Genomic DNA, 56,552 nt, shown 5'->3' with positions numbered 1-56,552 from the left:
CGGGTTGAGGAACTTGTTCGAGTGCCAGCTCGCGGCGAGCGGGCCGGTCTCCGCCTCACCGTCACCGACGACGCAGGCGACGAGCAGGTCCGGGTTGTCGAACGCGGCACCGAAGGCGTGGACGAGGGCGTACCCGAGTTCCCCACCCTCGTGGATCGAGCCGGGCACCTCAGGCGCGACGTGGCTCGGAATGCCGCCGGGGAAGGAGAACTGACGGAACAGCCGGCGCAGGCCGTCGACGTCCTGCCCGACCGCGGGGTACACCTCGGAGTACGTGCCCTCGAGGTAGGCGTTGGCCACCAGAGCCGGTCCGCCGTGCCCGGGACCGGTCACGAAGATCGCGTCGAGGTCCCGCTCGCGGATCACCCGGTTCAGGTGCGCGTAGAGCAGGTTCAGGCCTGGGGTCGTCCCCCAGTGCCCGAGCAGCCGTGGCTTGACGTGCTCGGGCGCCAGGGGTTCCCGCAGCAGCGGGTTGTCGAGCAGGTAGATCTGCCCCACCGACAAGTAGTTCGCCGCCCGCCAGTAGGCGTCGATCCGGGCCAGGTCCTCTTCGCTCACCGTTGACGTTGCCACGAGGAGCATCCTGCCCCGGATCGATCATGCCGAACAGTTCAGGCCAGCTGAGCGAGGAACCGGTCGATCTCCGCCCGCAGCGTCGAGGACAGCTTCGAGAGCTCCAGGGCCGCGGTGGTGAGGTCGCTGCAGGCGACGCTCGTCTCGCGGGTGCTGGTCGTGATCTCGGTGACGTCGACGGAGAGGGTCTCGGTCACCGCCGCCGCGGCCTGGGTGTTGCGGCTGATCTCCGCGGTGGCCTGCTCCTGCTCCCCGACCGCACCCGCGATCGCGGCGACGCTGGAACCCATGTCGCGCATCGCGTTGGTGATGCCCGCGATCGCGGTCACGGTGCGCTCGGTCGTCGCCTGGATCTGCTCGACCTGCGCAGCGATCTGGCTCGTCGCCTCCCCGGTGCGGGCGGCGAGTTCCTTGACCTCGTTCGCGACGACCGCGAAGCCCTTGCCCGCCTCGCCGGCGCGCGCCGCCTCGATGGTGGCGTTGAGGGCGAGCAGCCGGGTCTGGCTCGCGACGTGGTTGATGACGGACACGACGGTCTCGATCTCGCGCGAGGCCAGGGCGAGGCTGCGCACGGTCTCGTCCGCACGCTCGGCGTCGGCGACGGCGACGTCGCTGGCGGCCTTGGACCGGTTGGCCTGCTTCTCGATCTCGCCGACGGTCGCGACCATCTCCTCGACGCCGGCGGCGACCGACGTGACGGCCTGCGAGGCCTCGACCGAACCGGCCGCGACGCGGTCGGCGCGGGTCGCGGTGGACTCCGCCGTCCCGGCCAGGCCACGCGCGGTGGACTCGAGCTCCGCCGCGGCGGCCGCGACGGACTCGGCCACCCCGAGGATCGCGGTCTCGAAGTCGGTGGCGATCTGCCGACGTTGGGTCTCGGCCGCGGCGATGCGCTCCTCGGCGCCGGCCATCTCGGACGTCGCCCGGTTGATCGTCTCGGCCCCGGCGCGGAACGAGCCCCGCATGCCGCGGACGAGGAAGCGCCGGAAGAAGCGCTTGTCCGACGCGTACTCCAGAGAGGCCCCCGCCTCACGGACGAACGCGTCGGTCAGGTCGAGCATGTGGTTCAGAGCCTGACGGACCGTCACCAGGTCGTCCTGCTCACCGAGGCTCGGCACGCGAGGCTCGAGGTCACCGGCGGCGGCCGACCGGCAGACGTCGGCGACGGCGCGCACCGCGTTGCGGTACTGCGCGAGCTCGGCCTCCAGCTCCGCGAGCCGGTCGGGGGCCTCGGCCGGACCGGTCTGCGTGGGCAGCGCGGCGGTCGCAGCGGTGGTCGCGGTCGTGCTCATCGGGCGGCTCCCGTCAGGCGCTCGGTGTCGAGGGACCAGACCCACTCGTCGTAACTCAGTCCCTGCTCGGCCAGCTTGTCGGCGAACAGGCGCGCGCCCGCCGCGGCGGCCGCCGGGGCGCTCGTGTGCCGGCGCTCCTCGCGCAGCAGCTCGGCGTACACAGGCTCGACCTGCGCCAGCGCGCTCGGGGCCGCGGTGCGCCGGTTCGAGTGGAACCCGACGATCTGCCCGCGGCCGTCGAAGGTCGGCGTGACGTGCGCGAGCACCCAGTAGTGCGCGCCGTCGGCCGCGAGGTTGACGATGTAGGCGAACAGCTCACGCCCGGACCCGAGCGTCTCCCACAGGAGCCGGAACACCGACCGCGGCATGTCCGGGTGCCGAATGATGTTGTGCGGCTGCCCGATCAGCTCGTCCTCCGCGAAGGCCGAGACCCGCAGGAAGACGTCGTTGACGTACATGATCCGACCCTGGGGGTCGGTCTTGCTGACGATGATCTCGTCGTCGTCGAAGGTGCGTTCCTGACCGGTTGGTGTGATCGCAGTGCGCATCTCTTCCCCTGGGGACGGCGGTTCCGCGATCCCTATCGGCCGCTGATCACGGGAGCTGAGCCCTAGACTCGGCCCGCCGACGGACGTGGGAGCAGCGGATGATCGACGGGTTCACGTGGGACACGCAGGCCGGGGCCCGCGTCGTGGTCGCATACGACGGGTCGCTCGGCGCGAACGCCGCCATCGACGTCGCCGCCAAGCTGGTCCCCACCGCGCAGGCCGCCGTCACCTACCTGTGGACCGCCCCTCCCCTGGACCCGGGTGCCCGGCAGCACCTGAGCCGGCAGGTGTCGTCGGTGACGGAGTTCGCCGACGCGATCGAGCGGGAGGGCGCGCACCAGGCCGGGCTCGTCACCCGGACCGGGGCCGCCCTCGCCCAGGCCGTCGGCTGGCGGGCCGGCACCGTCCGGCAGCGCACGTTCGGGGGTGAGGGGATCGCCCTCGCGTCGGTCGTCGAGGAACTCGGCGCCCACCTCGTGGTGACCGGGTCCCGCGGCCTCGCCGGCGCCCCGGCGGCACTCGGCAGCGTCTCCGACCTCGTCGTGCACCACAGCCCGGCGCCGGTACTGGTCGTGCCGCAACCCCTGCTGAGCGCGGAGTACGAAGCGGTCGCGCGTGGCCCCGTCGTCGTCGGCTGGGACGGGTCGCACGGCGCTCGCGCGGCGCTGCGGACGGCCGCGGACCTGTTCCCGGACCGGGAGGTCGTGGTCGCGGCCGTCGGGTCCGACGAAGAGGCCACGGACCTCGACACCGCCACGCTCCCCGACCGCGAGGTCGCCCGGCTGCGGCGCCCGGCGCGTCAGCCACCGCTCGCCCGCGGGATCGCCGGCGAGTTGCGGGAGAGCGCCCAGGAACTGCGTGCCGGCGTCGTCGTGGTCGGCTCGCGGGGCCGGAGCACCGTGCGGGAGTTGCTCCTCGGCAGCGTCGCCATGGCGACGCTGCATCACGCGCACCGACCGGTGCTCGTCGTGCCCGCGGGCACCGGCGCGCCCGCCTGACTACTGCGCCCGGACGAACACGACCGGGCAGTGCGCATGCCGCAGCGTCGTCAGCTCGACCAGTTCGGCGCTGCTCAGGTCCGCGCCGGGGTCCGGCGCCGGGACGACGAGCAGGTCCTCCTCCGCGGTGCCGGAGCCGACCGGCGCATCCGGCGGGACGACCACGACCGGGCACCGGGCGAACCGGCTGACGTGCGCGCCGACGGAGTCGCTGCCGCGTCCCAGTCGTGCTCCCCCGTCCCGGGCACCCACCACGAGCAGGGCGGCGTCCTCGGAGTGCTCGACGAGGGTCGCCGCCGCGGGCCGGTCGACGACGGTCCAGCCGAGGCCGCGACCCCGGTCCGACGGGCCCGGGCCGCGGCCTCGGCGAGCATCGCCTCACCGGCGGCGCGGGCGGTCTTCCCGGCCACGTCGTCGGCGCCGGCCGCCGGCGCGGGCAGGCCGTGGACCAGGCGCAGCGCCCAGCCCCGCGCCCTCGCCTCATGGGCGGCCCAGCGCAACGCGTGCGCGGCGTTGGGGCTGTCGTCCAGTCCGACCACGACGGTCCGATTCGTCTCCATCGCCGGCTCCTACGTCGTGCGCTCGGGGTCGTCGCCACGGACCACCAGGACGGGGCAGCGGGCGTGGCGGACGAGCTTCTGGCCGACGGAGCCGAGGAGCATCCCCCTCACCGGACCCCGGCCGCGGGTGCCGACGATCATCAGGCCGGCACCGCCGCTCGCGGACAGGAGCACATCGGCGGCGCGGCCCTCGCGCGGCGCCTGGGTCACCTCGACGTCGGGGTGCTTGCCGGCGTACCGGTCGACGAGGTCGTGCAGCCAGTCGAGGTGCTGCTCGCGCAGGAGTTCGGAGTCGGCGTCGAAGGTCACCAGGCCGTCCGGCCCGAGCCAGTGCAGGCTGCTCCAGCTGTGGACGACGAGCAGCGGTGCCCCCCGGAGCTCGGCCTCCCGGAACGCGGCTTCGAGGACCTCCTCGGCGTGGTGGCGGTCGACCCCGGCGACGACCGGCCCGGTCTCGGGGGCGGCGGATCCGCCGTCGCCGACGACCAGCACCGGACAGGACGCGTTCGACGCGACGTCGATCGCGACCGAGCCCATCAGCACCGCGAGCAGACCCACGTTGCCGCGGCCGACGACGAGCAGCTCCGCGTTCTCGGCCTGCTCGCACAGCACCGTCGCCGCCGGGCCGAGCCGGTCCAGCACGGTCACGCGCCCGCGGGGCAGGGTCGTGCCGACGAGTTCCACGGCCTCGGCGAGCGGATCCAGGCCCTGCTCGCCGTTGCGGACGAGGTCCCAACCCTCGTCCTCGGCGTGGACGATCAGCAGCGTCCGACCGCGGCGGGCGGCCTCGCGGGCGGCGACCGCCAGCGCGGCCCGGGCGGTGGGAGTGCCGTCGTAGCCGACGACCACGCGGGGCGACGTCGAGAGCGTCATGACCATGTCCTTCGTTCGAGGTGCTCCCAGCGTCGCTCCCGGGACCGCCCCGAGGTCAGGTCCACTCCGCCCGGATCCGCAGGGCCGATGGTCACCTCCCGGTATGACTCCCGGGCTCTGCCGAACCGGGTGCGGCATCCGGAATGCTGGTCCGGTGTTCCGCCCCGCCGAGAGTGTCGCGCCGCCGTGGTGGCGGGGCTACCGTCGTGCCGACCTGCGTCACGACGTGCCCGCCGGTGTGACCGTCGCCGCGTACCTCATCCCGCAGGTGATGGCGTACGCCCAGGTCGCCGGCCTCCCGCCCGCGGCCGGGTTGTGGGCGGCTGTCGCCGCGCTGACCGTCTACGCGGTGCTCGGCAGCTCGCGCCAGCTCTCGGTCGGCCCGGAGTCCACGACCGCCCTGATGACCGCGGCCGCCCTCGGGCCCCTCGCGGCCGGCTCGCCCGACCGTTACGCCGCCCTCGCCGTCCTGCTGGCCGCGATGGTCGGCACGATCTGCCTGATCGCCTCCGCGGCCCGGCTCGGCGCCCTGGCCGACCTGCTGTCGAAGCCCGTGCTGGTCGGCTACCTCGCCGGCGTCGCCGTCCTCATGACGGTGGGTCAGCTGAAGAACGTCACCCGCACCCCGATCGAGGGCGAATCCATCGCCGAGCAGCTCGACAGCTGGTGGCGGCACCGCGCCGACTTCCACGGCCCGACCCTGACCCTCGCGGCGGCGGTCCTCGTCCTGATGATCGCGCTGCAGCGATGGCGGCCCCAGGTGCCCGGAGCGCTCGTCGCCGTGCTCGGCGCGACCGCCGTCGTCGCGCTCTTCGACCTGGACCGGCACGGGATCGCGGTCGTCGGCTCGCTCCCGGGCGCCCCGGCGTCCCCGGACCTCGGCCTGATCGAGGGCGACGACGTCCGTCTGCTGATCGCCCCCGCCATCGGGTTGGCCGTCGTCGGCTTCACCGACAACGTCCTGACCGCACGGGCCTTCGCGAGCCGGCGCAACCAGACGATCGCCGGCGGTCGCGAGCTCACCGCGCTCGGCGCCGCGAACCTCGGCGCCGCCGCGGCCGGCGGGTTCCCCGTCAGCTCGAGCGGGAGCCGGACCGCGCTGGGCGACGCGGTTGGCAGCCGCACCCAGTTCCACTCCCTGGCCGCCGCGGCCACGGTGGTCCTCACGCTCGTGCTCCTGCGCGACGTGCTGGCGGACTTCCCCGTCGCGGCGCTCGGCGCGCTCGTCCTCTACGCCGCCGTGCGGCTGATCGAGATCGGCGAGTTCCGCTACCTCAACCGCTTCCGGCGCAGCGAACTGCTGCTCGCGCTCGCGACGACCGCGGCCGTGCTCACCCTCGGCGTCCGCGACGGCATCCTCGCGGCCGTCGTCCTGTCGCTGGCCGACCTGCTCCGCCGCGTGGCCCGCCCGCACGACGCGGTGCAGGGATTCGTCCCGGGCCTGGCCGGCATGCACGACGTCGCCGACTACCCCGACGCGGAGACCGTCCCCGGTCTGCTCGTGTACCGCTACGACTCACCGTTGTTCTTCGCGAACGCGGAGAACTTCCACCGCCGTCTGCTCGACGCCTACCGCGGCGCCGAACCACCGCCGCGCTGGGTCGTGCTGAACGTCGAGGCGATGGTCGAGATCGACGTCACCGCCGCCGAGGTGCTCGCCCGCCTGCACACCGAACTCAAGGCCCAGGGTGTGGTGCTCGCCATGGCTCAGGTGAAGCAGGACCTCCGCCGCGACCTCGACGCCTCCGGCCTCACCGACCGCATCGGCGCCGACCACCTCTTCCCGACGCTCCCGACCGCCGTCGCCGCCTTCCAGAACCACCCGTAGCCCCTGCACTGAAGATGACATCTCTTGTGCAGGGGCCGACCCCCACATGTGCACTGGAGATGTCATCTCCAGTGCAGGGTCGGCGTCCGGGGTTACTGCTCCTTCTTGCGCATCTCGGCGCCGAAGACCGCGGCCTGGGCGCGGCGCTCCATGCCGAGCTTGGTGAGCATGACGGAGACGTAGTTCTTGACGGTCTTCTCGGCGAGGAAGAGGCGTTCGCCGATCTCACGGTTCGTCATGCCCTCGGTGACGAGGTCGAGGATCTCGCGCTCGCGGGCCGTCAGGGCTTCCCAGCGGGGGTCGACCTTGTCGCCCTCGCGGAGGCGGGTGAGGACCCGTTCGGTCACAGCCGGGTCGAGCAGTGAGTGGCCCGCGGCGACCTGCCGGATCGCGTCGACGAGGTTGCTGCCCTTGATCTCCTTGAGCAGGTAGCCCGCGGCGCCGGCCATGACGGCGCCGAGGATCGCGTCGTCGTCGTCGTAGGAGGTGAGGATGATGCAGCGCGTCCCGGGGACGGCGGACCGCACGTCACGGCAGACGTCGATGCCGCTGCCGTCCGGGAGTCGCCCGTCGAGGACGGCGACCTTCGGCTCAAGTGCCTTGATGCGCGGCAGCGCCTGCGCCGCGGTGCCGGCGTCGCCGACGACCGAGATGTCGGGCGCGGCCTCGAGCAGGTCGGCGATCCCGCGCCGCACGATCTCGTGGTCGTCGAGCAGGAACACGGTGATCTGCTCGTCCGCCTCCGGGTTCACAGCGGAATCGTCCATCGCAGGTGTGTCCCTTCGCGGTTCGGTGTCGTGTGCTCGGCCGGGGCGGGCCCGACCTCCAGGGTGCCGCCGTACTGCTCGGCGCGGACGCGCATGTTCTCCAGGCCGCTGCGGCGCGCGGACTCCCCGAGCCCGACACCGTCGTCCACGACCTCCAGCGTGAGCGCCTCGGCCGTGACCGTCAGCGAGAGCTCCACCGCGGTCGCCTGGGCGTGCCGGGCGGCGTTGCTCAACGCCTCGCGTGCGACGGCGACGAGGTCGTCCGCCATCTCCGGCCCGACCATCGTGTCGACGGGCCCGCCGAACCGGACCCGCGGTTCGAACCCGAGCACCGCGGTGGTCTCCGCGGCGACCTCGAGGATCCGCGCCCGCGGCGTCGCCGGCTTCTGCCCCGACGTGCCGCGCAGACCGAAGATCGAGGTTCGGATCTGCGCGATGACGTCGTCGATGTCCGTCACGACGCGGTCGATCCGCGCCGCGCGCTCGCTCTCCCGGAGCCCGGCTGCGCCCTGCAGCGTCATGCCGGCGGCGAAGAGCCGCTGAATCACGTGGTCGTGCAGGTCGCGGGCGATCCGGTCGCGGTCCTCCAGCAGGAGTACGCGCTCCTGGTCCACGCGCGCGTCGGCCAGCTCCAGCGCGACCGCGGCGTGGTTCGCGAACGCGAGCGCCATGTCGAGATCCGCGTCGTCGAAGCGCCGCCGCCCGCGCTGGCGCGCCACGGTCAACGCCCCGCGAGTGCCCACCGTGCCGATGAGCGGGACGACCATCGTGGCCCCGACCTCGAGGACGCGCGTCAGGTGCACGACGTGCCGTTCCTCGGTCGCGGCGTCGCCGAGCATCACCGGGCGCCCGGTCTCCAGCGCGAGCCCCACGATCGAGTCCGCGCGCGGGTACGCGTACCCGACGATCTCCGCGCCCCGCTCGCCCGCGGCCACCGCGACCTGCAGCACGTCCGGATCGGAGGACGGGAGCACGACGGAGACGAGGTCCGCCTCCGCGAGCGTCAGTGCCTGACGGGCGATCAGCTCCAGCGGGTTCTCCCCGCCCGGCGCCATCAGCCGCTGCTGGATCCGCATGGAGGCACGGAGCCAGTCCTGCCGCCGCTTGGCCTGCTCGAACAGGCGCGCGTTCTCGATGACGACACCGGCGGTGGCGGCCAGGGCGACGACGACGCGTTCGTCGTCCTCCGAGAACCGACCGGAGGCGGACTCGGAGAGGTAGAGGTTGCCGAACACCTCGTCACGGACGCGGATCGGGACCCCGAGGAAGCTCGCCATCGGGGGGTGGTTCGCGGGGAAGCCGACCGACCGCGGATCGTCCCCGATGTTCTGCAGGCGAATCGGCTGCGGCTCGTCGATCAGCGCACCGAGCAGTCCCTTGCCCGCGGGGAGGTGACCGATGCGCTCGACCGCGTCGTCGTCCATGCCGACGTGGATGAACTGCTCCAGCCCGCCGGCCGGGGCCAGGACGCCGAGCGCGCCGTACCGGGCGTTGACCAGCTCACACGCGACCTCGACGATCCGCCGCAGCACGACGGGCAGCGCGAGGTTGCCGATGATGGCCGTGTTCGCCGCCAGCAGCCCCCGAAGGCGACTCTGTGTGCCCATCAGCTCCTGAGCGCGGTCGACCAGCTGCGAGAGCAGTTGGTCGAATTCGAGCAGCGGCACCTGCGGCAGCTCGGAGGACGGTTCGGGACCGGTCACCCGATCAGCATGCCGGACCCCGGAATCGCCGCACCAGGGACCACCGGCCCGGCGGGTCCGTGCCGGGCGGCCCTGTTCACGCGCGCAGGGAAAGGGCAGCCTTCTCCCGAGCCGCAACCCCGAGGAGGCCGGCCGTGCCCGGACCGAGCGTCATCCCCTTCGCGCAGGTGCACGAGACGCACACCGGCGTGGTGCTGCTCCTCGGCGACCGCGCGTACAAGGTGAAGAAACCCGTCGACCTGGGGTTCTGCGACTTCACCTCGGTGGCCGAACGCGACCGTGTCTGCCGGCGCGAGGTCGAGCTGAACCGCCGCCTCGCCCCGGAGGCCTACCTCGGCGTGGCCGAGCTGCACCTGCCCGACGGGCACGCCACCGAGCCCGTCATCGTCATGCGCCGCATGCCGCCCGAGACCCGGCTGGCCACGCTCGCGCGGGAGGGCCGGGCCGACGGTGCGGTGCTCACCGAGATCGCTCGCCGCATCGCCGACTTCCACGCGGGCTGCGACCGACGCCCGGACATCGACGCCGACGCGACCGTCGCGGCGATCCGCGCCAACTGGGCGTCGAGCATCGCCGAACTCCGGGAGCTCATCGCGTCCTGGCCCGACGCACCGCTCGGGACCGACGACGTGGACGCGATCGAGGCCGCGGCGATTCGCTACCTCGACGGGCGGACCGCGCTGTTCGACGCGCGGATCGCCGCCGGCGCCGTCGTCGACGGCCACGGGGACCTGCTCGCCGACGACATCTTCCTGCTGCCCGAGGGACCGCAGATCCTCGACTGCCTGGAGTTCGACGACCACCTGCGTCACGTGGACCGCATCGACGACATCGCATTCCTCGCGATGGACCTCGAACGCCTCGGCGCCCCCGAACTCGGCCGGCTCCTGCTGACCGAGTACCGGCGGCTCACCGGCGACGACGCGCCCGCCTCGCTCGTGCACCACTACCAGGCGTATCGCGCGCTGGTCCGCGCCAAGGTCACCTGCGTTCGCGCCCGCCAGGGCGACCCCGAGGCACCGGCCGCCGCCCGCGCGCTGGCCCAGCTCTGCCGCGACCACCTCGCGGCGGGGACGGTGCGCCTGATCCTCGTCGGTGGGCTGCCCGGCACGGGCAAGTCGACGCTCGCCCACGCGATTGCGGCCGACCTCGACTGCACGGTGATCAGCACCGACCGCGTCCGCAAGGAGCTCGCCGGCCTCGACCCCGACACCCCCGCACCGGCCGGCTACGGCGACGGGCTCTACGCGCCCGAGCACATCGCCGCGACCTACGCGGCCGTGATGGAACGCGCCGAGGCGCTGCTCACCCACGGCCGGTCGGTGATCCTCGACGGGTCGTGGACCTCGGCGGCACCGCGGGCGCAGGCCCGCGACCTCGCGGAACGCACCGCCGCCGTCCTCGTCGGCCTGCAGTGCGTCGCCCCCGCCGAGGTTGCCGACGCCCGCATGGTCGGCCGCCGCGGACCGTCCGACGCGAACGCCGAGATCGCCGCCGCGATGCGCGCGAACGCCGACCCCTGGTCCGACGCGGTCCCCGTCGACACCGGCGGCGAGCTCGCGGACGCCCACAAGCACGCCGTCGACGTCGTCCTCGGCGCTCTCTGAGGTCGCCGGCAGTGGAGGACGCCATGGAGCGGCTCGTGGTGGTCGGCGTGGACGGCTCGGCCGGCGGCCGCCGCGCCCTGGACTGGGCGGTCCGGCACGCGGCGGGCACCGGCGCGCGGCTGGAGGTGGTCTGCGCCGACCCGTCCGAGGAGGCGGCGACGGAGCAGCTGCACCGCGACCTGCAGGACGTCCTCGCGCACCACCCGGGCGCTGCGCCGGGGATCACGACCCGCGTCGTCGCCGGCAAGCCCGCCGACGTCCTGCTCGACGCCGCCCGCGACGCCGACCTGCTCGTCGTCGGCAGTCACGGGAAGGGCGGGCTCGCCACCACGCTCCTCGGCTCGGTCAGCGAGGCCTGCGTCCGCCGCGGCACCACCCCGGTCCTCATCGTCCCGGCCCGGTGACCGGCCCGGCGACCTGACGGAGGACCCGGTTCGCGAGGGACTTTGGTCCATCCCGATTCGGTCCGATCTGCACCTGTTTCGCCGCCCGCCGACCGCCAGACTGGAGACGCACCGGGCCGCGGCACCGCAGCGCCGCCTGTCTCGCCCGGGCCGCCGGTCGGCTTTCACCGGGCCCGACCGGCCGGCGCCGCCGTCCACCGGGGACGGCGGCGCCTTTCGCGCTCAGGCCGGGTGGGCGGCGCGGACGATCGGGACGGTCATCAGGACCAGGCCCGCGACGAGCAGAGCCCCACCGGCCCCGAGGGCACCGCCGGCGATCCACGTCAGGGCCGGGACCTCGGCGCCGGCGCGCACCGTGACCCCGAACCCGGCGTTGCCGTCCGGCGGCATCACCACGATCGACCAGTCGCCGCCCTCGGAGTCCCACGTCACGGCCTGCGGAGCCGCACCGGCCGCGGACGCGACCCAGATCCCCGCCGACGCCGGGCTCTCAGGGACGCGATCCCCGGCCGTGACGACCGGCGTCGCACCGTGCGAGAGGTCCTCGACGGTGGCGTGAGCGACGCCCTGCAGGTAGGCCTCGACGTCGTCGTCCCCGGCGATCCCGACGAAGATCGGCTGCCCGCTCGCGGACTGGACCTCGATGCGCACGGTGCCGAGCAACGATCCCGAACCGAAGGGCCCGAGGTCGACGTCGGGCAGGTCGATCTCCTCACTGACCAACGCGGACGCCGTGGTGTCGAAGTGCCGGCTCGGCGTCATCAGCAGGCCGTCGGTCCGCTGGGTCCGGTCCGCCCACAGCATTGCGCCGCCGGCGGCAGCGAGGCCACTGCCGGTCAGGACGAGCACCGCTCCGGCGACGACCGCCGTGACCCGGCGCGCGGTCCAGCCCGCCCGGGCCGGGGCCGGCTCCACGGCGACCGCGGCTTCCGCGGCGCCGGGCTCGGTGCCGCCGGTGTCGAGGCGGAAGGGCGGGTACGTGTCGGTCATCAGGCCGGCGTAGGCGGCGACCCGCAGCGCCCACCGGTCCATGCCGACGGCCAGGTCGTACAGGGGCTCGGGGTACCGGCCGGTGAACAGCAGCACGATGCCCGCGGCCAGGACCAGGACGCCGACCAGTCCGGTGAAGAACCACTGCAGCGGCCCGTCGCCGTCGAGCACGGGCCCGATGCCGCCGATCAGCAGCGCCACGATCAGGTAGTGCGGGATGGCCAGCAGCCACCACTTCACCAGGACCAGCCCGCGGGACAGCCGCTCCGGGCGCTCGACCTCCAGCCGCGCGGGGTAGTCCGGGACGTCGGCGAGGGTGAACGGCGGGTACCGATCGGTGCCGAGGGCACCGTAGGAGTAGTGCTGGACCCGCCACGTCCAGCGCAGAACGCCGACGTTGAACTCGAAGATGGGGGCCGGATAACGGCCCGTCAGAAGAATGGCGACGCCGGCCACCGCGGTGAGGAGGACGAACGCAGCCAGAGAAACGCCAGGACGACGAGGTGCGGTAGGACGAGCAGCCACTTGACCAGCCAGAGCCAGCGCGACAGCTCCGGGTCACGGCGCCCGCTGACCTGCACCGGGTAGGAGCGCGTTCCGATCAGCTCGGGTGTGCCCATCGGGGGACTCCTCTCGGGACGCGCGTCAGCGCAGGGTGTCGTGGCCGGGCCCGTCCCGGGGCCGTCGCCTCCCCTCCAGGTTCGTCCCCGGGCCTCACCTCCCCCCAGAGGCACTCGACTCGGGCACTTCGGGCCGAAGGTCCATGCCGAACCCCAACCACCGCCCCTGCCCCGACCCCCGCCCGCGCGGGAAAAGTGAGGAGCCATCAGTTCAGACCGCCCGTCCGACCGGAGGAACCGTGGACGCGCTCGACCTCGCGCGGTGGCAGTTCGGAATCACCACCGTGTACCACTTCCTGTTCGTGCCGATCACGCTCGGTCTGTCGATGCTCGTCGCGGGCCTGCAGACCGCGTGGCACCGCTCCGGCAATGAGGCCTACCTCCGAGCGACGAAGTTCTGGGGCAAGCTCCTCGTCATCAACTTCGCCATGGGCGTGGTGACGGGCATCGTCCAGGAGTTCCAGTTCGGCATGAACTGGAGCGACTACTCGCGCTTCGTCGGTGACATCTTCGGCGCGCCGCTCGCGATCGAGGGGCTGCTCGCGTTCTTCCTCGAATCGACCTTCTTGGGCCTGTGGCTCTTCGGCTGGGACAAGTTGCCCAAGCGGGTCCACCTCGCCTGCGTCTGGCTCTTCGCCGTCGGCACCTGGCTGTCCGCGTACTTCATCCTCGCGGCGAACTCGTTCATGCAGCACCCGGTCGGCTACGAGATGAACGCCGAGCGCGGGCGCGCCGAGCTGCACGACTTCGGCGCCGTACTCACCCAGAACACGACGGTGGTCACGTTCGCGCACACGATCCTCGCCGCCCTGCTGACGGCGGGCGCGTTCATGCTGACCGTCGCGGCTTGGCACATCCGCCGCGCCTCCTCGCCCGACGTGTTCCGCCCGAGCATGCGCCTCGCGATGTGGGTGATGCTGCTCGCCGGCATCGGCACCGCGATCAGTGGCGACGTCCAGGCGCGGATCATGACCGAGCAGCAGCCGATGAAGATGGCCGCGGCCGAGGCGCTGTACGACACCACCGACAAGGCCGGCTTCTCCCTGTTCACGATCGGCTCGCTCGACGGCGAGGAGGAGATCGCGAGCATCCGCATCCCCGGGCTGCTCTCGTTCATGGCGACCGGAGACCCGGACGGGACCGTCGAGGGCATCAACGACGTGCAGCGGGAGTACGAGCAGACCTACGGCCCCGGGAACTACAAGCCGAACATCCCGGTCGCGTACTGGTCGTTCCGCCTGATGATCGGGTTCGGCAGCCTCGCGATCCTGATCGCGCTGGCCGGACTCTGGGTCACCCGGCGCGGGCGCGTGCCGCGCAGCCGATGGTTCTACCTCGGCACCGCGTCGGCGGTCACCTTGCCGCTGCTGGCCAACACCTTCGGTTGGATCTTCACCGAGATGGGCCGCCAGCCCTGGACCGTCTTCGGCGTCCTGCAGACCAAGGACAGCGTCTCCCCCACGGTCTCGACGTTCGATGTCGCGACGTCGCTCACCGTGTTGACGCTGCTCTACGGGGTGCTGGCCGCGGTCGAGTTGAAGCTGCTGTTCACCTACGGCCGCTCGGAGCCTCCGCAGGTGACGGCCCACTCCGAGGACGACGACTCCGACCGCCCGCTGGCCTTCGCGTACTGAGAGAGATGACGATGGAACTCACGACGCTCTGGTTCCTGTTGATCGCCACCCTGTGGTGCGGCTACTTCCTGCTGGAGGGCTTCGACTTCGGCGCCGCCATGCTCATGCCGGTGCTGGCCCGCGACGACCGGGAACGCCGGGTCGTCCTCAACACCTTCGGCCCGGTCTGGGACGGCAACGAGGTCTGGCTGCTCGTCGCCGGCGGCGCGACGTTCGCCGCCTTCCCCGAGTGGTACGCAACGCTGTTCAGCGGGTTCTACCTGCCCCTGCTGCTGATCCTCGTCGCGCTCATCGTCCGCGGGGTCGCGTTCGAGTACCGCGGCAAGATCGACGACGACGCCTGGCGGCGGCGCTGGGACCTGTGCATCGTGGTCGGCAGCGCCCTGCCCGCCGTGCTTTGGGGTGTCGCGTTCGGCAACATCGTCCGCGGCGTCCCGCTCTCGGCGGAGCACGAGTACACCGGCAGCTTCTTCACGCTGCTCAACCCCTACGCCCTACTCGGTGGCGTCGTGACGCTGACGCTGTTCCTCCTGCACGGCGCAGTGTTCCTGACGCTGCGGACCACGGGCGACGTCCGGGACCGTGCGCAGCGGGCGACGCAGAACATCGCGCCGGTGGCGATCGCGGCGGCCGTCGCGTTTCTCACCTGGACCGCGATCGATCAGCGGGACGCCTGGGCCATCGCCATCTCGGTGCTCGCCGCGCTGACCCTCGTCGCCGCGCTGGGCCTGACCGCGGCGTCCCGCGACGGGTGGGCTTTCGTCGCCACCGGGGCGACGATCGTCCTCGCCACCGTCTCGCTCTTCGTCGCGCTGTACCCGAACGTGCTCCCGGCGACCGAGGCCGCCAACTCACTGACCGTCACGAACGCGTCGTCCACGGGCTACACGCTCACGGTGATGACGTGGGTCGCGCTGATCCTGACGCCGGTGGTCGTGGCCTACCAGGCCTGGACGTACTGGGTCTTCCGCGCCCGCGTCGGGACCGAGCACATCCCGCCGCTGGCGATGCCGAAAGCTGTGGAGTCGGTGCTCCAGGACATTCGGTGAAACCGGTCGATCCCCGACTGGCCCGCCGCACCCGTAGCGTCCGCCGACACCTGGTCGCCGGCGGCGTGCTGGCGGCCGGGGGTGCGGCGCTCACGATCGCACAGGCCGTGCTGCTCGCGACCGCGATCGCCCGGTCCTTCACCACCGGCGCCGGGCCGGTCGAATTGCGCGGCGTTCTGCTCGCCCTCGCCGCCGTGCTCCTCGCGCGCGCCGCGCTGGCCGGTCTCGAGGATCTGCTGGGGCGGCGGGCGGCCGGCCAGGTCAAGGCGGAACTGCGCGCCCAGACCCTCGCCGCCGTCGCGGCCGGTGCCGGCCGCGGTCGCCCGCCCGGCGAGATCGCGACCCTGACCTCGACCGGCTTGGACGCCCTCGACGGCTACGTCGGCCGGTACCTGCCGGCGCTGACGCAGGTCGCGGTCATCCCGTTGATCGTGCTCGGCGGACTGATCTTCACCGACGTGACCGCTGCCGCGACAGTCGCCGTCACCCTTCCGCTGATCCCGCTGTTCCTGGCGCTCGTGGGTCTGTCGACCGCTTCCTACACACAGCGTCAGATGCACCTGCTCACCCGACTCGGCGGGCACTTCGCGGACGTGGTGAGCGGGCTGCCCACCCTGAAGGCGTTCCGGCGTTCGCGCGCTCAGGCCGAGACCATCGCCGAGATCAGCAACCGTTACCGGGTCGCGACCCTGCGGACCCTGCGGTTGGCGTTCCTGTCCTCGCTCGTGCTCGAACTGGTCGCGACCTTGTCGGTCGCGCTGGTCGCCGTGGGGGTCGGCCTCCGTCTCGTCGAGGGGCGCCTGACGCTGCAGACCGCACTCACCGTGCTGATCCTCGCCCCCGAGGCGTACCTGCCGCTCCGGCGTCTGGGCGCACTGCACCACACCAGCGAGGAAGGCCTGGCGGCAGCCGCGGCCGCACTCGACCTCATCGACGCGACGCCTGACGCCGGTGGTTACCGGGCGGCCCCGAACCTCGACCGGGGTCTGACCGTCACCGGCCTGACGGTGCATCACCCCGATCGCGACCAACCCGCCCCCGCCGACCTCTCGCTGACCGTGCGACCGGGTGAGCTGCTCGCCGTCACGGGGTCGAGCGGCAGCGGGAAGTCCACGCTGCTGCGAGTGCTCGCGGGGCTGACGCCCGCACCGGCCGGTGCGGTGCACGTCGGCGGGACCGACCTGGCGGAGCTCGACGCCGACGCCTGGCGCTCCCGCGTCGCGTGGGCCGGACAGCAGCCGTTCCTGTTCGCCGGGACGCTCGGCGACAACATCCGCCTGGGCCGACCGACCGCGACCGACGCCGAGATCGCGTCGGCCGCCGAACTCGCCGCGCTCGGCGACCTGCTCGCCCGTCTGCCCGGTGGGCTCGCCACGGAGGTCGGCGAGGGCGGTGCGGGCCTGTCCGCCGGTGAACGCCGTCGCGTCACCCTGGCGCGCGCGTTCCTCCGCGACGCCCCGCTCCTGCTGCTCGACGAACCGACCGCCGATCTCGACGCCGAGACCGAGCGCCGCATCGCCGCGGCGATCCGTTCGCTGGCGCCCGCCCGCACCGTGGTGGTCGTGACGCATCGGCCGGTGCTGCGGGACCTCGCCGACCGCGGCGTCGACCTCGACGGCGTGCCCGCCCGGCCCGACGTGGAGGTGGCCGCATGACCGGGCCCGTCCGTCGCCTGCTCCACCTCGCGCGGCCGGCCGTCCCGCGACTGGCGCTGGCCGCCCTGCTCGGCTGTCTCGCGTCCCTCGCGGCGGTGGGTCTGACGGCGACGTCGGCCTGGCTGATCTCCCGGGCCGCGCAGCACCCACCGGTCCTGATGCTGATGGTCGCCATCGTCGCCGTGCGGGCGTTCGGCATCGGCCGCGGTGTGCTGCGGTACGCCGAGCGTCTCGTCTCGCACGACGCCGCGCTGCGCGTCCTCGCCGACATCCGGGTCCGCTGCTTCGAGGCGGCCGACCGGCTCGCGCCGGCGGGGCGGCGCGGCCTGCACCGCGGCGACCTCACCGCTCGGTTCGCCGCCGACGTCGACGCCGTGCCCGACGTCCTCGTCCGCGGCCTGCTGCCGCTCGCCGTCGCATCCGCCACCGGCCTCGCCGCGGTGATGCTGCTCGGCGCGATCGCCTGGCCCGCCGGGCTTGTCCTGCTCGCGGGCCTGGTCGCGGTCGGCGTCGTCGTTCCCCTGGCGCAGAGCGCACTCGCGGCGGAGGCCGAGCGCGCGCCCGCGGCCCTGCGCGGCCGGCTCGCCACGCAGACCGTCGACCTCGTCGACGGCCTCGACACCTACCGCGCCTACGGCGCCGTCCCCGAGCGGCTGGCCGCGATCGCCGAGACCGAACGCGAACTGGCCCGGGCCGACCGGCGCTCCGCCGTCGTTGCGGCCGCCGCCGCGACCGCCCTGGCGCTCACCGTCGGCGCCGTGGTGTGGACGCTGCTGGCGTTCGGCGCCCACCGGGTGCACACCGGCGGTCTGGATCCGGTGCTGCTCGCCGTCGTCGTGCTGACGCCGATCGCGGTCTTCGAGGTCGTCGGGCAGGCGCCGGAGGCGGTCCGGCGGCTCGACACCGCCCGGGGCGGCCTGACGCGCGTGTTCGAGGTGCTCGACGCTCCGGCGACCGTCACGGATCCGGCGGTGCCCGCGGAGCTCGGGCCCGGCCCCCACACGCTGCGGGTCGAGCACCTGCGGGTCGGGTGGCCGGACGGCCCGGACGTCCTGCACGACGTCTCGCTGGACCTGCGCCCGGGCCGGCGCATCGCCGTCGTCGGCGAAAGCGGTTCGGGCAAGTCGACGCTGGCCGCCGCGATCCTGCGCTTCGTCGATCCGCGCGGCGGAGCGGTCCGGCTCGACGGCGTCGACACCCGCACCCTCGCCGCCGAGGACGTCCGGCGCGTGGTCGCGACCTGCGCCCAGGACGCCTACCTGTTCGACTCGACCGTCCGCGCCAACCTGCTGCTCGCCCGCCCGGACGCGACGGAGGAGCAGCTCTGGGCCGCCGCCGACGCCGCCCGGCTCGGGGCCTGGCTGCGGACGCAGCCGCAGGGCCTCGACACCGTTGTCGGGCCGGCGGGCTCGAACCTCTCCGGCGGGCAGGCGCGCCGCCTGGTGCTCGCCCGGGCCCTGCTCACGGACGCCGAGATCCTGATCCTCGACGAACCCACCGAGCACCTCGACCCGGCGACCGCCGCGGAGCTGATGCGGGACCTGCTCGACGTCACCACCGGCCGGACGACGCTCCTCATCACCCACGACCGCAGCGTCCTCACCGACGTCGACGCGGTCCTCGACCTCGCCGACCCCTGTGGAAAAGAAAGGGTGTCACCCCTTCCGGTTACTCCGCAGTAAGGGGTGTCACCCCTTGCGGTTACTCCGCAGTAAGGGGTGTCACCCCTTGCGCTTACTCCGCAGTAAGGGGTGTCACCCCTTGCGGTTACTCCGCAGTAAGGGGTGTCACCCTTTCTTGACGCGGCGGCCCTCCAGACGACCGACCGGCTCCGGGGCCCCGGCGGGGACGTCGAGACCGACGCCGCCGCATCCGCGGTGACCCCAGACGCCGAACAGTCGCTCGAACTCGGGCATCACCCGGGCGAACTCCTCAGCCGGCCACTGGGCCCGCTCGAGGGACCGCACCGCCTCGATCAGGTCGGGGTCGCCGGACTGCTCGACGACGAACTGGCCGAACCCGCGCGCGAAGATCTCGTCGTCCGCGACGGCGTACTGGGCCCACTCGTCGCCGTTGAGCGAGTCGGCGATCAAGGCCCGCACGGTCGGGGTCTTCCGCAACGCGGCGACCACGGGGCCGGTGTCGATGCCGCACGAGTCGTCGAGGACGTGTCCGAGCTCGTGCAGGACGGTCCGGGCCTGCGAGGCCTCGTCCGCCTTGGTGTTGATCCAGATCGTTCGGTCGAGCACCTGACCCTGCGCGGCGAGCGTGGGGTCCTCGATCACGGTGAGCGGCGGGACGGGCGGCAACGGCAACTTGGCCACCTCGGCGACGGCCCGCTGGACGGCCGGGATCGCCGTCGGTGTCGACGCGAGCGCGGTGGCGTCGGCCGGCTCGGGGACGACCGCCACACCGGCCACCAGGAGGGCGAGGAGCAGGCGGTGCGGGCAGCGCATGTCGAACCGTTCGGAGAGGGCCTATTCGTCGGCGGAGAGAACCCGACCGAAGATATGACGGGGTGTCAGGCGGACGACCCGGGCCCGGTCGCCCGGCGCCCAGGGTTCCGGTTGGACCGGGAGCCCGGCGACCTCGTCGTCGGTGAGGGTGCGCGCGTGCCCCTGGACCGTGACGGTCCAGCCGGTCCGCGTCCCGGTGTTGATGCGGTCGCACTGGACGGCGAACATCCCGGACTGGCCGAGCGCGGCGAGCTTGGTGCTCACACCGATACGGAAGAGGACGTCCCCGTCGACGACGACGAAGTTCACGACCTCGATGTGCGGGGCCCCCGACATGCAGAAGGCCAGCCGGCCCACCTGCTCGCGGGCCATCAGCGTCATCGCCGTCTTCTCGTCGAGCGGATCGAGGTGGCGCACCACCGAGCCGGGAAGGGACATCAGAGATCACCTCGTGGGGTGTCGCGAACGACGATGACGGGACAACGTGCGCGGGACGCGATCAACAGGTCCTGCCGACCCAGACCGCGGGGCCGGTCCCCGAGGCCGAGCACCAGCAGGTCGACCGAGCCGGACAGGTCGACGAGGACCTCGGCGAACTGGCCGACGCAGACGGAAGTGGCGACTCCGACGTCAGGGTAACCGGCCGCGACGTCGGCGACCGCCTGCTCCAGACTCCGCGCCTCGCCCGCGTCCTCGCCGTCGCGCACGACGGTGACGGTGAGGTCCGCCCGGCGGCGTCGCGCCTCGGAGAACCCGACGGCCAGCGCCTCGGCGGCATGGCCGGACTCGTGCAACCCGACGACGACCCGGCCGTGCAGGAGGCCACCGGAGGTCGGGGTCTTGGTGCCGCTCACGGTCATCAGTACTCCTCGCCGAACGCCACCGCGGCCGCCGGTGCGGCGTCCGGGAGTTCGGCGTCCGGGAAGCGACGGCGGTCGGCGGGCACGATCAGCACCGGGCAGGTCGCGGCCACGGTGCAGGCGGAGGCGACGGACCCGAGGCGAAGCCCGAGGAAGCCGCCGGCGCCACGGTCGGCCAGGACGAGGACGTCCGCCCCGTGGGCGTGCGCAGTCAGGCAGGCGGCGGGGTCACCCTCGATCACGAAGGTCCGCACCATTTCCGGGAAAGGCTCCCGGACCAGAGCCACCAGATCGGCGAGCAGCACGTGGTCCGCCAACGCCGACGTCTCTCCTCCCGGCAGCCGGACGAGCACCACGTCGAGCCACGCGCCGGTCTGCTCGGCGGCCTCCACGGCCCACCGGACGGCGACCAGCGACGCCGGTGAGCCGTCGGTGCCGACGACGATCCGCCCGCGCTCCGCGCGTCCGGCATAGCTCTGCATGGCCGTTCCTTCGCTCCGTTGCCTTCGTCTCCTTCAGGATCCGTCGCCGGGGCGGGCCGGCGGCAGAGCAAGCGGTCCTCAGCCGGGTGGGACCCTCGGCCCTTCCGGCTCGGGACGCGGAACCAGCAGCACGGGACAGTGCGCGTGGTGCAGGACGGCCTGGCTGACCGAGCCCAGCACGAGCGCGGCGCGCGTGCCCCGGCCCCGGGTGCCGAGGACGATCAGCGACGCCCCGCGCCCCGCCTCCAGCAGCGCCGAGGCGGCCGCGCCGGAACGCACCTCCGTGCGCACCTCGACGTCGGGGTGACGTTCGGTCCAGTGCCGGGCCTCGATCCGGAGGTCGCCGTCGTGGTCCGGCCCGCCGGCCGCCAGGGCGGCCAGCGCCAGGCGCCGCACCGGGGCCCGGCGGCTCACGCCGTGGGCCAGCACGACGGGCACCCCGCGCGACGCCGCCTCCGCGAACGCCACGTGGAGGACGGCCTCGTCACGCGCGGGGTCGCCGCGCAGTCCCGCCACGACCGGACCGCCCGGACGGCGCCGCGCCGCTCCCGGCCGGACGACCAGGACCGGACACGGCGCCGCCGCGGCAAGGGCGACGGCGTGCGATCCCAGGGCCGCGTCGCGCACCGCGCCGTGACCTCGACTGCCCACCACGAGCAGGTCGTGGTCCCGGGCGAGGTCGACGAGCAGGTCGTCGACCGGCCCGGTCCGGCCCAACGCGCGGACCTCGACTCCCGGTGCCGCGGCCCGTGCGGCCACGGCGGCGTCCGGGAGCGGGTCTGCTCCGCGCGGCCGGCCGAGCAGCGCGGGCTCGACGACGTGAACGATCGTCAGAGTCGTTGCCGCCCGGGCCGCGTACTCGGCCGCGACCGCCACGGCGGCGGTGGCGGAGGTGGATCCGTCGACCGCGACGAGGACCCCGTTCACTCCGCGGGGAGTTCGTCGCCGGCGTGGACGATCAGGACCGGACACTTCGCGTGCGCGGCGCACTTCGAGCTGACCGAGCCGAGCAGGAGCCCGCGGAAGCCACCGCGGCCGCGGTTGCCGACGACGAGCATCCGCGCGCCGCGGGCGTGCTCGACGAGACAGTGGGCCGGGTCGCCCTCGAGGGCGAACGTGCGCAGGTTCGCCGGCCGGTCGGCCCCGAAGACCTCGTCGAGCGTGGCCTGGAGGGACTTCTCCGCGTCGCCCTGCCAGTCGATGCCGTAGGCGCCGACGTCCCAGCTGAAGGCGGCCGGCAGCGACCAGGCGGTCACGACGTCGAGCATCGCGCCCGCGCGCTGCGCGGCGGCGTTCGCCCAGCGCAGGGCGGCCTCCGCCTCCGGGGAGCCGTCGACCCCCACGACGATGCGCTCTTCGTTCGTCCCGCTCATCTCGTCCTCCTCCGCTGACGTTCCTCCCCTCCAGGTTGCCCCGATCAGGGGGTCGCGGAGCAGGTCCGATCCGCCCCGATCGTCCGGGCCGAAGGTCCCGGGCCTTCGGCACCTCCTGGCCCTGCCCGGCCGCCACGCGGCGGAGGAGCCTGAGGGCAGACAGCGAGATCCTCGGGAGGGATCGACCATGACCGGACGCATCGTCGTCGGCGTCGACGGCACCGAAGGCGGGCGGCGGGCCCTGACCTGGGCCCTGCGGCACGCGGGGACGATCGACGCGAACGTGCTCGCCGCCGCCGTCTACTACGACCCGGCCGCCCTCGAGCCGGACGCGGACCCGAACCGCGAGCCGTCCCCCCGCGCCCAGGCCGCGCGCCGCGACGCGGAACGTCACCTCGCGAACGACGTCGCCGCCGTCCGCGCGTGGGTGCCCGACGCACCGCCGGTCGAGACGATCGTCGTCCCCGGCGACGTGATCGCCCACGCCCTGACCGCCCTGGCCGAGAGCGCCGACCTGCTCGTCGTCGGCAGCCACGGCCACGGCGTCGTCACCAGCCGCGTCCTCGGCACCGTGAGCATGGGGTGCGTCACCAGCGCCCCCTGTCCGGTCCTCGTCGTGCCCGCGAAGGACCGCACCGCCCCGACCACCCCGCCCGACGAGACCGCCCGGGACCGCCCGCTCCTGGCCGACCGCCGCTGAGCAACCCCGCCCCCCTGTCACAAAAGGGTGACACCCCTTACTGCGCAGTAAGGGGTGTCACCCTTTTGTGACAACGGCGCCGGGTCAGCCGGCGCGGCGGCGGCGGGGGACGACCTGCTCCTGGGGGTACTGGGCGTGCATGTCGGTCAGGAGGCCGGCCTGGCCGCTCAGGACCGAGGTCAGGATGCCGCGGGCGACGACGAGCAGCTCGGCCACCTTCGGGCTGACGAGGGCGTACCGGACGTTCGAGCCCTCCCGCTGCGCGGTGACGAGGCCGGCGCGCCGGAGCACCGCGAGCTGCTGGGAGAGGTTCGAGGCCTCGACGTTCACCTCGGGCAGCATCTCGGCGACCGTGTGCTCGCGCTCGCTGAGGAGCTCCAGGACCCGGATGCGCACGGGATGGCCGAGCGTCTTGAAGAACTCGGCCTTCAGCTGGTGCAGGGGTGTCGTCACCAGGTCTCCCGTCCTTCGGCCTTCACAGGCCGTCAATTCAAGATATGATGAGTTGAAGAATATTGCAACTCCGAACATGGCCCAAGGAACCGCGTCATGACCTCGTCGCTCGCGCACCGCCCGGCCCCTGCCCGGTTCCGCCCCTCGCAGGAGGTCGGCGTCGTCGACCTCCGCTGGCGCGCGGAGGCGCTGCTGGACGACGGGTTCCGTCTGGCCCTGGTGACCGCGGTCGCCGAGGACGACGGCGCGCACCGGATCGTCTACCTGTTCACGGCGTCCGGCCCGGACCGCCGCGTCGAGCTCGTGACGCACACCGCCCCCGGCGGTGACACGGTGCCGAGCCTGGCCCTGCTGAGCTTTCCCGCCGGCCGGTTCGAGCGCGAGCTCTACGAGACCCACGGCCTGCTCGCCAGCTCCGCTCCCCCGGCCCCCGGCCGGAACGGAACGACGGGCTTCGCCGCCCCGACCCGCCACTCGTGGGAGGTCGACGCGACCGGGCGGGCCGCGACTGACCTGGTGGACGTCGTCGAGCACCGTCACCCGCGGTCGAGCCTCTCCCACGCCGTGGCTCTTTCACTCGCGATCGAGGACGCGAACGACTTCGCCGTCCCGCCGCCGGTGGCCGCCGCCCGCGCGATCCTCGTCGAGCTGGAGCGCGCGACGAACCACCTGCGGTCGATCGGCGCGATGTGCAACGACGCCGGCCTGACGCGCTGGTCCGCGGAGGCCCTCTCGCTCCACCGTGAGGTGCTGACGCTCAACGAGGAGATCACCGGCAGCCGCCTGCTCCGCGGGGCGGTCACGCCCGGCGGCGTCCGGCTGCGCACCCTCCCCGAGCCGCGCCGGCTGCGGGAGCTGGAGAGGGTCGCGACGGAGTTCCGGGACAAGGCGCTCTCCAGCCCTGCGCTGGCGGCCACGTACCGCCGCCGCTGGATCCTGACGAACCGTCACGCTGCGATGACCGGCGCCCTCGGCCCGGTTGCGCGCGCCAGCGGCGTCGACGCCGACGCCCGCCGCGACCACCCGTTCCACCCGGGGACCGTCCTGGTGAACACCGTGACCTCGCGCCGCGGTGACGCGCTCGCACGCCTGGAGATACGGGTTCACGAGCTCGGCGCGAGCCTGCGCCTGCTGCGCGACCTCCTGCCCGAGGCCCGGCGGGCCGTCGGAACGGTCTCGTCCGCCGCGTTCGGCGGCACGGGTCACCCGATGCGCGGGACCGGCCTGGTCGAGGGTCCGCAGGGGACGATCGCGACCCGCGTCGAACTGGACGAGAACGGCCGGGTCGAGAATCTGCGCGTGGTGGACCCGTCGTTCCTCACGCGCTCGGCGTTCACGCTGTCCCAGCGTGGTCCTCACGACGAGAACGGATCGACGGTCGACTCGGGCTTCGACCTGCCCGACCCTGCACCCGCGCACTGACCTCGACCGCGACGCACCCCACGGCCCCGACGGCGAGCGCCGCCGTGGTCGCGCCCGCGTGGTCGGGGTACAGCGCCCAGAAACCCTGCAGCCACGGGACCAGCAGGCAGACGAGGAAGCTGAGGCACGCCCCGGCGACCACCAGCAGCTTCCACCACGCCAGGGGCCGCGCCACGACGATCAGCACCCACACCGACACGACGAACAGCGCCAGGACCGCGGCCGTGCTGTGCTGCTCGTCGGTCGCGGAGTCCATCTCACGCACCATCAGGTAGGTGCCGACGCTGCACACGCCGGCGATGATCCCGGCCGGGATCGCCAGCCGCAGCACGCGTCGCACGAAACCCGGCCGGGCCCGCTCGGCGTTCGGCGCGAGCGCGAGGAAGAACGCCGGAATGCCGATGGTCAGCGAACCGACCAGCGTGAGGTGCCGCGGCAGGAACGGGAACGGGATCCCCATGACCCCGATGACGATCGCCAGCAGCACCGAGTAGACGGTCTTGGTCAGGAACAGGTTCGCGACCCGTTCGATGTTGCCGATGACCCGCCGGCCCTCCGCGACGACGTGCGGCAGGGTCGCGAAGGAGTTGTCGAGCAGGACGATCTGGGCCACCGCACGGCTGGCGGCACTGCCCGAGCCCATCGCGACGCCGATGTCGGCGTCCTTGAGCGCGAGCACGTCGTTGACGCCGTCGCCGGTCATCGCGACCGTGTGCCCGCGGGAGTGCAGGGCGCCGACCATCTCACGCTTCTGAGTCGGCGTCACGCGGCCGAAGACGCTCGTGCTCTCGACGGCCTCCGCAAAGGCCTCCGGGTCGGCCGGCAGCCGGCGGGCGTCCATCGGGTGATCCGCACCGTCGAGCTCCAGCGCAGCGGCGACAGCCCCCACGGAAACGGCGTTGTCGCCGGAGACGACCTTCAGCGCCACGTCCTGGGACTCGAAGTAGCGCAGGGCCGGTCCGGCCTCGGGCCGGATGCGCTGCTCGAGGACGACGAGGGCGGCGGCCTCGATCGAGCCCGGGCCGTCCGGGCCGTCGACGGCGCCGGCGGCCCGGCCGAGCAGCAGGACGCGCAGGCCCTGGGCCCCGAGTTCCTCGGCGGCGACCCGGGCCGGGTCCGCGGCGTCGAGCAGGACGTCGGGGGCGCCGAGCACCCAGTCGCCGGCCGCGGCCGTCGAGTCGAAACCGACGCCGCTCCACTTGCGCGCCGAGGAGAACGGCATCACTCGCGCGGCTGCCGGGACGTCCGCGCCCGGCGGGTACGCCTCGGCGATCGCGAGCATGCTGGCGTTGGGCCGCGGGTCGGCGCCCGCCATCGCGGTGAGCACCGCGTCCGCCTCGTCGTGGCCGTTGCACACCCGCAGCTCGGCCAGGCGCATGCCGTTCTCGGTGAGCGTGCCGGTCTTGTCGGTGCAGACGACGTCGACGCGCGCCAGGCCCTCGATGGCCGGGAGCTCCTGGACCAGGCACTGCCGTCGCCCCAGCCGGACGACGCCGACCGCGAACGCCAGGCTGGTCAGCAGGACCAGGCCCTCGGGGACCATCGGGACCAGAGCGGCGACCGTCCCGCGCAGCGCGTCGCGAGTCGGCTCGTCGTCGATCGTGAGCTGGCTGATCACGATGAGCACCGCGGCCGGCACCATCAGGTAGGTGATGATCCGCAGGATCGCGTCGACGCCGCGGCGCAGTTCGGACGCCGTCAGCGTGAAGCGGCTGGCCTCCTCGGCGAGCTGCGCGGCGTACGCCTCCCGGCCGACGCGGGTGGCGCGGTAGACGCCGCGGCCGGCCACGACGAACGAGCCCGAGAGCACCTGCTCCCCGACGACCTTGTGCACGGCGTCGGACTCCCCGGTCAGCAGGGACTCGTCGACCTCCAGCGCGTCGGCGGCGACGAGCCCGTCGTCGACGACGATCTCGTCGCCGGCCCCGAGCTCGACGAGGTCGTCGAGCACGAGCTCACGCGGGACGACCTCGACGACCTGCCCGTCCCGGCGGACGCGCGGGCGCGACTCCCCCACGATCGCGAGGCGCTCCAGCGTCCGCTTCGCGCGGACCTCCTGCACGATCCCGATGCCGGTGTTGACGACGATGACCAACCCGAACAGGGCGTCCTGCGGCGGCCCGATGACGAGCATCAGCACCGCGAGCGTCCCGATCACCGCGTTGAACCGCGTGAAGACGTTCGAGCGGACGATGTCCCGGATCGACCGCGCGGCCACCACCGGCACGTCGTTGGAGCGGCCGGCGGCGACCCGCTCAGCGACCTCGGCCGCGGTCAGTCCGTCCAGCGCCATGACCCCATCGTTCAGCACGCGACGGGCGGACGGCCGACCGGCCGGGCTCAGCGCGTGGCGTACTGCTGCGCACGCTCCGCCGCCTCGCGGCGAGCCCGCTCGGGGCAGATCGCGTTCTTCGTGGACCTGATCGCCATCGCGGGGATGAGGATGAGACCGATCAGGCCGCACGCGGCGGCAAGAGGCAGAACGACCGCCACGGCCTGCGAGGTGTAGTCCATGATGTGCTCCTTCCTCGGTCCGGGGCCTGTCGCGCCCCGTACTTCGAGGATCGGTCCCCGCCGGCGTCCTCCGCATGAGGCGGTGGACCCGGACCAGAGGGGCCGGTTGTCACTCCCCCCACCGTCGTTCGGCATCTGGGGTCGGCCGCCGCGCCCGCCGATGCTGAGGAGGTCGGACATTCGAGGGAGAACATCACCATGCGTCGCACGGCTTTCGACAAGATCGTCAGCACGGTCGGGCTCATGCTCGCCGGCATCCTGCTCCTCGGTGGTGGGCTGCTGACCTGGGCCCACAACTTCGTCGACGACCAGGTCACGAGCCAGCTCAGCGCCCAGCAGATCTACTTCCCGGAGAAGGGTCCGGCGACGGCGGACCGGCGGATCGGCCCGTACATCGACCGCTACGCCGGGCAGCAGCTCACCACCGGCGAGCAGGCGAAGGCCTTCGCGGACCACTACATCGCGGTGCACCTGGAGCAGAGCAGCGGCGGCAAGACCTACTCGCAGCTGAGCACCGAGGCCCGGGCGAACCCGGACGACGAGGCGTTGGCGGCGCAGGTCGAGACGACCTTCCGCGGCGAGACCCTCCGCGGTCTGCTGCTCAACGCCTACGCCTTCGGCAAGATGGGCACGCTCGCGCTCTACGGCGCCTGGGTGGCCTTCGCCGGTGCGGCGGTGTTCGGGGCCCTCAGCATCCTGGGCTTCGCCCACACCCGCCGTGTCAGCCCCGACGCGGAGATCCTGATCGGCCGGCAGCGCGCCGCGGAGCCGGCGAGCGCCTGACCGGATGCGTGGTGGCCTGACGAACCGTCAGGCCACCACGTTGCGTACCCAGCGGGCGATCTCGACGAGCGAGCGGGTCGCCTCGGGGACCACCGGGCCGAAGGCCTGGAAGACGTGCAGCTGGTTCGGCCAGACCGAGAGGGTGCACGGCACCCCGGCCTCGGTGAGCCGGTCGGCCATCTGCTCCGAGTCGCAGTAGATGACCTCGGTCGAGCTGACCACCAGCAGCGTCCTCGGCAGGCCGGTGAGATCGGCGCGGAGCGGGGAGACCTTGCCGTCGGTGGGGTCGGCACCGGCGAGGACGACGCGCATCATCCACTCCAGCGCGGCGAGGGCGCCGGTCCGGTCGGCGGCGTGGTTCGCGTGGGCCCTCTTGTGCTCGGTCGTCATGTCGTAGACGCCGGAGATGCCGACCAGCCCGGCCGGCATCGGCAGACCCGCGTCACGGGCGTGGATCGCGGTGGCGAAGGTGAGGTGACCACCGGCAGAGTCGCCCATGATCACGACGTTCTCCGGCTTCACGCCCTGCTCGAGCAGCCAGCGGTAGCCGGCGACGCAGTCGGCGATCTCCTGCTCGAACGTCACCTTCGGCACGAGCCGGTAGTCGAGCGCGAGCACCGGCAGGCCGGCGGCCCGCGACAGCTTGGAGATCATCCGCCGGTGCGAGCCGACGTTGCCGAACAGCCAGCCGCCGCCGTGCAGGTAGAGGATCACCCGGTCCCGGGAGTCCGGCGCACCGCCCGGCACGCCGGGGCCGTGCACCCATTCGGCCTCGAAGTCGCCGATCGTGAAGCGTTCGGTCCGCGAGCCCCGCAGTGCCGGGATGCGGGCGGAGGCCTTGTCCAGCCGGGCGAACCGGGCCGCGATCTCGGGCGTGATCTCGTCCCCGTTCAGCTTCGCGAGCGCCGGGGCCGTCGCCTTGCCGAACGCGGCGACGACCATGCGCGAGCGGAGGGTGGCCTTGGTCCGCCGGCGGACGTGCGGCCGGATGGTGCGCTCCGTCATCCGCGGAGCACCGGCTTGCCGGAACCCGGGTGCAGGTCGAGGATCTCGGCGAAGCCCTCGACCATGCAGTCGAGAAACAGCTTCGGCTCGGTGATCGCGGCCGGGTCGAACCCGACGCCGACGCTCGCGAGGTCGCCGGAGGTGATGAACGTGATCAGTGCGGCCGCACCGGAGCGTCCGTACCCGAAGAAGCGCAGCACCTCCGCGCCCGCGAGGTAGTGGCCGGGGCCGATGCCGGGGACGTTGCTCGCCATCAGCTGCAGACCCGCGGTCAGCGGGCCCACCGCGGCCGCGAGCACCGGGGACGGGAGGCGGGCCAGCGCCGGCGAGGCGACGCCCATGACGTCGACGGCCGGCTCGTTGCGGGCCGCCTGCGTCAGCTCGCGGATCCGAGCGATGCGTTGAACCGGGTCGGCCTCGGCCACGGGGCCCGGGATGCGCGCGGCAGCGATGCGGTTGCCGCCACTGGCGGCCTCGTCGGCCTTGCGCAGCGAGATCGGGAAGCCGGTCGGAATGCTTTCCGGCGGCTCGACGCCCATCGCCTCGTGGTAGCGCCGGTAGCCGCCGAACAGCGCGGCCAGGTAGGCGTCGTTGACCGAACCGCCGGCCGCCTTCGCCGCCGCGCGGAAGTCGGAGAACGGCACGTCGATCAACGAGAGCCGCATGCTCATGCTGCGTCCGGCGAGCAGCGGCGAGCCCGACCCGACCGGTGGTGCGACGACGCGCTTGAGGGAGGCCGCGTACCGCGCGGTGGCCTTGAGCCCGCCGACGGGGTTCGTGACAGTCCTCAGCGCAGCCGAGCCGATCTTGGTGGCGACCGACGGCACGATCGACGCGTCCTCGATGATCTGGTGACGCAGGGCGTCGACCTCGCTGAGCTCGGGCGCCGGCAGGTCGCCCGGCAGCGGCTTGTCGGGCGAGGGCTCCCGGGTACGGGAGTGCAGCCGGGAGAGCAGGTGCATGACGGCGAAGCCGTCACCCATGGAGTGGTGCATCTTGAGCGCGTAGACGGCGCGCCCCTCCGGCAGGCCGGAGTACAGGACGATCTCCCACAGCGGCCGGCTGCGGTCCAGGGGCGTGGTGAAGAACTGGCCGAGCGCCTCGAACAGCTCCGGCCAGCCGCCGCCCTCGGGCAGCCGCTGGCGCCGGATGTGGAAGGAAAGATCGAAGTGCGGGTCGACCGTCCAGCGCGGGGTACCGAGTCCGAGCGGGGGCTCGACGACCTTGAGGCGGAACTGCGGCGCCATGCGCACGGCCCACTCGTGCGCGGCGAGGAAACGGTCCCAGTCCGGGACCGTGTCCAGCTCCTCGCACGACAGGGTCGGCACGCGCAGCATGGGCGCCGCGTCGAGCCGCCACATCACCGACTCGAAGGGGTTCATGCCCGTGGTCGTGGGCCACACCGGGTCGATGGCGTCGTTCATCTCGCTACCTCCGTCGGGACGACGAGGTCAGCCTATCTATAGGTTGTAGGTTTCGCTACGTGCGCTGGGCAACAGCGTCCGCCGCCACGTCCTCCGCCGCCGCGACGACGTCGGCCGACCGCGCGACCGGGTCGAGGCGGACGGGGATCCCGTTCAGCACCGAGATGCCCGAGAGCGCCTCGACCCGCGAGGCGAGGAAGTTCGACGTCGACCCGCCGGCCGCGTTCGCCCGCTGCCAGCCGCCCGCGTGACCCCAGCCGTGCGGCAGCGCGACCGTCCCGCGGATCATCTCCGGGTTCAGCGTCACCTGGACCTCGATCTGCCCGCCCTCGGAGGCGAGGTTGGCGAGGTCGTCCTCGGCCAGGCCGAGCACGGCCGCGTCCTCGGGGTTGATGTGCAGGTGGTGGCGGCGCTTGTCCGGCATCAGACGCGGCGAGTTGTGCATCCACGAGTTGTGGGAGTTCATCTCGCGCAGGCCGATCATGCGCAGCGGGTACTCGGCGATCTCGACCGGAGTCGCCTCGAGCCGCTCGAGCTCGGCGATGAAGCGCGGGTCCGCCATGGGGATCTTGCGGTCCTTGGTCTTGATGACGCTCCGAACCGAGCCGATCGGCATCTCCTCGTGGAACACGACGCCGCGCGGAGCCTTCTCGGCGTACTTCTTCCACGACCAGCCCGAGCGACGCAGGCCGAACAGGTCGCCGCCCTTGCCGGTCCGGATGAGCAGATCCGCCATGTGACGGGGCTTCATCTCGATGCCGCGCTTGGCGAACCACCGCTCGATGCCGAACATGTGCGCGCCGCCGAGACCCATGCGCTTGCAGACGTCGTCGAGGACCTCCCACTCCTCGCGAGCCTGCCCCATCGGCTCGATGACCTTGTCGGTGACCCGGAAGGACGGCCGCATGTAGCGGTTCGCGAACTGGATCGGGGCGTCCTCGCGCTCGTACATCGTCGTCGCGGGGAGCAGGTAGTGCGCGTGCTTGTTGGTCTCGTTCATGTAGAGGTCGATCGCCGCGAACATCTCCAGCGACTCGAGCGCCTCGGTGAGCTTCTGCCCCTGCGGGCCGGTGACGACCGGGTTCGACCCGATCATCATCATGCCGCGGATCTGCCCCTCGCCCGGCGTGAGGATCTCGGTCGCCAGGGCGGAGGACGGCAGGAAGCCGTAGGAGTCCGGCAGGTTGTCGACGCGGGTGCGCACCTTGCCGAACGAGGCGAAGTTCAGCTTCTCGGCGAGGTAGGCGGTCTCGACCGGGGACCACGCCCACAGCCAGCCGCCCTCGCGCTGGAAGTTGCCGGTGACGATGTTGACGAAGTCCTGCAGGACGTTCGTCAGCGTCCCGAACTCCTGCGTGCAGGTGCCGGTGCGGCCGTAGACGACGGCGCGGCGGGCGTTGCCGATCGTGCGCGCGATCTCGCGGACGACCTCGGGCGCGATGCCGGTGCGCTCGGAGGTGGCCTCCGGCGGGAAGCGCTTGACGATCTGGCGCCAGACCTCGAAGCCGGTCGTCCAGCGGGCGACGAACTCCTTGTCGTACAGGTCCTCGCCGAGAATCACGTGCAGCAGCGAGAGCAGGAAGAACGCGTCCTGGCCGGCCCGGATCGGGACGTGCTCGAAGACCTTCGCGGTCTGCGTCTCGCGCGGATCGACGACGAACACGCGGCCGCCGCGCTCGACGACGCCCGTCATGTGCTCACGCACGCGCGGGTCGTGGACGAAGCTCATCTTCGACACCCACGGGTTCGCGCCGATCATCAGCAGCACGTCGGTGCGCGGGATGTCCGGGATCGGCATGTGCGCGCAGTGCCCGTAGAGCATCTTGAAGGCGGCGACACGGGAGGCGCCGTCCTCGGAGTTGACGCCGTAGAACCACGGCGTGCCGAGCGCGGCGGCGAAGTTCTTGCCCCAGAACGCGGCGGCGTAGGAGAAGTACGGCGGGTTGCCCTCGTGCACGGCAAGCGACGTGGGGCCGTGCGCCGACCGCAGCCGCTGAAAGCTCGCGGCGATGGCGTCCAGCGCCTCGTCCCAGGAGCAGGGCTCGAACTCGCCGGGCCCGCCGACGCGCTTCATCGGCGTCAGGAGCCGGTCCGGGTCGTTGACCACCTCCGCCATCGCGACGCCCTTGGTGCAGAAGAACCCCTTGCTGTGAGGGTCGTCCTTGTCGGCGCGGAGCTTGACCAGCTTGCCGTTCTCGACGGTGGCAATCAGCCCGCACTGCGGCTCGCAGATGCGGCAGTACGTGCTCTTCTCGACGGTGGTCATGAGGGGGCGGCCTCCCGGGGCGGTGGGTGGGCGACGAACATGTCTATCCTCACCGCAACGCCGCCTAATGGCTATAGGTAAACGCCAGCAATTTCAGAAAAATCGGAGGCCCCCGTGCCGGACGTCAGCTCGTTCACCGAGATCCGCTACGAGGTCGCCGACCGGATCGCGACCATCACGCTGCACCGGCCGGAGCGGCTGAACGCGTTCACGCTGACGATGTGCCAGGAGCTCGTCGCGGCCGCCGACGCCGCCGACGCCGACGACGACGTGCGGGTCGTGATCCTCACCGGGGAGGGCCGCGGGTTCTGCGCCGGCGCCGACCTGGAGAAGGGCGCCGCGACCTTCGACGAGGACGCGAACCGCGAGCCCGGCGACGACCTCGGCTCGATCGGCGGCGTCGCCCGCGACTGGGGCGGCGTCGTCACGCTGCGGTTCGCCGCCCTGCGCAAGCCGCTGATCGCCGCGATCAACGGGGTCGCTGTCGGTGTGGGCGCGACGATGACGCTGCCCGCCGACGTCCGCATCGCCTCCGAGGCGGCGCGCTTCGGCTTCGTCTTCGCCCGCCGCGGCATCGTCTACGACGGCGCCGCCAGCTGGTTCCTCCCCCGCGTCGTCGGTGTCTCGCAGGCCTCGGAATGGGTGCTGACCGGCCGCGTCTTCGACTCCGCCGAGGCCCTCGCCGGCCGCCTGGTCTCCCGCGTCGTCCCGGCCGGCGAGCTGATCCCGACCGCGCGCGCTCTCGCCGCCGAGATCGCCGAGAACACCTCGGGCGTCTCGGTCGCCCTGTGCCGCCGCCTCACCTGGTCGATGCTTGACGCCCCGTCACCGTGGGAGGCCCACCGCATCGAGACCGCCGCCCTCGCGGCGACCGGCAAGGGCCCCGACGCCGCCGAGGGCGTCATGTCGTTCCTGGAGAAGCGCCCGGCTCAGTTCACCGCCCGGGTCGCCGAGTGGGACCACCTCGTCCCCGACTGGCCCGTCCCCCCGGCCGACCACCGCCCCCCGGCTGAGTAGCGCCGGGCCGACGTGCGCTCAGTTCGCAGATGAGCACGGGTTCCCGCCCGTCGGGCGGTGCTGATCTGCGCACCGAGTTGAGGTTGCACCCCTCCGCTAGGTCAGCTGATCTTGTCGTAGTCGTCGGGTCCGGACATCGGCTTGCCGCCCTTGGCGCACCGGAGGGCCGGGCCCGGGGCGGGGACGAACTTGCCGTTCTTGATGATGGTCGTCCCGAAGCACAACTGACGGTCCATGACCTGACCACGGCGGATGGTGATCGGGTAGGTCATGCCCTTCATGTCGTTGTTCTTGATGGCGTAGACGCCGTCCTCGAGATCCTGGTACGTCGGGTTGTCCGGCAGGTTCTTCGCGGTCTGGGCGAAGAACTCCCCCACCAGCCAGCCGTAGGCGTAGCCACCGGTGACGATCTGCCCCGGGGCGAACTTGGCGAAGGCGGCGTGCGCCTCCTTCATGCCCGGGGTGTCCGTGCTCGGGAACGGCACCATCTTCCCGCCGACGACGAGGCCGTCGACGTTCGGATCCTTGAGCAGGTCGTTGGTGATGACGAGGTCCGCGGAGGACATGACGGGCCGGTAGTTCTGCCGCGCGCAGTCACCGGCGAAGCGGCGGATCGCGGCACCGTCGAGGGCGACGAGGATCGCGGTCGCGCCGTTCTGCTTCGCCGCCAGGCACTGCGAGGTGTAGTCCGGCTGCGTCAGCGACGGACGGCCGCGCGCGACGAGCTCGAAGCCCGCCTTCTTCAGGACGCTCGGGTCGCTCCAGCGTTTGTCGAAGTTGTCGCAGAGGCTGAAGTCGCTGCAGGCGTACGCCGCCATCTTGACCCCGCCCTTGGCGCCGATGCCGGCGCCGAACGCGAGGATCATCGCGTCGGCGTAGCTCAACCCCGACGGGGACGGGGTGAGGACGTACGGGTCGTTGTACGTCAGCTCGAGCGAACCCGTCTCGGAGTAGGTGAAGATCTTCTTCGAGTGCAGGTACTTGTTGTTCCCGTTCGGCGCGAACGCCAGCGTGTTGAACAGGAACGCCAGCACGCCGTCCTTCTCGACGAACTGCTGGACGATCGAGTTGAACCGCGCGGGGTCACCGCCGTCGTCGCCGACCTGGATCGAGATCGGGTGGCCGTTGACGCCGCCCTTCTCGTTCACGGCCTGCGCCCAGATGCGGATGCCGGTGACGGTGTCCTTCACCAGCGCGCCGACCGGGCCGGAGAACGTCCCGACCGAACCGAGCTTGATCAGCGACTTCTTCGTGACGACACCGGGAGCCGCGGCGGCCGGGGCGCCGCCCGACTTGGCGGTGCCGGTAGTCGCGGTCTGCGCGGTCCCCGCATTACCCCCCGACGCCGCGGGCTGGGCCGGCCCGCCGGCCGCGATGGCCGGGCCGGAGTCCGTCGCCACGTTCGCAGGCGCGGCGACTCCGGGATCGGCGGCGACCGGTGCGGCGGCCGGGTCCGCGGCGACCCCGGGGACGGCCGCGTCCGCCGCGGCGGGACGGATCCCGGCGGCGGCCTCGATCGCCTCGTCACTCTGGCGGGTCCCGCCGCACGAGGAGAGCGCGAGGGTCAGGGCGAGGGTGCCGATCACCGCGCGCATCGCGCTGTTCCCGGGCAGCGTGGATCGACGTGTGTACATCGGGCTTCCTTCGACGGTGGTGGGTCCCCCCCAGCCCCGCGGTCAGGACAGCAGCTTGCGGATCTCCCGGTGGAAGATCTGGTTCACGACCTCGTTGCGCCCCAGGACCATGCCGGCCATGTCGGCGCTGGAGACCGCGAGCTGGGAGTCACGCAGCAGCGGGAAGTCCTCCTGGTGCAGGACCTGCAGGAGGATCTCCCAGTTCTTCTCCCAGACGCGCTCCCACTTGGCCTGCGGCAGGCCACTGGCCTCGATGGAGGGCACCAGCAGCCGCATCTCCATCCGGCACCAACCCGGGTCGGTCGGGTGCGGACGGAACGTCAGCAGCTCGTAGTGGTCGTCCGGCTGCCGCAGCAACGTGCTGTTCGGCAGGAGGAAGTGACCATCCGTCACGTAAGGACTCAGGTCGGTGTCGCCCGGGTCCTCCTCGAGCCACCTGTCGATCGCCTTGCGCGCGGAGGTCATCCGGGCGTGGCGACCGAAATCCTCGACGGTCTGGACGTTGGTGTGGACGTGCTTCGCCGCGGTGTTCGGGTGCGCGTACTGGATGTGGTAGTTGTCGATGAACGCGTCCTGCATGATCTTCCAGTTCACCGGCTCGTCGAAGCCCTCGGCGCGGAAGGTCACCAGATTGTCCAGGCCGTAGCTCGCGAGCTCGGCGTCCATCTCCGGGCCCAGCCACTCGGCGACGTCGATCGGCGCACCGACGCGGTCGACCATCCAGATCAGGCCGTGGCGCTCCTCGACGGGCAGCTCGATCAGCCCGTACTTGCTCTTGTCGAAGTCCCCGAAGCTCTCGCTGCGCGTGACGGTGCGCAGCGAGCCGTCCGGGTCGTACGACCAACGGTGGTAGCCGCAGGAGAACAGCCGGCACCGGCCGCTCTCCCGCTCCTCGATCGCCGCGCCGCGGTGGCGGCACGCGTTGAGGAAGGCCTTGACCGACCCGTCCTCCTGCCGGATGACCACGACGCGGTTGCGCGGCATCTGGCGGGTGATGAAGTCGTGCGGCTCGGGCAGCTCGCCGCTGGACGCCACGACCGACGGGACCCGACCGAAGATCTCCTCGCGCTCGCGGCGCGCGATCTCCGGGTCGGTGAAGTCGGCCGGCCCGAAGGGCAGGACGTCACCGACCTCGTCCGTCGTGCCGTGCCGCAGGTGCTCCAGCGTCCGGCGGATGCGCAGCTGCCGGTCGATGCCGACGCTCGTCAAGACCTCACCGTTCCTTCTGCTGTTCGAGGTAGTTGTCACGGATCTTGCGCCGCGGGATCTTCCCGCTGGCCATGCGCTCGAGCGGAGCGGGCGTCAGGACGACCTCGCGCGGTTGCTTGTAGCCGGCGAGCTTCTCCTTGCACCGCAGCAGCACGGCCTCGGCCGTCAGGGACTCGTCGCCGTGGACGATCGCCACCGGCGCCTCGCCGAACTTCGGGTCGTCCGCCGAGATCACGCAGACCTCGCGCACGCCGGGCACGTCGGCGATGACGGCCTCGATCTCCGACGGCGCGATGTTGTAGCCGCCGGAGATGATCATGTCCTTGAGCCGGTCGACGATCTGGATGTAGCCGTCCTCGTCGCGGACGCCGACGTCACCGCTGTGGAACCAGCCGTCCTTCATCGCCTCGGCGTAGGCGTCCTCCTTGCGCCAGTAGCCCGGCGTGACGCCCGGGCCGGCGACGATGATCTCGCCGGGCTCACCCGGGTCGCAGTCGGTACCGTCCGGCCGCACGACGCGGTGGCGGTTGAAGACGGTGCCGCGGCCGATCTGCTCGCGGTGGTCGAGCGCGCGCTCGGCCGGGTTGATCGTCGAGAGACCACCGAGCTCGGTCATGCCGTAGGCCTGCCGGATCAGCACGCCCTTCGCCAGCCAACCCTGCAGCGTCGCGACCTGGACGCGAGCCGCGGCCACGGTGACGAGCTCGAGGGAGGACAGGTCCGCGTCCGCGAACTCCGGCCGCGCCATCATCTGCTCGAAGAGCACGGGCACGCCGCAGAAAACCTGGATCTTCTCGTCGGCGAGACGGCGCAGCGTCTTCTCCGGGTCGAAGGCCTTCTCGTAGAACTGCGTCATGCCGCGGGTCAGCGGGTGCAGGAAGTGCCAGAGCAGACCCGGCGCGCCCGACATCGAGAGCAGGTAGATCATCCGCGCGCCGGGGCGCAGCGCCGGCTCGGCGAACGCCATCTCGGCGATCAGGTTGAACGTCGAGCGGTGCGTGAAGATGACGCCCTTCGGCCGCGCCGACGTGCCCGAGGTGTAGACGATCTGGGCGATGTCGTCGGGACCGGCGGTCGGCCGCGCGACCGGGCCGGGGTTCTGCCCGCGCAGGACGCTGAACTCGCTCAGCGCGAACTGCTTCACACCCTGCGCGCCGGGGCCGCCGGCGAGTGCCGCCGCCATCGGCTCCGCGTGCGCGTCGTCGGCGAGGACGTAGCGCGGCTCGGAGTCCTCGACGAGGTACTGCAGCTCGTCGGGCGTGAAGCGGTTGTTGAGCGGAACCACGACGCCGCCGAGCTTGAGCGCGCCGATCGCGGAGACGACCCACTCCAGGCTGTTGCCGCCGATGATGCCGATGCGCTCATCGGGCTGCAGACCCTGGGAGAGGTGCCAGTGCGCCGCCGCGTCGGTCCACGCGTCCAGCTCGGCGTAGGTGACGCGGTCCGTGCCGTCGAAGACGATCGCGAGCCGGTCCGGCGCCTGCCGGGCCCAGTACGAGATGCCGTCGGTGCAGAGCTCCGTCATGCCGACGCCCCCGCGGGGACCTGCTCCGGCGTGAACAGCACCGGCAGCGTCACGACACCGCGAACCTGGCCGGCGTTGAAGACACTCGGCTTGCTCGGGTCGATGCGGTAGTCGGGGATGCGGCGGTGCAGCTCCTCGAGCGCGATGCGGATCTCGACGCGCGCGAGGTGCGAGCCCAGGCAGCGGTGCGGGCCGGCGCCGAAGGACAGGTGACGGTTCGGCTCGCGGGTGATGCGGACGACGTCGGGGGCGTCGAACTCCGAGTCGTCGCGGTTCGCCGCGGACAGGACGACCAGGACGCGGTCGCCCTCCTGGATCGGCTGGCCGGCGATCTCGGTGTCCTTGGTCGCGCGGCGGCCGGCGGAGACGGCGCCCTCCATGCGGAGCATCTCCTCGACCGCGGCCGGGATGAGCGAGGGGTCCTCGACGAGCTTCTTACGCTCGTCCGGGTTCTCCGACAGGTGCATCATCGACCAGCCGAGCGTGCCCTGCACGGTGTGCAGACCGGCGATGCAGAGCAGGAAGAACATGTTCGCGAGCTCTTCGTCGGTGAGCGGGCGCTCCTCGTCACCGGTGCCGATCGACTGGTGGACGATCTGCGAGGTGATGTCGTCGGCCTCGGGGCCGCGGGCGCGACGGTCCGCGACGACCTTCGAGTAGTACGTGAACATGTCGACGCCGGCCTGCATACGGGCGGCGTGCGACTCCTCCTCGGTGCCACCGGGGACACCGTGCAGCGTCACGTCCGTCGCGTGGGTGAAGAAGTCGGCGTCCTCGAGCGGCCAGTCCATCAGCGCGAGGAAGACGCGCGCCGGGAGCTCGTGCGCGAACTCGGAGACGAACTCGGCCTCACCGCGGTGGGCGAACCCGTCGATGAGCTCGTTGACGATGCGGCGGATGTTCGGCTCGAGCGCGGCCATGCGCTTCGGGTTGAACAGCGGCTGCAGCGCGTGCCGGTAGAGCGTGTGCTCCGGCGGGTCGAGCTCGAGCGGCAGGAACTTGCCGGCGCCGTGCGGCACCAGGTTGTTGGGGTAGCTGGAGAAGGTGTACGGGTCACGCATGACCTGGTGCACCTCCTCGTAGCCGAGGACGACCCAGTGGCCGCCGTACTTGCTCGAGAAGTAGATCGGCGACTTCTGCGCCATCTCGGCCAGGATGTCCTGCACCCGGTCCACGGGCTGGGCCATCGACTCGTCGAAGATGTCGAAGTCGGTGCGCAGGTGCTCGGGGACGGACTCGAACTCGGTGGGCATGGTTGCTCCTGGGGGCGGCGATGCGGGCGGGTGCAGCGGGGTGGGGCTCGGCGGGTGACTATGCGTCAGGCGGGGGCAACAGCGTGGGCGTCAGCTGAGGTCGGGCTGGTCCTCGGGGAACGGGATCGCGACGCGGGCGAGCGTGCCGCCGTCGGTCGAGACCATCGTCTGGCCGGAGAGGTAGGCGGCCTCGTCGGAGGCCAGGAACAGCGCGACGTTCGCGTTGTCGCGCAGCGTCGGCGGACGGTCGAGCTTGAGCGGGATCGGCGTGACGCGCTTGTCCCACGGGCCGGCGACCTGCTCGTAGGACTGGCCGACGACCGGGGCGCCCCGCTCCATGAGGAAGTTCGGGGACATGCCGTGCGTCGGGGCGATGCCGCAGACACGGATGCCCCACTTGCCGAGGTCGAGCGAGAGCCCGCGGACAAGGCCGTTCACGCCGGACTTCGAGGCCATGTACGGCGAGATGCTGTGGTACGCCGCGAACGAGGCCGCCGACGAGGTCATGAGGATGACGCCGCCGCCGTTCTCGCGCAGCGGCTTGACCGCGTGCTTCGCGCACAGGAACGGGCCGGTCAGATTGACCCCGATGACCTCGTTCCAGTCCTCGAGGGGGAAGTCCTCGAACGCGAGCGACTCACCGCCCATAACGGTGGGGACGCCGCCGCGGCTGACGATGCCGGCGTTCGCCCACATGATGTCGAGCTTGCCGAAGCGCTCCAGGGCGGTCTCGACCGTGCGCGCGACGTCGGCCTCGACGGTGGTGTCACCGACGACCGCGACCGCGGGGCGGTCGGCGTCCTCCAGGAGCTGGACCGTCGCCTCGGCGCGGTCACCGAGCACGTCCATCACGACGATGCTGGCGCCCTCGGCGGCGAAGAGCTGCGCCGCCTCCCGGCCCAGGCCGGACCCGGCTCCGGTGATGATCGCGACCTTGCCTTCGAGCCTGCCGGCCATGGGTTCCCCTCCGCTGCGTGTCTAATACCTTTAGATATAACAAACGGAGTCGGACCGCGACAAGGGTTTCGGGAATCGCTCAGCTTCCGGCGTCGCCGACCCGGCGTCGCACCAGCCCCACCCGCCCCACTGGGGGTGACACCCCTTCCGGCGTCAAAAAAGGGTGACACCCCTTACTCGGCAGTAAGGGGTGTCACCCTTTTTTGACAGCTAGTCGGCGTCGGGGGCGGCGGGGACCTGGAGGACGCCCGCCTCGATCAGGGCCGCGACGCGGGCCTCGTCGAAGCCGAGTTCGTGGGTCGCGATCTCGACCGTGTGCTCGCCCGGCAGCGGGGCGGGGCGCAGCGGCGGGTCGGGGATCGTGGAGAACCGGGCGAGGTGGGCGTTGGTCGGGATCGGGGCCTTGAGCTCGGGGTGCTCCAGGGTCCGGAACGCACCACGCTCCACGAGCTGAGGATCCGTCAACTGGTCGGGCAGACGGAGCATCGGGCCCGCGGGGACGCCCGCGGCCTGGAGCACCTGCGCCGCCTCGGCCGGGGTACGGCCGGCGGTCCAGGCCTCGAGGGCCTCGCCCCCGGTCACCTCGGCCAGACGCTTGGCGTCGGCCTCGTCCCGGACATCGACCACCACCCACTCGTCGTCACCCGCGCACGGGTACACGCCGGCGCCCGCGCCACCGGGCTCGGGAGCGCGGGCCGGGCCCACCGAGCCCGGGTAGAGCGACTCCTGCGCGAGCAGCGGGCCGAGGTGGACGACGGCGACGTCGGCCTGGGCCAGCTCCAGCCCCGCCCCACGCCCGGTCCGCGCCCGGTTCAGCAGCGCGGCGACCACGCCGACGGCGCCGACGTGCGCCGCGATGTGGTCGGGGTAGACGGTCGATCCGTCGCAGTAGGTGTCGTGGTCGGGGTCGCCCTCGGGGTACCGCCACAGCGTCGAGACACCGCAGGCGCCCCGCACCAGCGGGCCGTAACCCATGCGGTCGCTCCACGGACCACGCGAGCCGAAGGCGCTGGAGTCGGAGACGATGATCCGGGGGTTGATCTCGACCAGCTGCTCGAACGAGAGCCCGAGCGACTCCAGCGTCCCCGGCTTGAAGTTGCCGGTGACGACGTCGGCGGTCCGGACGAGCTCGCGGACGATCGCGCGCCCCTCCTCACTGCGGAGGTCGAGGCCGAGGCCGCGCTTGTTCCGCGCACCCCAGGCGAACGAGGCGTTCATCGTCGAGTTCTTGCGGGTCTGCCGCAGGCCGTCGGGGAACGCCGAGTTCTCGATCTTGAGAACGTCGGCGCCCTGGTCGGCCAGGAGCCGGGTGAGCTCCGCACCGAAGACGATGACACCGAGGTCCAGCACGCGCAGCCCCGACAGCGGACCCTCGCCGTCACCGGGGAGGTCCACCGAGGTCAGGCGGTCCGCGGCGGGCAGCGGCTCGCCGTCGTGCTCCCCCACCCGCGGCGCGCGGTGGCGGAGACCGGCCCGCTCGCCGTCGACCGACAGGTAGCCGTGGGGCACGCGGGCGCTGACACCGTCGACGATCTCGGCGTCGACCAGTGCACCCGAGGCGGCGAAGTGGTCCGCGGCGAGCACCTCGGACGGGCTCAGCACCGCGGAGATCGGAATGCCGCGGCGCGTGCCCTCGGCGACGAGCTCGGCGCGCGGGGTGTTCGCGAAGTGCGCGGCGATCAGCGGGTGCAGCCGGTCGGACGCCTCGAAGCGGACCGCGATGTGGTTGTACTTCGGGTCCGCGAACTCCTCGGGCCGGCCGAGCCAGTCGAACATCGACTGCCACTGACGCGGGGCGAGCAGCGCGATGCGAACGTGCCCGTCGGCGCACGGGAAGACCGGGTAGAACGCGGCGGCGTCGGGCCGGTCGCGGGGGAAGGACTCCTTGCGCCCCGCGGCCGCCGAGCCCTGCGTGCCGAAGCCGGGGTCGAAGCCGTGGACGACCGCCTCGAACGCCGAGACGTCGACGAGTTCGCCCGCACCGGTGCGCAGCCGCTTCGCGAGCGCGACGAGCGCGGCCAGCGCGGCGTGCACCGCGACGGTCTGCGCGACGATCCCGGACGGCGGCAGCAGCGGCGGCCGGCCGGGCAGACCGGAGCGCGACAGCACGCCACCCATCGCGGCGAGCACCGCGTCGGTGCCGACGTAGTCCGCGTAGGGACCGGTACGACCGAAGTCGGTGACGGAGACGACGACGAGCCCCGGGTGCGCGGCGAGCAGCGCCTCCGGAGTGACCCCGGCCGCGAGCACCTCGCGCGGCAGCGACTCCACGACGATGTCGACCTCGCCGGCGAGCGTGAGCAGCCGCTCGCGACCCTGAGCCTCCGTCAGGTCGAGCACGACGCCGCGCTTGTTCGCGTTGCGCAGACCGAAGCCGATCGAGTCGGCCCGGCTCGGCGACCCGCCCGGCGGCTCGACGAGGAGGACGTCGGCGCCGAGGTCGGCGAGGTAGCGGCCGCAGGCCTCCGCGGCGCCGCTCGTCAGGTCGAGGACGCGCAGTCCCCGCAGCGGAAGATTCGTGCTCATCGTCCCTGCCACTCCGGCTTGCGCTTCTCGGCGAAGGCGCGCGGGCCCTCCATCGCGTCCTTGCTGGTGAACACGACCTTCGCCGCGTCCTTGTTGACCTCCCACACCTCGGGCTCCCAGTCGGAGCCCATGGCGGCCGTGGTGTGCGCGACGCGCTTGCTCTGCTCGACGGACAGCGGAGCGTTGGCGGCGATGGTCTCCGCGAGCGAGAGCGCGACGTCCAGCGCGGTGCCCGCCGGGGCGACCCGGTTGACCAGGCCCAGCTCGTAGGCGCGGGCGGCGCTGATCGCGTCACCGGTCAGCATCGCCTCGAGGGCGACCTTGAAGGGGATCTGACGCTGCAACCGGATGACGCCGCCGGCCGCGGCAAGCAGGCCACGCTTGACCTCGGGGAGGCCGAGCGACGCCGTCTCGTCGATGACCGCGAGGTCGCAGGCGAGCAGAATCTCGGTGCCGCCGCCGAGCGCGAAGCCGTTGACGGCCGCGATGGTCGGCTTGGCGATCCAGTGCTGGACGATCCCGCCGAAGCCCCACTCGGGGTGCTCCCGGTCGTCGATGCGGTTGCCCTTCGCCAGCTCCTTGAGGTCCGCGCCGGCGCAGAACGCGCGACCGGCCCCGGTGAGCACGACGACGCGGATCTCCGGGTCGGACTGGGCCTCCTCCAGCGCGGCGCCGGCGGCGATCGCCAGGTCGGCGTTCACCGCGTTGAGGGCATCCGGCCGGTTCAGCGTCAGGATCCCGATGTTGCCGCGCTTCTCCAGCTTCGCCGCCGGCTCGGTCATGCCTTCTCCTCCGTTGCGTTCTCCTCGGAGCCGACCGGCCGGAACACCGGCAGCATCTCTCCGGTGTTCTCCCCAGCGCCCGAGCGGACGAAGTCGACCTGCACCGCGTCACCCGCCGCCAGCGCCGTGGGGTCCGCGTCGACCAGACGGACCATCAGCCAGGGACCCTCGTCGAGCTCGACGACGGCGCTCACGTAGGGGACCGCGCCCGCGAGCACCGGAACCGGCGCGTGCGTCACGACGACCCAGGTGATCAGGCGGCCCCTCCCCGACACCACGGTCGGGCCGAGGTTGTCCGACCCGCACGAGAAGCAGGTCTTGGCCTCGGGCGGCAGGACGGTGTCGCAGCCGGCGCACTGCTGCACGAGCAGCTCACCGCGGCTCGCGGCGTCGAAGAACGCCTCGGTCGCGCGGTCGCGCTGGACCGCCGGGAACGGCGGCGGCAGCTCCGAGACCTCGGGCGTACTCATGCGGTCACCTCCGCGGGGAGCTTGCGCGCGTGCGGGCTCAGCACGAGCGTCGAGTGGTGTTCGAGGATGCCGCCGTTGCCGGAGACGAGGACGACGTCATTGCGCGGCGCCTGCCGCGCGCCACCCTCGCCGCGGGCCTGGATGATCGCCTCGGACAGCGGCGTCATGCCCCACATGTAGTAGCCCGACAGCTGGCCGCCGCCGGTGTTGACCGCGAGCTTGCCGCCGGGGGCGAGCCGGCCGTCGGAGACGAACGCGCCACCTTCGCCCTTCTCGCAGAACCCGTAGTCCTCGAGCGTCACGAGCACCGTGTAGGTGTAGCAGTCGTAGAGCTCGGCGACGTCGACGTCGTCGACGCCGATGCCGGCCATCCGCATCGCGGCCGCCCCGGACCGGGCGGCCGGGGTGACCAGGCCCCAGTCCGAACCGCGGTGCATCCGCCGGACCTCGTGCGCCTGCCCCCAACCCCAGACGTGGACCGGCGGCTTCGCCAGGTCCTTCGCCCGGTCCGCGGCGGTGACGATGACCGCGACCGCGCCGTTGCTGACGAGGCAGCAGTCGAGCAGGTGCAGCGGGTCGGCGATCCAGCGCGAGTTCTGGTGGTCCTCAAGCGTCATCGGTTCGCGCATCGCGGCGAGCGGGTTGTGCTGCGCCCACGCCCGCTGGGCGACGGCGATCTGGCCGAGCTGCTCCGACGTCGTGCCGTAGCGCTCCATGTGCCGGCGGGCGCACATCGCGTAGAGGATGTTGGGGTTGATCGCGCCGCCGGCGAGCGACCAGCCGCCGAGCCCCGCGATCTCCCGCGTCGAGGCGCGCGGCGAACCCCAGGCCGCCCCGGTGCTCTGCTTCGGCTTGAGCGGGGTGTCGGCGAAGACGCACGCCACGGTGGTCGCGGTTCCCTCGGCGATCGCCTTGGCCGCGGTCGCGACCATGATTCCCGCCGTGGCGCCGAACGAGTTCATCGTCATGCAGAGACCCAGGGGGCCGGTCGAGAGCGCGTTGGCCAGCGTGATGCCGACGTCCTGCTTCTGCCCGGAGCTGATCAGCAGCCCGTCGACGGCCGAGAGCGGGATGCCCGCGTCGGCGGCGGCGAGCCGGACCGCCTCGGCGGCCAGGCTCGACGACGAGCGGCCGTACACCTTCCCGAGCTCGGTGATGCCGAGCCCGGCGATCGCCGCCGAGCTCATCGCGCCACCGGTGCCAGGTAGACCGACCGGGTCTGCACGTACGGCGCGAGGCCCTCGGGCCCGAGCTCACGGCCGAGGCCGCTGGCCTTCACACCGCCGAACGGAGCGCCGAAGTCGAGCGCGTAGTGGTTCACGCCGACGGTGCCGGTCTCGATGCGGTCGGCGATCGCGATGCCGCGCTCGACGTCGCCGGTCCACACCGTGCCGCCGAGGCCGTACTCCGAGTCGTTCGCGAGGGCGACGGCCTCGTCCTCGTCGCGGTAGGGAATCACCGCGAGGACCGGGCCGAAGATCTCCTCCTGTGCAATCCGGGCGTTGTTGTCGACGTCCGCGAAGACGGTCGGCTGCACGTACCAGCCGGGCAGGTCGGCCGGGACCTCGCCGCCGACGGTGACGCGGCCACCGTCGGTGCGCCCGATGTTCACGTAGTCGAGGACGCGGTCGCGCTGCGCCGGGCTGACCAGCGGGCCGATCTGCGTGTCCTTCTCGAGCGGGTTGCCGATCCGCAGGCTGCGCACGGTCTCGGTGACGGCCTCGACGACCTCGGCGTACCGGCCGGCCGGGGCCAGGATGCGTGTGCAGGCGTGGCAGGTCTGGCCGTTGTTCGGCAGCGAGATCTCCAGCAGCGCCTTCGCGAACAGCTCGAGGTCGGCGTCCTCGCAGACGATCGAGGCGGACTTGCCACCGAGCTCGAGCGTGACCGGACGCAGCAACCGTCCGCACTCGGCGCCGATCGCGCGGCCCGCGGCCGTCGACCCGGTGAACGCGACCTTGTTGACCTCGGCGTGCGAGACCAGCGCCGCGCCGGCCTCACGGTCCGCGGGAACAACGTTGAGGACGCCCGGCGGCAGACCCGCCGCGGCGGCCGCGTCGGCGAACGCGTGCGCGTCGAGCGCGGTCTCCGGCGCCGGCTTCAGGACGACGGTGCAGCCGGCCGCCAGCGCGGGGCCGAGCTTCATCGCGGCGAGCGCCTGCGGGTAGTTCCACGGCGTGATCGCGGCGACGACACCGATCGGGTCACGGCGGACGAGGGTGCGCGCCAGCTGGCCGTTGCGCTCGTCGTTCTCCACGTCGCCGCGCACGAGGCCGGCGTAGTACTGGAAGATCGCGGCCGGGGCGAACTTGTTCGCCCCGATCGACAAGCGGATCGGCATGCCGTTCTCGCGGCTGACGAGGGCCGCCGTCTCCTTGCCCGCCTCGAACAGCGCGCCGGCCATGCGGTCGATCAGGTCGGCCCGCTCCTTCGCCGGCGTGGCCGCCCAGCCCTTCTTCGCACGCGCGGCGGCGGTGACGGCGCGGTCGATGTCCGAGACACCGCCGAGCGCGGCGGTCCCGATCACGTCACCGGTCGCGGCCTCGACCACGTCGCGGGTCGTCCCGTCGAGCGGAGCGACCTGCTCGCCGTCGATGAAGAGCGAGAGCCTGTCCATGCGATTCCTTACCTAGGGCGTCGGGCGGTCGGGCGGTCGAGTCAGAAGATGCAGTAGCCGCCGTCGACGACGACTTCGTTGCCGGTGTGGAAGGTCTGGCTGGGGTCGGCGAGGAACACGGCGACCTTCTCGAACTCGTCGGCGGTGGCCCACCGGCGGACCGGCGTGCGGCCGGTCGTCGCCGCCATGAAGCGTTCGTCGGCCTGCAGGTGCTCGTTCATCGCGGTACGGGTCCAGCCGGGGATGAGCACGTTGGCGCGGACGCGGTGCCGGGCCAGCTCGACGGCGAAGGTGCGCCCCATGCCGACCACGGCGGACTTGCTGGTGGCGTAGGCGCCGAGCCCGCCGGCGCCGAACCGGCTCGCGGTCGAGGAGACGAGGACGAGCGAGCCGCCCGTGTCCTGCGCGACGAAGCGCCGGCCCGCCTCACGGGCCGTCAGAAACACGCCGTCGACGTTGACGCGCATGATGCGGTGCCATTCGTCCAGCGAGGTGTCGACGAGCTTGGTCTCGCCGGCGATCCCGGCGTTCGCGACCATGCACCCGAGCGGGCCGAGGGACTCGATCGTGCGGTTCATCGCCGCGGCGATGTCCTTCTCGTCGGTGACGTCGCACTCGACGGGGAGCGCCTGCACCCCGAGGGCGGCGACCTGCGCGGCCGCCTCGGCGTTGCGCTCGGCGTTGCGGCCCCAGATCGAGACGTTCGCCCCGGCCCGCGCGACCCCCAGGGCCATGCCGAGGCCCAGGCCCGAGTTGCCGCCGGTGACGACGACGTGAAGTCCGGTCAGGTCGATCATGCGGCGGCCCCTTCGGTCGGCACCGCGGGGATCCCGACCAGGTCGCCGATCGCGGCCCGGTGCCGGTCCGCGGTCCCGAGCAGGATCGCGGAACTCTTGGCCCGCTTGAGGTACAGGTGCACGGGCAGCTCCCAGGTGAAACCGATGCCGCCGTGCAGCTGCAGGCACTCCTGCGCGGCGAGCTCGGCGGCGGGTGAGGCGGCGGCCTGCGCGAGCGCGGCCGCGACGGGCAGGTCGGCCGCGTCCGTCGCGGCGCAGTCGGCGGCGTACCGCGCGGCGGCGCGGACGCCGCTGTTGCGGACCCACACGTCGGCGGCGCGGTGCTTGAGAGCCTGGAACTCCCCGATCAGGCGACCGAACTGACGACGCGTCTGCAGATACTGGACCGCGATCTCCAAGCAGCGCTGAGCGAGCCCGAGCTGCTCGGCGGCCAGCAGGACCGCCCCGATCTGCAGCGCCTTCGCGAGCGCCTCGTCGACCGCCGGCCCGGAGGCCACGACCGTGCCCGGCGCCCCGTCGAAGCTGATGTCCGCGATCGGGCGGGTCCGGTCCAGCGACGGCGCCGGCGTGACGCGGGCGTCCGCCGCGTCGACGGCGTACAGCGCGTCCCCGGCCCGGACCAGCAGCAGGTCGGCGGTGGTGGCGTCCAGGACGGCCGGCACCGAACCGTGCAGCCGACCGTCCCGGAGGTCCACGGAAGCCGCGTTCTCGTGCGCAGCGGTGGCGGCGCGCACGACGACGGCCGCGGTGCGCTCCCCCGCCGCGACGGCGGGGAGCAGGTCCTCGTCGCCGAGCTCCAGGAGCAGCGCGGTCGCGACGGCGTGCCCGAGGAACGGCAGGGGCGCGACGGCCCGCCCGAGTTCCTCGGCGACGACGGCCGCCTCGCGCCAGGACGCGTCGACGCCGCCCCACGTCGAGGGCACGGCCAGGCCGGCGCCGCCGAGCTGCGCCAGGCGCCGCCAGAGGTCGGTGTCGACCGGCTCCGCGGTCTCGGTCCGCGCGAGCACGGCCGGCCAGGGAGCCCGGTCGGCGAGCAGGTCGCGGACGCTGGCCCGCAACTGCTCCTCGGTGTCGGTGTAGATGAGGTCTCCGACGCTCATCGCGGCAGGTCCTTCCACGCGGTGTTCTTGTCCGCGCGAGGTTCGGCGGGGAGGCCGAGCACGCGTTCCGCGACGATGTTGCGCAGGATCTCCGACGTCCCACCCTCGATCGAGTTCGCCCGCGAGCGCAGGTAGCGCCAGCCCGGTTCCTTGGTCTCCTCGGGCTCCATCACCGGCATGCGCGTGGTGTAGTCCGCGTACCGCAGGCCGTCGTCGCCGAGCAGGTCGAGCTCGAGGGAGGAGATCGCCTGGTTCAGCCGCGCGTACTCGAGCTTGGCCGCCGACCCCTCCGGGCCCGGCTGACCGGCCGCGATCTGCTGCCCGAGCCGCGCGGCGGCGAGCCGGGCGACCTCGGCGTCGACCCAGAGTTCGAGCAGGCGCGTCTGCAGACCGGCGGTCCGCTGCTCCGGGTGCGCGCGCCAGGCCTCGACGACGCAACCGATCGGTCCGGACCCGCGGGGGGCGGGGCCGGACGTGTACTGGACCCGCTCGTTCATCAGCGTGCCCTGCGTGACCGCCCAGCCCGCGCCGACGGCCCCGATGCGGTAGGCGTCGGGAACGCGGACGTCGGTCAGGAAGACCTCGTTGAACTCGGTCTCACCGGTGATCTGACGCAGCGGCCGGATCTCGATCCCGGGCGCCTGCATGTCGACGACGAAGTAGGTGAGGCCGCGGTGCTTCGGCACCGTCGGGTCGGTCCGCGCGACGAGCAACGCCCAGCGGGCCTGATGCGCGAGCGTGGTCCAGACCTTCTGGCCGTTGACGACCCAGTCGGCGTCCGGGGCGTCGCCGTCCCGGACCGCTGAGGTGGCGAGACCGGCGAGGTCGGACCCGGCGCCGGGCTCCGAGAAGAGCTGGCACCACAGCTCCTCCCCCGTCCACAGCGGCCGGAGCCAGCGGTCGAGTTGCTCCGGCGTCCCGAACGCGAGCAGCGTCGGGGCCGCCATGCCGAGCCCGATGACGTTGTTGTCCGGGTCGTTGCCCGGGGCGCCGGCCGCGGAGAGCGCGCGGTCGACGGTCTCCTGCAGCACGGGATCCAGGCCCAGCCCACCGCGCCCGACCGGGTAGTCCACCCGCGCCAGGCCCGCGTCGAACCGCGCCCGCAGGAACTCCTGCGGTGCGGTCGTGGCCGGGTCGCACTGCGCCAGCAGCGCGTCGACCCGTGCGGACAGGTCCGTCACTCCTCCGCCTCCCGGCATCTCCACCCACTAACCTACAAGGTATAGGTTACGCGCCTTCTCGGTGCTGATCCAGCCGAGATGACGCTGTCTAATACCTTTAGATTACCGGAGACTCAGCCGACCAGGTCGCGGCCGATGATCACCTTCATGATCTCGGTGGTTCCGCCGTAGATCGTCGAGATCCGGGTGTCCCGGTAGGCCCGCGCGATCGGGTACTCCTCCATGTAGCCGTAGCCGCCGAAGAGCTGCAGGCAGCGGTCCACGGTGCGCTTGTGCATCTCCGAGCCCCACCACTTCGCCTTGGCGGCGTCGACGGCGGAGAGCTCGCCCCGGTTCAGCGGGTCGACGAGCGACTCGACGTAGGCCTGGGTGACGTCGAGCTCGGTCACGCACTCCGCGAGGACGAACTGGGTGTTCTGGAAGTCCGCCACCCGCCGGCCGAACGCGGAGCGGTCGCGGACGTACTCCAGCGTCCACGCCAGCGCGGCCCGGCTGCCCGCACACGCGGTGTACGCGATGCTCATCCGCTCGCCGGCGAGCTGGCGCATCAGCATCGAGAAGCCCCCACCGGGCTCGCCGAGCAGGTTCGCTTCGGGGACGCGGACGTCTTCGAAGACGAGCTCCGCGGTGTCCTGCCCGTGCAGACCGACCTTGTCGAGGTTGCGGCCGCGGGAGAACCCGGGCATGCCCTCCTCGACGACGAACAGACTGAACCCGCGGCTGCCCGCGTCCGGATCGGTGCGGGCGACGACGACCACGAGGTCGGCGAGGATGCCGTTGCTGATGAAGGTCTTCGACCCATTGAGGATCCAGTCCGACCCGTCGCGGCGGGCGGTCGTCCGGATCCCTTGCAGGTCACTGCCGGTGCCGGGCTCGGTCATCGCGATCGCGACGATGTGCTCACCCGTGGAGCAGCCGGGGAGCCAGCGCTCCAGCTGTTCCACGGACCCGAAGTCGCGCAGGTACGGCGCCGCGATGTCCGACTGTGTCGCGAAACTGACGGCGAGTGAGGCCGCTCCCACGCGCTGCAGTTCCTCGATCACCACGCAGCGGAAGCGGTAGTCCTCGACACCGCCGCCCCCGAACTTCTCGGGGAACGAGATGCCGAGCAGGCCTTGGCGCCCGGCCTCGAGCCAGACGTCGCGGGACACGATGCCCTCGTGCTCCCAGCGGTCCATCTCTCCCGCGACGTGCCGAGTCACGAAGGTGCGGACGGCGTCGCGGAACGCCTCGTGGTCGGCGTCGAAGAACGGGCGGGGCGCCCAGAGGTCGGTGGCCATGTCAGCGCCCGAACCCGCCGTCGTCGACGACGACGACCGTGCCGGTGACCGTGGCCGAGGCCGGGCCCACGAGGTACAGCAGGGTGCCGTCGAGGTCTGCCGGCGTCATCATCCGCTTGCGCGGTTGCCGGGCGGCGACCTGATCCACGGTCAGACCGGTCCGCTCCATCATCCCGTCGACCATCTCCGTGTGGACGAAGCCGGGCTCGATGCCGTTGACGTTGATCCCGAACCGCGCCCATTCGACCCCGAGGACCTCGGTCATCCGGTTCAGCGCGGCCTTGGTGACGGAGTAGAGCGCCGCCGGCGCCGAGTCCGGGCCGTAGTTGGTCGCGGCGATCGAGGAGATGTTCACGATGCGCCCGCCCCGGCCGGCCTCGATCAACCGCGCGGCGACGCCGGTGGCGAGCAGCCACGGCGCTCGCAGATTCGTGTCGAGGACGGTGTCAGTCAGCTCGACCGGCATCTTGTGCGCGCGGCGGCCGTCGACCGCCGCCGCGTTGTTCACGAGGATCGTGATCAGCCCGACCTCGTCGGAGATCCGGGCGAGCGCCTCGCCGAGGTCGTCGTTCTCGAGGTCGAGCGCCCACGGGACGCACCGACCGCCGCCGTTCGCGATCTCCGCGGCGACCTCGTCGAGCCGGTCCTTGCGTCGGGCGGTGGCGACGACCGTCGCCCCCTGCTCCGCGAGCGCGACGGCGAACCGGCGGCCGAGACCACCGGATGCCCCCGTGACGAGCGCGATCTCCCCGGCGAGCGGGCCTGACATACGTACTCCTTGCGTGCGGGTTGCTAAGCGGGGGTCAGTTCGACCGGCACCCCGTTGAAAACGGCGGTGCCGGAGAGCGGGTCGACCACGCGGTGATCGGTCAGGGCGTTGGCGTTGACGCCGGCCGCCGAGGTGGCGACCTTCAACCGGACGCCGGGGACGTCGTGTCCCCACCCGTGGGGCAGGCTCACGACACCGGCGCGCATCGCCGGCGTCAGCTCGGCCGGGGCCGTCACCGATCCGGCGGCGGACGTGATCGTCACGTCGGCGCCGTCGGCGATCCCGAGCTTGGCCGCGTCGTCGGGATGCATCTGCAACGTGCACCGCGTCGAGCCGCCGATCAGGTCCGGCAGGTTGTGCATCCAGCTGTTGTTGGACCGCAGCGCACGGCGGCCGATCAGCACGTACTCCGGCCAGGCGCGGTCGAGGTCGGCGGCGAGGGTCTCGACCTGCGCGGCGAACTCCGCCGGGCAGAGCCGGACGAGCCCGTCCGGGTGGATCGTCACCTCGGCCAGGCGCGGCTCCATCGGGCCGTAGTCGATGCCCTCGGGGCGCTCCAGCAGCTTGGCGAGCGTGACCCCGTCGGGGTTCGCGCCGAAGCCGTCGCCGAACGGGCCGAGGCGCAACATCACGTCGAGGTGGCGCTCGAGGTCGCTGCGGCCGGTGACCGCGGCGAGCAGCTCGGCGGGGTCGCGGCCCTCCACCGGCGAGCTCGGCATCGTCACCGCGCGCGCCAGCATGCCGTCGACGAGCTTGGCGCCGGCCGCGGCCGTCGCCGCGGGGGCGTCGTTCCCCGCGCAGATGGCCGCGAGGCGGGCGAGGATGTCCGCCTCGGAGAGCTGATCGGGGCCCAGTTCCACCGCGGCCGGCGTGTAGCGGACGACGGCGCGGACCTGGAATCCGCTGAGCAGCCAGTCGAAGTGGCCGTTCTGCAGGACCCGCGGCGGCGGCAGGATCACGTTCGCGTGCCGGGTGGTCTCGTTCAGGTACGGGTCGACGCTGACCATGTAGTCGAGCGTCGGCAGCGCCTCGTCGAGCCGGTCGCCGTTCGGCGCGGAGAGGACGGGGTTACCGGCCACGGTGATCAGCGCGCGGATCTGCCCGGCCCCGGGCTCGGTGATCTCCTCGGCCAGGGTGGCGACCGGGAACTCGCCGATCACCTCGGGCAGGTTGCGGACGCGGCTGTGCCAACGCCCCACCTTCATCGGGGCCTCGGGCAGGTAGGCGGGGCGGATCGCGCTGCGCGGGAACATCACACCACCGGGCCGGTCGAGGTTCCCCGTCACGGCATTGAGCACCACGATCAGCCACTGCGTCAGCGTGCCGTGGACCGTCGTGCACGTCCCGATCCGCCCGTAGACCGCGGCGGTCGGGGCGGCGGCCAGGTCCTGCGCCACCGCGCGGATGTCGGCGGGGTCGAGGCCGGTCGCGCCCGCGACGCGCTCCGGCGTGAACGGGGCGGCCAGGCGCAGCACCTCGTCCAGACCGGCGAAGGCCACCGCGTGCTGACCCGGCGTCACCTTGCCGGTGGCGTCGAGCTCCGCGAGCAGCGCGAGCAGGAACAGGGCGTCGGTGCCGGGGCGGATCGCGAGGTGCCGGTCGGCGCGGCGCGCGGTCTCGGTGCGCTTCGGGTCGACGACGACCAGCGAGCCGCCGCGCTTCTTGAGCTCCCGCAGCCGGCGCGGCAGGTCGGGAGCGGTGAACAGGCTGCCGTTGGAGACCAGCGGGTTGGCACCGAGCATCAGCAGGTACGAGGTGTGATCGATGTCCGGGACCGGGATCGACATCGGGGACCCGAACACCGCGCCGGCAGCCACGTGCGCCGGCATCTGGTCGGCCGAGCTGGCCGTGTAGTGCTGACGGGTCTTCATCGCGCCCATGAGGACGCGCAGGTAGGGCACGGCGGCGAAGTTGTGGGCCGTGGGGTTGCCCCGGTACAGCGCGAAGGCTTCGGAGCCGTGGGCCTCGCGCACCGCGTCGAGGCCGGCCCGGACGGCCGCGAAGGCCTCCTCCCAGGAGGCCTCGACGAAGCCGTCGTCGGTGCGGATCAGCGGGACCGTCAGGCGGTCCGGATCGCTGTCCAGCGCCCCGAGGTAGACGCCCTTGGGGCACTGGTAGCCGCGGCTGAACACGTCGTCGTCGGCGCCGCGGACGGCGGTGACGACCTCCGTCCCGTCGGGCGCGGAGTCGAGCGTGACGTCGAGGCCGCACATGGCCTCGCACAACGGGCAGATGCGACGGGCGGTACGCATCGGTGCCCCCTTCCGGTGGAGTCTCCGGCAGCGGAGACCCCACCGGAGGGGTGTCCGCTTTCTAGCAGGGCGTGTTCGTCGCCTTCGCCTCGCGGAACGAAGCCGCGAGCTGCTGCAGGCTGCGGTCACCCGGCTGGATGAACTGACCGTAGTCCTTCGCGATGCCGTCGAGCGCCTCGGCGCCGGCGTCGATGAAGCCGTTGGCCTGCTCGTTGTAGGCCGCGAGCGGCTCGATGACCGACCGGAAGTCCTGGATGGCCTGCGGGCCGTCCTTGCTCATCTGCTCGGCGAACTTGGCGGACTCGGCGAGCAGTTGGCCCTGGTACTGCCCGAGCGGCTCGGGCAGCGGCGTGCCGAGGACCGCGAGCGCGATGCCGTAGAGGATACTCGGGCCGGCGGAACTACCCGTCTGCAGCGCATCCAGCAGGTACGACAGACCCGCGACCCGGTCCGGCGGGCAGGTGTCCGCCGCCGCCTGACCGGTCGCCGTGGCGCCGGCGGTGGCGTTACGGGCGGGCGCCGAGGTGGCCACGCGGGCCCGGGCCGGCACGACACCCACGATCGGGTTCAGCTCCGGCAGCCACGCCTGCTGCTGCGTCGCCGGGGCGGCCGGAGCCGCCGCCGGGGTCGACGCCTGCAGAGCGGCGCGGGTCGGCGAGGCCTGCTCGACCGCACCGGCGGCCGCACCCATCTGGGACGAGTAGTCGTCCGGGTTGCTCAGCGGCTTGCCGTTCTTGGCACAGGTGAACGACTTGCCCGAGCCGGTGGCGAACTTGTCACCGGCGACGACCGCGACGCCGTAGCAGAGCTGACGGTCCATCGCCTTGCCGCGAGTCATGGTGATCGGGAACGTCATGCCCTTCAGGTTGTTGTTCTTGATCGAGTAGATGCCTTCCTCGATGTCCTTCAGGGTCTGCTTGTCCGGCAGGTTCTTGGCGGCCGCGGCGAAGAACTCACCGATCAGCCAGCCGTACGAGATGCCACCGGTGATGACCTGGCCCGGCGCGAAGCGGGCGAACGCCGTGTGCATCTCCTTGATGCCCGCAACGCCCGTGTTGGTGAACGGCGCCATCTTGGTGCCGATCACCAGGCCGTCGACGTTCTTGTCGCCAGGGAGGTCCTTGGTGATGACCAGGTCGGCGGACGAGAGCTTCGGACGGTAGTTCTGCCGCGCGCAGTCGCTGGCGAAGCGGCGGATGGCCGCACCGTCGAGGGCGACGATGATCGCCTCGGCGCCGGCCTGCTTGGCGGCCAGGCACTGCGAGGTGTAGTCCGGCTGGGTCAGCGACGGACGACCACGGGCGACCAGCGAGAAGCCGGCCTTGTCGAGGACGTTCTTGTCGCTCCAGCGCTTGTCGAAGTTGTCGCACAGACCGAAGTCACTGCAGGCGAACGAGGCGAGCTTGACGCCGCCCTTCGCGCCGATGCCCGCGCCGAACGAGAGCACCATGACGTCCGCGTAGGTCAGACCCGCGGGGGCCGGCGTGAGGACGTACGGGTTCTTGTAGGGAACCTCGAGGCCACCCTCGTGCGCAAAGGTGAAGATCTTCTTCGAGTCCAGGTACTTGTTGTTGCCGTTCGGCGCGAAGCCGAGCGTCGTGTAGAGGAACGCCTGGACGCCCTGCTGCTCGACGAACTGCTGCAGGATCGAGTTGAAGCGCGCGGGGTCACCACCGTCGTCACCGACGAGGATCTCGACCGGGTGGCCGTTGATGCCGCCGGCCGCGTTGACAGCCTGCGCCCAGACGCGGATACCGGTGACGGTGTCCTTCACCAGACCGCCGACGGGGCCGGAGAAAGTACCGACCGCGCCGAGCTTGATGACGGACTTGCGGGTGACCGGGCCGGCCGCCTGGCCGCCCGACGCCTGGCCGCCACCCGTGGTGGCGCCGCCGGCGTTGGTCGAACCGCCGGCGTTGTTCTTGCCGCCGCCGGCGTTGGTCGAGCCACCGCCGGTGGTCGGGCCGCCGGTCGTGGCACCGGGGGCAACCGTGCCGGGGTCGGTGCCGACCGCGCCGGGAGCGTCGGGGGCCGCGCCGGTGCCGGGGTCGACGCCCGGAACCGCGCCGAGGCCGTCGGTGACGGCGCCGCCGGCCTGCGCCTGCTGCGCAGCGCCCGCCGCCTCGACGATCGCTTCGTCGCTCATGCGGGTGCCCCCGCACCCGGTGAGCAACACGGAGAGCGCGGCCACGCCGACGACAGCTGTCGTCCGCGCGCGCCGGCCGAATCGGATATCAGACACTGACGGTTCCTCCCTGCTGCACAACCTGGGGGCCGCCGCCGGTGTTCGTGCCGGCGTAGGCGGCGAAGATCTCGTCCTCGCTGAACTGGTCGGAGCGACCGG

The 56,552-nt window shown here is 72.4% G+C and carries 50 protein-coding genes and 1 pseudogene (1 of these 51 running past the window's edge); 12 read left to right on the top strand and 39 right to left on the bottom strand.

The features are described from left to right. The 3 genes in view from ABD401_RS19130 to ABD401_RS19120 are tightly spaced (at most 29 nt apart) and all read right to left on the bottom strand, a layout consistent with a single transcriptional unit that may run on beyond the window. A protein-coding gene (locus tag ABD401_RS19130; protein ID WP_344607683.1) for a phosphoketolase family protein crosses the window boundary here: on the bottom strand, positions 1-582 show its start. Its footprint begins 1,797 nt before the window's first position; only the first 582 of its 2,379 coding nucleotides appear in the window; it begins with the start codon at positions 580-582; the stop codon falls past the left edge of the window. Positions 583-611: 29 nt separating this feature from the next. Then, positions 612-1,865, bottom strand: coding sequence for a methyl-accepting chemotaxis protein (locus ABD401_RS19125; protein ID WP_344607681.1), 1,254 nt, complete (start codon positions 1,863-1,865; stop codon positions 612-614). After that, positions 1,862-2,413, bottom strand: coding sequence for a PAS domain-containing protein (locus tag ABD401_RS19120; protein WP_344607679.1), 552 nt, complete (start codon positions 2,411-2,413; stop codon positions 1,862-1,864). Before ABD401_RS19120 ends, ABD401_RS19125 begins: the two co-directional genes overlap by 4 nt. 98 nt (positions 2,414-2,511) lie before the next feature. Here ABD401_RS19120 and ABD401_RS19115 point away from each other — a divergent pair, with 98 nt between their 5' ends. Then, positions 2,512-3,411, top strand: coding sequence for a universal stress protein (locus ABD401_RS19115; RefSeq protein WP_344607677.1), 900 nt, complete (start codon positions 2,512-2,514; stop codon positions 3,409-3,411). On the opposite strand, the gene ABD401_RS19110 is transcribed toward ABD401_RS19115, so the two are convergent. From ABD401_RS19110 to ABD401_RS19105, 3 genes and pseudogenes are all read right to left on the bottom strand, one after another. Beyond that, the gene (locus tag ABD401_RS19110; protein WP_344607675.1) at positions 3,412-3,663 is read right to left on the bottom strand and encodes a hypothetical protein; all 252 of its coding nucleotides are present in this window, start codon (positions 3,661-3,663) and stop codon (positions 3,412-3,414) included. Positions 3,664-3,764: 101 nt separating this feature from the next. Then, positions 3,765-3,971 (bottom strand): annotated as a pseudogene (locus tag ABD401_RS25120) (universal stress protein); the annotation flags it as partial. A 9-nt stretch (positions 3,972-3,980) separates the two neighbouring features. Next, positions 3,981-4,844, bottom strand: a complete 864-nt coding sequence (locus ABD401_RS19105) for a universal stress protein (RefSeq protein WP_344607673.1) — start codon at positions 4,842-4,844, stop codon at positions 3,981-3,983. A 154-nt stretch (positions 4,845-4,998) separates the two neighbouring features. On the opposite strand from ABD401_RS19105, the gene ABD401_RS19100 reads away from it, so the two are divergent. Then, positions 4,999-6,672: a SulP family inorganic anion transporter gene (locus tag ABD401_RS19100; protein WP_344607671.1), complete on the top strand. Its 1,674-nt coding sequence runs from the start codon at positions 4,999-5,001 to the stop codon at positions 6,670-6,672. Between the two features lie 92 nt (positions 6,673-6,764). On the opposite strand, the gene ABD401_RS19095 is transcribed toward ABD401_RS19100, so the two are convergent. Both ABD401_RS19095 and ABD401_RS19090 read right to left on the bottom strand, forming a co-directional pair. Continuing rightward, entirely contained in the window at positions 6,765-7,439 is a 675-nt protein-coding gene (locus ABD401_RS19095) for a response regulator (protein ID WP_344607669.1), read from the bottom strand. After that, positions 7,421-9,142, bottom strand: a complete 1,722-nt coding sequence (locus ABD401_RS19090; RefSeq protein ID WP_344607668.1) for a sensor histidine kinase — start codon at positions 9,140-9,142, stop codon at positions 7,421-7,423. Before ABD401_RS19090 ends, ABD401_RS19095 begins: the two co-directional genes overlap by 19 nt. Positions 9,143-9,276: 134 nt before the next feature. On the opposite strand from ABD401_RS19090, the gene ABD401_RS19085 reads away from it, so the two are divergent. Continuing rightward, on the top strand, positions 9,277-10,749 hold the full coding sequence (locus ABD401_RS19085) for a bifunctional aminoglycoside phosphotransferase/ATP-binding protein (RefSeq protein WP_344607666.1): 1,473 nt from the start codon (positions 9,277-9,279) through the stop codon (positions 10,747-10,749). A 23-nt stretch (positions 10,750-10,772) separates the two neighbouring features. Further along, positions 10,773-11,153 (top strand): universal stress protein, encoded by a 381-nt coding sequence (locus ABD401_RS19080; RefSeq protein WP_344607664.1) that lies wholly within the window; start codon positions 10,773-10,775, stop codon positions 11,151-11,153. Positions 11,154-11,375: 222 nt separating this feature from the next. On the opposite strand, the gene ABD401_RS19075 is transcribed toward ABD401_RS19080, so the two are convergent. Together ABD401_RS19075 and ABD401_RS19070 are read right to left on the bottom strand one after the other, a co-directional pair. Then, positions 11,376-12,599, bottom strand: coding sequence for a DUF4389 domain-containing protein (locus tag ABD401_RS19075; RefSeq protein WP_344607662.1), 1,224 nt, complete (start codon positions 12,597-12,599; stop codon positions 11,376-11,378). Continuing rightward, positions 12,575-12,763 carry a hypothetical protein gene (locus ABD401_RS19070; protein ID WP_344607660.1) on the bottom strand — a complete coding sequence of 63 codons (189 nt, stop codon included), beginning with the start codon at positions 12,761-12,763 and terminating at the stop codon, positions 12,575-12,577. The genes ABD401_RS19075 and ABD401_RS19070 overlap by 25 nt, the downstream gene beginning before the upstream one ends. Before the next feature lie 239 nt (positions 12,764-13,002). Here ABD401_RS19070 and ABD401_RS19065 point away from each other — a divergent pair, with 239 nt between their 5' ends. The 4 genes from ABD401_RS19065 to cydC are packed head-to-tail and all read left to right on the top strand — an operon-like array spanning position 13,003 to position 18,783. Beyond that, positions 13,003-14,397 (top strand): cytochrome ubiquinol oxidase subunit I, encoded by a 1,395-nt coding sequence (locus ABD401_RS19065; protein WP_344607658.1) that lies wholly within the window; start codon positions 13,003-13,005, stop codon positions 14,395-14,397. 11 nt (positions 14,398-14,408) lie between these two features. Then, entirely contained in the window at positions 14,409-15,446 is a 1,038-nt protein-coding gene (gene cydB, locus ABD401_RS19060; protein ID WP_344607656.1) for a cytochrome d ubiquinol oxidase subunit II, read from the top strand. Then, positions 15,443-17,101, top strand: a complete 1,659-nt coding sequence (cydD, locus tag ABD401_RS19055; RefSeq protein WP_344607654.1) for a thiol reductant ABC exporter subunit CydD — start codon at positions 15,443-15,445, stop codon at positions 17,099-17,101. Before cydB ends, cydD begins: the two co-directional genes overlap by 4 nt. Continuing rightward, entirely contained in the window at positions 17,098-18,783 is a 1,686-nt protein-coding gene (gene cydC, locus ABD401_RS19050; RefSeq protein ID WP_344607652.1) for a thiol reductant ABC exporter subunit CydC, read from the top strand. Before cydD ends, cydC begins: the two co-directional genes overlap by 4 nt. 105 nt (positions 18,784-18,888) lie before the next feature. Here the strand turns inward: cydC and ABD401_RS19045 are convergent, their stop codons facing one another. The 6 genes from ABD401_RS19045 to ABD401_RS19020 form a co-directional block, all read right to left on the bottom strand. Then, positions 18,889-19,557 carry a hypothetical protein gene (locus ABD401_RS19045; RefSeq protein WP_344607650.1) on the bottom strand — a complete coding sequence of 223 codons (669 nt, stop codon included), beginning with the start codon at positions 19,555-19,557 and terminating at the stop codon, positions 18,889-18,891. Positions 19,558-19,578: 21 nt separating this feature from the next. Next, positions 19,579-19,995, bottom strand: coding sequence for a pyridoxamine 5'-phosphate oxidase family protein (locus ABD401_RS19040; RefSeq protein ID WP_344607648.1), 417 nt, complete (start codon positions 19,993-19,995; stop codon positions 19,579-19,581). Continuing rightward, positions 19,995-20,417: an adenine nucleotide alpha hydrolase family protein gene (locus ABD401_RS19035; protein WP_344607646.1), complete on the bottom strand. Its 423-nt coding sequence runs from the start codon at positions 20,415-20,417 to the stop codon at positions 19,995-19,997. The genes ABD401_RS19040 and ABD401_RS19035 overlap by 1 nt, the downstream gene beginning before the upstream one ends. Continuing rightward, positions 20,417-20,899, bottom strand: a complete 483-nt coding sequence (locus tag ABD401_RS19030) for a universal stress protein (RefSeq protein ID WP_344607644.1) — start codon at positions 20,897-20,899, stop codon at positions 20,417-20,419. The genes ABD401_RS19035 and ABD401_RS19030 overlap by 1 nt, the downstream gene beginning before the upstream one ends. A gap of 78 nt (positions 20,900-20,977) precedes the next feature. Beyond that, positions 20,978-21,826, bottom strand: a complete 849-nt coding sequence (locus ABD401_RS19025; protein WP_344607642.1) for a universal stress protein — start codon at positions 21,824-21,826, stop codon at positions 20,978-20,980. Then, positions 21,823-22,272, bottom strand: coding sequence for a universal stress protein (locus tag ABD401_RS19020; RefSeq protein ID WP_344607640.1), 450 nt, complete (start codon positions 22,270-22,272; stop codon positions 21,823-21,825). The genes ABD401_RS19025 and ABD401_RS19020 overlap by 4 nt, the downstream gene beginning before the upstream one ends. 187 nt (positions 22,273-22,459) lie before the next feature. On the opposite strand from ABD401_RS19020, the gene ABD401_RS19015 reads away from it, so the two are divergent. Beyond that, positions 22,460-22,972 (top strand): universal stress protein, encoded by a 513-nt coding sequence (locus ABD401_RS19015; protein ID WP_344607638.1) that lies wholly within the window; start codon positions 22,460-22,462, stop codon positions 22,970-22,972. An 84-nt stretch (positions 22,973-23,056) separates the two neighbouring features. Here ABD401_RS19015 and ABD401_RS19010 read toward each other — a convergent pair whose 3' ends face one another. Then, complete coding sequence (locus ABD401_RS19010; protein WP_344607636.1) at positions 23,057-23,425, bottom strand: ArsR/SmtB family transcription factor; 369 nt, start codon at positions 23,423-23,425, stop codon at positions 23,057-23,059. A 96-nt stretch (positions 23,426-23,521) separates the two neighbouring features. On the opposite strand from ABD401_RS19010, the gene ABD401_RS19005 reads away from it, so the two are divergent. Next, entirely contained in the window at positions 23,522-24,847 is a 1,326-nt protein-coding gene (locus tag ABD401_RS19005) for an NADH-quinone oxidoreductase subunit D-related protein (protein ID WP_344607634.1), read from the top strand. Here the strand turns inward: ABD401_RS19005 and ABD401_RS19000 are convergent. After that, positions 24,759-27,140 carry an HAD-IC family P-type ATPase gene (locus ABD401_RS19000; RefSeq protein ID WP_344607632.1) on the bottom strand — a complete coding sequence of 794 codons (2,382 nt, stop codon included), beginning with the start codon at positions 27,138-27,140 and terminating at the stop codon, positions 24,759-24,761. The genes ABD401_RS19005 and ABD401_RS19000 overlap by 89 nt on opposite strands. Before the next feature lie 47 nt (positions 27,141-27,187). After that, complete coding sequence (locus ABD401_RS18995) at positions 27,188-27,361, bottom strand: hypothetical protein (RefSeq protein ID WP_344607630.1); 174 nt, start codon at positions 27,359-27,361, stop codon at positions 27,188-27,190. A gap of 198 nt (positions 27,362-27,559) precedes the next feature. Between ABD401_RS18995 and ABD401_RS18990 the strand changes: the two genes are divergently transcribed. Further along, entirely contained in the window at positions 27,560-28,144 is a 585-nt protein-coding gene (locus tag ABD401_RS18990) for a hypothetical protein (protein WP_344607628.1), read from the top strand. Positions 28,145-28,171: 27 nt separating this feature from the next. Here ABD401_RS18990 and ABD401_RS18985 read toward each other — a convergent pair whose 3' ends face one another. From ABD401_RS18985 to ABD401_RS18975, 3 genes are read right to left on the bottom strand one after another with little or no spacing between them, the layout of a single operon-like run. Beyond that, positions 28,172-29,149: an alpha/beta hydrolase gene (locus ABD401_RS18985; protein ID WP_344607626.1), complete on the bottom strand. Its 978-nt coding sequence runs from the start codon at positions 29,147-29,149 to the stop codon at positions 28,172-28,174. Then, positions 29,146-30,573, bottom strand: a complete 1,428-nt coding sequence (locus ABD401_RS18980) for a wax ester/triacylglycerol synthase domain-containing protein (RefSeq protein ID WP_344607624.1) — start codon at positions 30,571-30,573, stop codon at positions 29,146-29,148. Before ABD401_RS18980 ends, ABD401_RS18985 begins: the two co-directional genes overlap by 4 nt. A 55-nt stretch (positions 30,574-30,628) precedes the next feature. Then, the gene (locus ABD401_RS18975; RefSeq protein ID WP_344607622.1) at positions 30,629-32,839 is read right to left on the bottom strand and encodes a molybdopterin-containing oxidoreductase family protein; all 2,211 of its coding nucleotides are present in this window, start codon (positions 32,837-32,839) and stop codon (positions 30,629-30,631) included. Between the two features lie 114 nt (positions 32,840-32,953). Here ABD401_RS18975 and ABD401_RS18970 point away from each other — a divergent pair, with 114 nt between their 5' ends. Beyond that, a complete protein-coding gene (locus ABD401_RS18970) occupies positions 32,954-33,856 on the top strand; it encodes an enoyl-CoA hydratase-related protein (protein ID WP_344607620.1) in 903 nt (300 codons plus the stop codon). Positions 33,857-33,957: 101 nt separating this feature from the next. Here the strand turns inward: ABD401_RS18970 and ABD401_RS18965 are convergent, their stop codons facing one another. The 17 genes from ABD401_RS18965 to ABD401_RS18885 form a co-directional block, all read right to left on the bottom strand. Further along, entirely contained in the window at positions 33,958-35,490 is a 1,533-nt protein-coding gene (locus ABD401_RS18965) for an ABC transporter substrate-binding protein (protein WP_344607618.1), read from the bottom strand. A gap of 42 nt (positions 35,491-35,532) precedes the next feature. Continuing rightward, positions 35,533-36,699 carry an aromatic ring-hydroxylating oxygenase subunit alpha gene (locus tag ABD401_RS18960; RefSeq protein WP_344607616.1) on the bottom strand — a complete coding sequence of 389 codons (1,167 nt, stop codon included), beginning with the start codon at positions 36,697-36,699 and terminating at the stop codon, positions 35,533-35,535. 4 nt (positions 36,700-36,703) lie between these two features. Further along, positions 36,704-38,224 carry a class I adenylate-forming enzyme family protein gene (locus ABD401_RS18955; protein ID WP_344607614.1) on the bottom strand — a complete coding sequence of 507 codons (1,521 nt, stop codon included), beginning with the start codon at positions 38,222-38,224 and terminating at the stop codon, positions 36,704-36,706. Beyond that, positions 38,221-39,477 (bottom strand): cytochrome P450, encoded by a 1,257-nt coding sequence (locus tag ABD401_RS18950; protein WP_344607612.1) that lies wholly within the window; start codon positions 39,475-39,477, stop codon positions 38,221-38,223. Before ABD401_RS18950 ends, ABD401_RS18955 begins: the two co-directional genes overlap by 4 nt. Before the next feature lie 90 nt (positions 39,478-39,567). Beyond that, positions 39,568-40,434: an SDR family NAD(P)-dependent oxidoreductase gene (locus ABD401_RS18945; protein ID WP_344607610.1), complete on the bottom strand. Its 867-nt coding sequence runs from the start codon at positions 40,432-40,434 to the stop codon at positions 39,568-39,570. A gap of 210 nt (positions 40,435-40,644) precedes the next feature. Beyond that, positions 40,645-42,960 carry a CaiB/BaiF CoA transferase family protein gene (locus ABD401_RS18940; protein ID WP_344607608.1) on the bottom strand — a complete coding sequence of 772 codons (2,316 nt, stop codon included), beginning with the start codon at positions 42,958-42,960 and terminating at the stop codon, positions 40,645-40,647. Next, a complete protein-coding gene (locus ABD401_RS18935; protein ID WP_344607606.1) occupies positions 42,957-43,742 on the bottom strand; it encodes a crotonase/enoyl-CoA hydratase family protein in 786 nt (261 codons plus the stop codon). The genes ABD401_RS18940 and ABD401_RS18935 overlap by 4 nt, the downstream gene beginning before the upstream one ends. Continuing rightward, on the bottom strand, positions 43,739-44,212 hold the full coding sequence (locus ABD401_RS18930) for a Zn-ribbon domain-containing OB-fold protein (RefSeq protein WP_344607604.1): 474 nt from the start codon (positions 44,210-44,212) through the stop codon (positions 43,739-43,741). Before ABD401_RS18930 ends, ABD401_RS18935 begins: the two co-directional genes overlap by 4 nt. Continuing rightward, positions 44,209-45,399, bottom strand: a complete 1,191-nt coding sequence (locus ABD401_RS18925; RefSeq protein WP_344607602.1) for a thiolase family protein — start codon at positions 45,397-45,399, stop codon at positions 44,209-44,211. The genes ABD401_RS18930 and ABD401_RS18925 overlap by 4 nt, the downstream gene beginning before the upstream one ends. Continuing rightward, positions 45,396-46,829, bottom strand: coding sequence for an aldehyde dehydrogenase (locus tag ABD401_RS18920; protein WP_344607600.1), 1,434 nt, complete (start codon positions 46,827-46,829; stop codon positions 45,396-45,398). Before ABD401_RS18920 ends, ABD401_RS18925 begins: the two co-directional genes overlap by 4 nt. 41 nt (positions 46,830-46,870) lie before the next feature. Beyond that, positions 46,871-47,626: an SDR family NAD(P)-dependent oxidoreductase gene (locus ABD401_RS18915; protein WP_344607599.1), complete on the bottom strand. Its 756-nt coding sequence runs from the start codon at positions 47,624-47,626 to the stop codon at positions 46,871-46,873. Continuing rightward, positions 47,623-48,726: an acyl-CoA dehydrogenase family protein gene (locus ABD401_RS18910; RefSeq protein ID WP_344607597.1), complete on the bottom strand. Its 1,104-nt coding sequence runs from the start codon at positions 48,724-48,726 to the stop codon at positions 47,623-47,625. The genes ABD401_RS18915 and ABD401_RS18910 overlap by 4 nt, the downstream gene beginning before the upstream one ends. Beyond that, positions 48,723-49,925, bottom strand: coding sequence for an acyl-CoA dehydrogenase family protein (locus ABD401_RS18905; protein WP_033385017.1), 1,203 nt, complete (start codon positions 49,923-49,925; stop codon positions 48,723-48,725). The genes ABD401_RS18910 and ABD401_RS18905 overlap by 4 nt, the downstream gene beginning before the upstream one ends. Before the next feature lie 95 nt (positions 49,926-50,020). Next, entirely contained in the window at positions 50,021-51,187 is a 1,167-nt protein-coding gene (locus ABD401_RS18900) for an acyl-CoA dehydrogenase family protein (protein ID WP_344607595.1), read from the bottom strand. Between the two features lies 1 nt (position 51,188). Further along, on the bottom strand, positions 51,189-51,956 hold the full coding sequence (locus ABD401_RS18895; RefSeq protein WP_344607593.1) for an SDR family NAD(P)-dependent oxidoreductase: 768 nt from the start codon (positions 51,954-51,956) through the stop codon (positions 51,189-51,191). A 23-nt stretch (positions 51,957-51,979) separates the two neighbouring features. After that, positions 51,980-54,208, bottom strand: a complete 2,229-nt coding sequence (locus ABD401_RS18890) for a molybdopterin oxidoreductase family protein (RefSeq protein WP_344607591.1) — start codon at positions 54,206-54,208, stop codon at positions 51,980-51,982. 61 nt (positions 54,209-54,269) lie between these two features. Then, on the bottom strand, positions 54,270-56,450 hold the full coding sequence (locus ABD401_RS18885; protein ID WP_344607589.1) for an ABC transporter substrate-binding protein: 2,181 nt from the start codon (positions 56,448-56,450) through the stop codon (positions 54,270-54,272). Positions 56,451-56,552 lie beyond the last annotated feature (102 nt).

The organism is Sporichthya brevicatena, assembly GCF_039525035.1.
GTDB classification, from domain to species: domain Bacteria; phylum Actinomycetota; class Actinomycetes; order Sporichthyales; family Sporichthyaceae; genus Sporichthya; species Sporichthya brevicatena.
The sequence above is the reverse complement of the archived record's forward strand: the minus strand, read 5'-3'. Positions and strand labels throughout refer to the sequence as shown.

Excerpts from the sequence above, each read along its gene's own strand:
- ABD401_RS19115 (WP_344607677.1), top strand. The coding sequence starts at position 2,512 with ATGATCGACGGGTTCACGTGGGACACGCAGGCCGGGGCCCGCGTCGTG.
- ABD401_RS18940 (WP_344607608.1), bottom strand. The coding sequence starts at position 42,960 with ATGAGCACGAATCTTCCGCTGCGGGGACTGCGCGTCCTCGACCTGACG.
- ABD401_RS18955 (WP_344607614.1), bottom strand. The coding sequence starts at position 38,224 with ATGACGGAGCTCTGCACCGACGGCATCTCGTACTGGGCCCGGCAGGCG.
- ABD401_RS18980 (WP_344607624.1), bottom strand. The coding sequence starts at position 30,573 with ATGAACGACGCCATCGACCCGGTGTGGCCCACGACCACGGGCATGAAC.
- ABD401_RS19120 (WP_344607679.1), bottom strand. The coding sequence starts at position 2,413 with ATGCGCACTGCGATCACACCAACCGGTCAGGAACGCACCTTCGACGAC.
- ABD401_RS19015 (WP_344607638.1), top strand. The coding sequence starts at position 22,460 with ATGACCGGACGCATCGTCGTCGGCGTCGACGGCACCGAAGGCGGGCGG.
- ABD401_RS18905 (WP_033385017.1), bottom strand. The coding sequence starts at position 49,925 with ATGCCGGGAGGCGGAGGAGTGACGGACCTGTCCGCACGGGTCGACGCG.
- ABD401_RS18945 (WP_344607610.1), bottom strand. The coding sequence starts at position 40,434 with ATGGCCGGCAGGCTCGAAGGCAAGGTCGCGATCATCACCGGAGCCGGG.
- cydC (WP_344607652.1), top strand. The coding sequence starts at position 17,098 with ATGACCGGGCCCGTCCGTCGCCTGCTCCACCTCGCGCGGCCGGCCGTC.
- cydB (WP_344607656.1), top strand. The coding sequence starts at position 14,409 with ATGGAACTCACGACGCTCTGGTTCCTGTTGATCGCCACCCTGTGGTGC.
- ABD401_RS19020 (WP_344607640.1), bottom strand. The coding sequence starts at position 22,272 with ATGAGCGGGACGAACGAAGAGCGCATCGTCGTGGGGGTCGACGGCTCC.
- ABD401_RS18965 (WP_344607618.1), bottom strand. The coding sequence starts at position 35,490 with ATGTACACACGTCGATCCACGCTGCCCGGGAACAGCGCGATGCGCGCG.
- ABD401_RS18910 (WP_344607597.1), bottom strand. The coding sequence starts at position 48,726 with ATGAGCGTCGGAGACCTCATCTACACCGACACCGAGGAGCAGTTGCGG.
- ABD401_RS19000 (WP_344607632.1), bottom strand. The coding sequence starts at position 27,140 with ATGGCGCTGGACGGACTGACCGCGGCCGAGGTCGCTGAGCGGGTCGCC.
- ABD401_RS18895 (WP_344607593.1), bottom strand. The coding sequence starts at position 51,956 with ATGTCAGGCCCGCTCGCCGGGGAGATCGCGCTCGTCACGGGGGCATCC.
- ABD401_RS18900 (WP_344607595.1), bottom strand. The coding sequence starts at position 51,187 with ATGGCCACCGACCTCTGGGCGCCCCGCCCGTTCTTCGACGCCGACCAC.
- ABD401_RS18925 (WP_344607602.1), bottom strand. The coding sequence starts at position 45,399 with ATGAGCTCGGCGGCGATCGCCGGGCTCGGCATCACCGAGCTCGGGAAG.
- ABD401_RS18920 (WP_344607600.1), bottom strand. The coding sequence starts at position 46,829 with ATGGACAGGCTCTCGCTCTTCATCGACGGCGAGCAGGTCGCTCCGCTC.
- ABD401_RS18985 (WP_344607626.1), bottom strand. The coding sequence starts at position 29,149 with ATGACGGAGCGCACCATCCGGCCGCACGTCCGCCGGCGGACCAAGGCC.
- ABD401_RS19040 (WP_344607648.1), bottom strand. The coding sequence starts at position 19,995 with ATGTCCCTTCCCGGCTCGGTGGTGCGCCACCTCGATCCGCTCGACGAG.
- ABD401_RS19030 (WP_344607644.1), bottom strand. The coding sequence starts at position 20,899 with ATGCAGAGCTATGCCGGACGCGCGGAGCGCGGGCGGATCGTCGTCGGC.
- ABD401_RS19045 (WP_344607650.1), bottom strand. The coding sequence starts at position 19,557 with ATGCGCTGCCCGCACCGCCTGCTCCTCGCCCTCCTGGTGGCCGGTGTG.
- ABD401_RS18990 (WP_344607628.1), top strand. The coding sequence starts at position 27,560 with ATGCGTCGCACGGCTTTCGACAAGATCGTCAGCACGGTCGGGCTCATG.
- ABD401_RS18890 (WP_344607591.1), bottom strand. The coding sequence starts at position 54,208 with ATGCGTACCGCCCGTCGCATCTGCCCGTTGTGCGAGGCCATGTGCGGC.
- ABD401_RS19105 (WP_344607673.1), bottom strand. The coding sequence starts at position 4,844 with ATGACGCTCTCGACGTCGCCCCGCGTGGTCGTCGGCTACGACGGCACT.
- ABD401_RS19035 (WP_344607646.1), bottom strand. The coding sequence starts at position 20,417 with ATGACCGTGAGCGGCACCAAGACCCCGACCTCCGGTGGCCTCCTGCAC.
- ABD401_RS19080 (WP_344607664.1), top strand. The coding sequence starts at position 10,773 with ATGGAGCGGCTCGTGGTGGTCGGCGTGGACGGCTCGGCCGGCGGCCGC.
- ABD401_RS19125 (WP_344607681.1), bottom strand. The coding sequence starts at position 1,865 with ATGAGCACGACCGCGACCACCGCTGCGACCGCCGCGCTGCCCACGCAG.
- ABD401_RS19095 (WP_344607669.1), bottom strand. The coding sequence starts at position 7,439 with ATGGACGATTCCGCTGTGAACCCGGAGGCGGACGAGCAGATCACCGTG.
- ABD401_RS19005 (WP_344607634.1), top strand. The coding sequence starts at position 23,522 with ATGACCTCGTCGCTCGCGCACCGCCCGGCCCCTGCCCGGTTCCGCCCC.
- ABD401_RS18950 (WP_344607612.1), bottom strand. The coding sequence starts at position 39,477 with ATGCCCACCGAGTTCGAGTCCGTCCCCGAGCACCTGCGCACCGACTTC.
- ABD401_RS18995 (WP_344607630.1), bottom strand. The coding sequence starts at position 27,361 with ATGGACTACACCTCGCAGGCCGTGGCGGTCGTTCTGCCTCTTGCCGCC.
- ABD401_RS18930 (WP_344607604.1), bottom strand. The coding sequence starts at position 44,212 with ATGAGTACGCCCGAGGTCTCGGAGCTGCCGCCGCCGTTCCCGGCGGTC.
- ABD401_RS18975 (WP_344607622.1), bottom strand. The coding sequence starts at position 32,839 with ATGACCACCGTCGAGAAGAGCACGTACTGCCGCATCTGCGAGCCGCAG.
- ABD401_RS18915 (WP_344607599.1), bottom strand. The coding sequence starts at position 47,626 with ATGATCGACCTGACCGGACTTCACGTCGTCGTCACCGGCGGCAACTCG.
- ABD401_RS19070 (WP_344607660.1), bottom strand. The coding sequence starts at position 12,763 with ATGGGCACACCCGAGCTGATCGGAACGCGCTCCTACCCGGTGCAGGTC.
- ABD401_RS18935 (WP_344607606.1), bottom strand. The coding sequence starts at position 43,742 with ATGACCGAGCCGGCGGCGAAGCTGGAGAAGCGCGGCAACATCGGGATC.